The following is a 47999-nucleotide window of genomic DNA, read 5'->3' as shown; positions in this document are numbered from 1 at the left end:
TTCAGACGCTTCACCTGGTCGGACTTCAGCCCGCCAAACTCCTTGCGCCAGCGATAATACGTGAACGCCGTCACGCTGATGGCCCGGATCGCCTCCGCGACCGGGCGCCCCTGGGACAACAGCACGTCGACCTGCCGCAGCTTCGCGACGATCTCTTCAGGCTTGTGCTTCTTCTGCGGCATCGCGGGCATCCTCCAAAGGCTCAAAACGCCTACTTCAGGGAGGGCCACTTTTCAGGGGGCAGGCCAGTACCATGGCACCGCCGCCGATGGCCGGCCGTGGCTCGGGTGAGGTCCGCTGTCCGGCCCATCTCAAACATTAGCGGCCGTCCAGCCCAATTGCCGGAAACGACCCGTTGCGGCCTCGCCTCGATTGTCGCTGGGATTTGCTTCCGTAGCTATTTCCGTCGCTGAGACGGATCGATCCGCAAATTGCCAACCAGGGTGGCAACCTGATCCAGAGCTTCGAAGGCACATCGCTTCCAAAGCCGTTCGCCCGCCGAAAAGCCAGTCAGGTAACCGGCTGTAAATGCAATAACGAGCAGGGCAGCCACCATGACGCGAGCCCTCACCATATTGCCACGACACAGATGCCCGCCCAGGTTGTGGGCAAGGATTCGCTTCGTCGGGCGCAGCATCATGAAGCCCGAACGCGTAAAGCCAGCCTTTCGCACATCTCAGAAAGTCCGGCCTATCGGTACAAATTCCGACATCGAATCCGCAAGCACGCAACGTCAGACGCGATGGGTTGTCTGTCGGGTCTGGCCTGCCAAAGGGCCTAGCTGGCCCTGGGCCGGAGAATGGGCATCCTTGGTCGGACTTTAGCTTCCGACCCAATCTGCTTGTGTGACACAACTTCGAGGCCCATAAACTACGCTCCATGAGTGACGCGGATGGGTTCTCACCGTGGTTTGCGAACGCAGGTGAGGCTTCAAATACGTCGGTCTGGATGGGCGGCGGGGGCAGGAAAAGCGGTTCATTGAACGCGAGGAGCCTGTACATGAGCGAATTCGCCATTTCGGACGGGATCACACGTCGACGCAGCCTGTCATTCTTGTGGTCGGCGGCCACACTGGCCCTTGCAGGGACTGCAGCGGTACTGAAGTCATCACCGTCTCAGGCCGAAACCACGGGCATGGACCGACGTCAGGATCGGCGCGGCGGACGTGACGATCGACGCACTGATCGCCGTACCGGCCGCACCACAAGACGTGAAGACCGTCGAAACTGACCGGCGAAGCTGCCGAATTTCGGGGCTCGACCCAGTTCCCGCTCAAGGCCGCGCCCCGGTCTCTCAGGCCGTTGGACGATAAACTTCGGCTTCCCACATTAGCCGACGTATTCCAGTTCGCCGGCGTGCTGCGAGAGTACGCGCTCGTGTTGAGTCATTTGAGCGCTTGTCAGCGGCGCTGCGTTCCCGCGGCGATCAGGGCAAGACCGTCGCCAATTTCGTTCAGGCGCCGCTGCGTATCGATCTGTTGGGCGACAGGCAGCAGGGTGCGCATGCACTCGGCGTGACGCGGCGAGGTTTCGCCATAGCCGGCCTGGAAGCAGGCCAGTTTGGTGCGAGCCTCAGTCGCCTGCTGCGCCGTCTGGCAGCCGCCAAGCATGAGCCCAGCCACCGTCATCATTCCCAACATCCTGATCGCCATAATCCGTTGCTCCAGCAAAAAAGCTGGAACGGAAACACGACGAAAATCAGTGCAAAATCATGGGCTCGCAGCGTGCTCGATCAGCCGCGCATGCAGGAAGTCTGGATCGGCGGTTTCGCGGGCGTGATGAGCGGCAGCGGACAGTGCCGCGCGGTGTCGTGGCTGAATCACCAGCATAAACACAACGTGTGCGGTCCGGATCGCCCAAATCTCTGCATCGGCAGYGATGCGCCGGAGATCGCCCGCGACATCGCGCATGAAGCTCTCGCGCTCCTTTCGCTGGAAGTGCTGATAGATCAACAACGAGTGACCATCGCGATAGGTCGCGGCTAGCTCATCGCGATAGACGTATTTCGAGGAATTGCGCCGTCCCTTCGCGACTGAGCCGACCTCGACGCCGTTGTCGGGATCGAAGAAGATCAGATCGGTATCGGCCAGCACCGCGCTCGCCTGCTTGAACCAAAGCTGCCGCTCGAACAGTGTCTCGGGAACGATGGCGTTGACGAAAACCGCGCCCGGCAGGGTCTCGCTGGCTTCGATCAGGATCAGCCGGCGGGCGTCAGGCTCGTTTCTCACCCGCCGCAGCAGCGTGAACAGTTCGGGATCATGACGCTCCTGCTTCGCCTGATCGAGATAGCCGAGCTTGTTGCCGTCGCTGCGCCCGTCGTTCGGCGTCAGCATCCAGCACACGCCAAGCTTCAAGCCTGATCGCCCAAGCTGCCTTAGCAGGGCGTATTTCCGATAGTCGTTGACGTCCCCGACATACTGCTCCTTCACGCCGCGCCTCCCCGATCGTCGATCCCGGAGGCAGCATGACCGAATACCCTATTTTGGGGTATCCGAATTTCGGGTTTCTTTGGAGCGCCGGTCCATCCGCATTGGGCGCCGGCTTTGGCTTCAACCCGCTCCGAACTCTACAAGGTCTTGCTCGCGGCGCTGATCCAGGCGCGCAAGGATGCCGGCGTCACCCAGGTCGAACTGGCGGCGCGGATCGGGCAGCGCCAGACTTTCGTTTCGAAATATGAGCTGGGCGAGCGGCGCCTTGATGTCGCGGAATACATTGCCATCGCGCGAGCAATCGGGGCGGAACCTCATGCGTTGATGCAGGTGGCTGAGGGAGCAGCCCCACCTGGCGAATAGGGCCCCGAGTAGCCCACTGCCGACATCTGGGGCGTCCGCTTTCCAGCATATTAGCTATCGTGGCGAAGCTGGCCCCTAGCTGACGTCGCCGATATCCGGTTTCGAGCAGTACCTTTCGGTCGTCGCCGAGCAGCCGGACCTGGCGCGGAGGGAACGAAAAGCGCTTGGCAAGTCGGACTAAACCAAGCCCTTCACCGAGGACTTAACGTAGCTCCGAAAAATGTCTGCCAACCGCAATAGGTGTCGGTCAGCGCGTTCCGATCCGTAGGCCAAACAGTTTGGGGATTGCAGCAGCGGCTCTCACGACTGCGGAGGGCGCCTCGCCGCGCTCCTCAGCTTCTTCGCAGCCGATGATGCCCCAGCGCACGAAGCGGCCACCGACAACGCGGAATGGTTCCGGCGGCAAGGCAGGGAGCTGGCGGCGGCAGAAGGGGAGATTTGCCCATTCGTCCTGCTCGCTGAGTACCAGCGATGCAAGTGATTGGCCGCCAATATAGGTAGGATTGACGCCATGGCCGGAATACCCGCAGCCGTAATGCACGCGCGTGCCCGGCAGAGTGCGGAAGAAAGGCAGGCGATCGGAAGAGACATCGATGCCTCCGCCCCAAATCTTCGCCACCGCGACATTGCCGAGGCCGGGAAGGAGCCGCCGCAAGCCGCGCTCGGCGCGGGCCGCCGAAGCCGCATCCTCCGTCAGACTCGGATCGACGGCGTTGCCGTTGTAGCTGATCGGGCCGGAGCCCGAGCCCATCAGGACCCGTCCATCGATGGTCTTGCGGAAATAGTGCACGAACATCCGCATATCGGCGAGGCCTTCCTCGCCCGTCCAGCCGATCTCCTGCAGCTTGTCCGGAACCGGCTCCGACATCAGCGCATAGCTCGAGAAGACGCTGATATACGGCTTGATCTCGCGGCGGCTGGCGAGACCGGTATTGGTCGCGAGCACGACCTCGCGCGCGATGATCTGTCCTCCGGGCGCGCGAAGCCGGTTGGGCGAGCCGGTGTCGAGCCCTGTGAGAGGTGTGTTTTCATAGATCGTGACGCCGGCTTCGATCGCCGCCTGACGCAAGGCTCGGACGAGCCGGGCCGGGTGCACATTGGCGCCCTCGGGCAAATAGATGCCGCCTCGGAAGGCCGGCGATTTGCAGTACGCCTCGACCTCCTGCGGTGAGAGCTCACGGGCCGTGTCGGGCACGCCCAAGCGCCGGGCTGTCGCTAGGGTGGCGGCGACCTTTGTATCCTGCGCCGGTGAAGCGGAGACCCGGACATTGCCGGCCTCGCGCCACCAGACATCGCGCCCCGGCGCGGTCGCGAAGCGGCGAATTGCATCCTGTGCCCTGGTGCCGGCGCGGGCGACCGCGAGCGCGGCGTCTGCGCCGAGAGAAGCTTCCATTCCGCCAAGCGAAGCCCAGTAGCCATGGGCCTTCCCCCCGTTCTTGCCGCTCGCGCCCGAGCCGCAGAGCGACGCCTCGATGAGTGCGACGCTCAGTCCGGGGGCGCGCTCGCGCAATGCCAGTGCCGTCCACAACCCCGTGAAACCGCCGCCGACGATGGCAACGTCCACCGTAATGTCACCCTTGAGCGATGATGACGGCGGAGCGCCGCCCTCGGCCTTGAGAGCATCGGTGAACCACCAGGACGGATCACCTGGGAGCATGCTGGGAGCAGTCAAATCTCGTGACATGTCGCGACCGATTTCATGGAGAAAGACGTGGACGGCGAGGCGCCTGCTGCGCCCGTTAGACGAGGGCCTGGACCTGTACCTCGACCAGGATGTCGTCGGCGGCGAGACGGGACTCGACCGTCGCGCGCGCCGGCGGCTGCTCGGGGTCGACCCAGGTTTCCCAGACGGCGTTCATTTCGTTGAACGTGCCGACATCCTTCAGCCAGATATTTGCGGTCACGAGACGGGTGCGATCGGTACCGGCCATCGCGAGATAGGAATCGATCTGAGCCAGGATATCGGCCGTCTGCTCGCGCACGCCGCCGCTGCGGTCCTTGGCGGTCAGCCCGGAGAGGAAGGCGAATCCGTTCGCAACCAGAACCTTGCTCAAGCGGCCGGTGACTTCATGACGGGTAATCATTGTGCCTCTACTCGTTGTGTGTGGGGGGAGAAGGGGAGCGAGCTGCTGCTTATCGCTTTAGAGGTGCGATTCTCTGATGCGGATGATCCAGACCAGCTTGGCCTCTTCGCCGCTGCGATTGACTAGGTGATGCGGGATGCTGCTTTCGAACTGGAAGCTGTCGCCCTCGCGGATCTCTGCTGCGGCGTTGCCGACGGTCAGCTCTACCCGCCCCGAGAGTACGTAGCCGGCCTTGTCGCCCGGCCCGGTCAGGACATCGTCGCTGGTCGCGCCCGGCGGTAAGGTGAGGATCATGAAGCGGAGCTGGTTGTTATCCTTAGGAGACAGCAGCTCCTTGGTCAGAAGACCGGGACCCACGACAAAGCGTGGGCGGTCCTCCCGGCGGCGGACGAAGGCCGGCTCGCCTTCGGATGTCGCCTCCCGTTCGAGGAAGGCCCAAAGATTGACCCCGAGCGCGCCCCGCAGCTTCTGCAGCGTGCTGATCGAAGGGTTCGAATTGCCGCGTTCGATCTGGCTGATGATCCCGGCGGAGAGCCCTGCCTTGGCCGCCAGCTCGAGGATTGTCAGGTTCCTTTCGTTGCGCAGCGCTCGCAGCCGCTGCCCGATCTGGACGGCGTCATCGTCGGAGGGCGCCGGGGTAGCGTCTTCAAAAGGCTTCGGCATGCAAGTGGGTCCATTTAAGTGAAAATGGACCATAGTGAAATTCATTGTTTTGCGCAATTGGGTCGCACTCGAATTTCTCTGATATGAAATTATTCAGTTAATTCAATGATATAAGGGCTGATTCTCCGAAATTCAGCTCCCGGCTCGCGTTTCATTCTTGACACGTAATTCAATATAATGAAGCAATGCTCATGGAACTCCGGGAATGACCAGTCGGGAGGTTTGAATGTTGCAGGTTCAGAAATGCGTCGAGGGAAACGCGTCGCGGTCCCCGGCGTCGGTGTCTGGTCAACGCGCCACTCGATGCGCCGGGATGGTGCCCGCGGCAGGCCGCCTTCGAACTTGTGATCGGCGCAGGTGGCCAGGCGAAACGACTGCCGCTGCGCGACCGGAAAATCCGATCATTTTCAACGATACCAAGGGGACTGCGATGACCGCTTCACGCGTTGCTGCTCTGTTGCTCGGCCTTGCTGCCGCAACCCCTGCGTTTGCCGGAAAGGCGAACGACACGCTCACCGTGTCATGGGACCGCGAGCAGACCACGCTGGATGTCTATTACTTCACGGACCATTCCGGCCTCACCCTGATGAACAACGTCTGGGACGGGCTTGTCGATCGCGACCCCAAGACCGGGGAGTATGTCGGCAATCTCGCCACGAGCTGGAAGTGGGAGAGCCCGACAAGCCTCATCTTCGAGCTGCGGAAAGGCGTCAAATTCCACAACGGCGAGGATTTCGATGCCGACGACGTGGTCTACACGATCGACTACGTCAAGGACCCGGCGAACAAGATCCTGCTGGTGCAGATGATCAGCTGGATCGACGCCGTCGAGAAGGTCGATCAATACACCGTGCGCATCAAGCTAAAGCGCCCGTTCCCGGCGGCGCTGGAATATCTCTCGCTGGGCGTGCCGATCTATCCGGATGAATACTATAAGAAGGTCGGCACGGCCGGGATGGGCAAGAACCCGATCGGCACCGGTCCCTATAAGATCACCTCGTTCTCTCCCGGGCGAGAATACATGATGGAGCGGAACGACGCCTACTTCTCAGGCGGGACGAAGCCCAAGGCGCGCATCAAGCGGGTCGTTGTCCGGACCCAGAAAGACCTCAACCTGATGATGGGCGAGCTCATGACGAAGCGCGCCGAATTCCTGTGGAGGCTGACGCCGGACCAGGCCGACCAACTGGAAAGCATCCCCACAATCCGGGTCGAGCGCTCGCCGACCCTGCGGGTCGCCTTCCTGACCTTTAATGCGCTTGACCCGCAGTCGCCGCTCGCGCGTCCCGAGGTCCGTCGCGCCCTCGCCCATGCGGTCAATCGCGACGCGATCGCCAAAAATCTCATCCGCGGTGGAGCGGCCACGCTCAAGACGGTCTGCGCGACCAATCAGCTTGCCTGCCCCGCGCCAGGGGTCGATTACGCCTATGATCCGGCCAAGGCCAAGGAGCTTCTGGCCAAGGCGGGGGTGCCGGACGGTTTCGAGACCTCGATCGGCTCCACCTCGGACCGCTTCATCACCGAGGCGGTGATCGGCGATCTCCAGCGCGTCGGCATCCGCGCCAACATGAACTTCAACGTCTGGGCCGCCTTCCGCGACAAATGGGTCAAGCGCGAGATGCCGCTCTTCCACGCCTCGACCGGCTTCTGGGGCATCAGCGACGCCTCGATCGCGTTCGGGACCTATTTCGCCGAGGCGCCGCAAGACCTTTCGCGGGACCCGGTCGTGACCGAAGCGATCCGCAAGGCTGACGGTACTCAATCGGTCGAGGAGCGGACGAAGTTCTACAAGGAGGCGCAGGACCGTATCCTGGATCAGGTCTACTGGCTGCCGCTCGTCGAGATCACGAACAATTATGCTTTCTCGAAGGAGCTCGATTTCACGCCGTCTCCGGATGAGATCAACCGCTTCTACCGCGCTACCTGGAAGTGACCTTCATGAACCTTTCGATCGGCCCCAATTCTAAGGGAGGTTCGCATTGGCAAGTTTCGCGCTGAAACGAATCCTCGTTGCTGTCCTGGTCGCCTTCACCGTCTCGGTCGTGTCTTTCACCGTGCTGCGCCTCTCGGCCGATCTTGCCCAGGCGCTGGCCGGTGAGGGTGCCAGTTCCGAGCAGGTCGAGCAAATCCGCATCAGCTACGGTCTGGATCGGCCGCTTGCGCTGCAATATCTCGACTGGCTCGGGAAAATCGTCCGCGGCGATCTGGGGGAGTCGTATTACTTCAAGCAGCCGGTCTTGGCGCTAATCCTCGAACGCGTCCCGGTCACCTTCACCGTCGCGACGCTGGCGATCGGGCTGGCCTTGCTACTCGCGATCCCGCTCGGCATCTGCGCAGCACTGAATCGAAACAGCTGGCTGGACCGGCTCTGTTTGACGACGGCCGTGGTCGGCCAGGCGGTACCGAGCTTCTGGCTCGCGCTGATGCTGATCTACATCTTCGGCCTGCACTGGCAGTGGCTGCCCTTATCGGGCAGCGAGGAGTGGCAGGGCTTCATCCTGCCGATCATCGTGCTCGCCTATTATGCGATGCCGGCGATCATGCGCCTGACGCGGGCGGGGATGATCGAGGTCCTGCATGCAGACTACATCCGGACCGCGCGTGCCAAGGGGCTGAGCCTCCGGGCCATCGTCACAACCCACGCCGTGCGCAATGCGCTGATGCCGGTCGTGGCGCTCACCGCCGTGCAGTTCGGCTTCCTGCTCGGGGGCTCGACGGTCGTCGAGACAGTCTTCGCGCTGCATGGCGTCGGCTATCTCAGCTGGGAATCGATCCAGCGGGCAGATTTCCCCGTCGTCCAATCGATCGTGCTGATGTTTTCGATGATCTTCGTCGTCCTCACGCTGGCGGCTGATCTGCTGAACGCCGCCATCGATCCCCGGGTGCGCCTGCAATGACCGATCTGTCTCTCTCCGGGCCTCCGGGCGCACCGGCACTGCGCTCGCGCGCCAGACGTTGGCTGCGCAACAGCGGCGCGAGTGTTGGCGGGGCGATCGTCCTCATCGCCATTCTCTGCGCGGTCGCGGCGCCGCTCCTGGCCCCGTATGACCCTTATCTCCAAGATCTGCCGATGCGGCTAAAGCCGCCGGTCTGGGCGGCGGAAGGCAGCTGGACCCATATCCTGGGGACCGACCAACTCGGCCGCGACTATCTGAGCCGCCTGATCTACGGCAGCCGGATCTCGCTCCTGATCGGCTTCGGCACCGTCTTGATCTCGGGCTCGATCGGTATCCTGCTGGGCATGTTGGCCGGCTTCTATGGTGGCCGCTTCGACCTGGTGATCTCCTTCTTCATCACCGTGCGGCTCGCCATGCCGATCGTTTTGGTGGCGCTCGCGGTTGTCGGGCTGATCGGGAGCTCGCTCACCGTCGTGGTCGCGGTTCTCGGCTTGCTGCTATGGGATCGCTTCGCCGTGGTGGCGCGGGCCACGGTCATGCAGCTGCGCGACAGCGAGTACATCATCGCGGCGCGCTCATATGGCGGCTCCGACAGCAGAATCATGCTGCGGCATGTGCTGCCGAACATTCTGGGTCCGATCCTGGTCGTATTCACGCTCGAGATCGCTCATGCGATCCTGCTCGAGGCCGCTCTTTCCTTCCTCGGCCTCGGTGTCCAGCCGCCGCTGCCGTCCTGGGGGCTGATGATCGCCGAAGGGCGAAACTACGTCTTCTTCACGCCCTGGGTGATCACGATTCCTGGTGTCGCGCTCGTGGTCCTGGTGCTCGGCATCAACCTGCTGGGCGACGGGCTGCGCGACCTGAGCTCGCCGAGAGACGCTGCCGACTAGATCCCAGACATGCCCAGCGGCGCCCGCCGCGGATCACACGCCTTCCACGTGGCCGGTGTCGCGCCACGATCACCAAGAAAGAGGAACGGAAGAATGCTTGAACACGCGATGACTGAATACAAGAAGCGGGTGAGCGACGTTCGCGGTGGGTCGAAGGCCCGCCCGCGCGACCCCAATGAGCGCCGCGCGCAGTTCGAAGCCTATGCGGACATCTTCAAGGAGCCGTATCCCGCGAGCCTCACCGTCACGAACTGGTTCATCGCCGCGCCGGGGCGCGAGATCCCGGTCCGGATCTACAGCCAGAAATCGGACGAGAAGCAGCCGACGATCGTCTACTTCCATGGCGGCGGCTACATGTCCGGCAGCCTCTACACCCACGATACGGTGGTTGCGAACCTGGCGGCCGGCACCGGCGCCCAGATCGTCGCCGTACATTATCGCCGGGCGCCGGAGAACCCCTATCCGGCTGCGGTTGATGACGGCTTCTTCACGCTGCAATGGCTCGAAAAATACGCCGACCGCTACAAGATCGACCTCGATCGCCTCGCGATCGCCGGCGACAGCGCCGGAGGCGGCCTGACCGCGGCCATCTCGATGATGTCCCGTGACCGTCAAGGCCCGAAGCTAGCGATGCAGGTCCTGCTGTATCCCGGCCCAATGAACACGGATCTGGAGACCGATAGCTATGTTCGGATCAACCACGATCCGCAGTTCAACAAGAATGATCTCGAGTTCTATCTGAAGGCCTATCTGTCGGATAAGCTGGACACCAAGGACCCCTATGCCGTGCCGCTGCAGGCGACCAACTACGCCGATCTGCCGCCGGCCTTCATCCATGTCGCCGAACTCGACCCTCTTTACGACGAAGGCCTGCTTTACGGCGAGCGAATGAACGCAGACGGGGCACAGGCCGAGGTCCGTGTGGCCAAGAACCTTGAGCACAGCTTCCTGCGCGCCGTCACGGTCTCGCCCGAAGCGCGGGAGGAAGCCGCCTATCTCTACGCCGCGATCAAGCGCGGCCTGAGAATCGGCTGAGCGATCGGGGCGGGCGAACGTATGAACGCCGTCCGCCCCGATTACAGATAGCGAATTGCATCTGCTACGTCGCTCCGAGCTTCACAGGCTTTTGCCTAGCGGTTCACATGCCGTTCGCCAACGGCACCATGCAAGCCGAGTGACTGGTCACCAGAGCGCGCCTACAAGGTTACTAAAAGGCGGTCCGGTTCCAGGCGATTAGTCAACTTCGGCTCCTGGCGCACTGGCGAAGGATTGACCTGGCCGGCCGGCCTTGCTCAGCTGCGTTGAGCATAGCAGTTGAGCAAGCATGGCTTTCGGCGTCTTTATTCATCGACAGGATTCGATCTACGACGACAGCCCGGCTGAGCGGTATCAATTCCCACGTCAATATCTCGGCCGCGTGCAGGCCTGCGTCGGCGACTGGATCATCTACTATGAGCCGCGCAAGGTTGCAGCGACGCGTGGCTACTTCGCGGTGGCGAAGGTTGAGCAAGTGATCCCTGATCCGGCCGAGCCGGATATGTACATCGCCATCATCGAACCCGGCAGCTATCTCGATTTCGCTAACCCTGTTCCCTTCACTGACGCTCAGGGTGCGATCGAGCGCGGCGTCCTGAACGAGGAGGGGCGCATCTCGGGGCGTGCCCAGGCGGCAGTGCGTCCGCTCTCGCCTGCGGATTTCGATCGAATCACCAGCCTCGGTGTGGAAAATCAAGCTCTGCTGCTGCCGCGTCTCGATGAGGAGGTGGCGCCTAACGGTTTCGCGGAAGAGCAGGCGCCGATCGCATTCGAGCAGGAGCGCGAACGGGCGACCTTCCTGGTTTCGCGGATCGTTCGTGACCGGGTGTTTCGCCGCGTCGTCCTGCGCGCTTACGACGAACGTTGCGCGATCACAGGGCTCAAGTTGATCAACGGCGGCGGTCGGGCTGAGGTTGACGCGGCTCACATTCGTCCTGTCGAGAGAATGGGCCCCGACATCGTCAGCAATGGGATCGCCCTGTCAGGCACTGCTCACTGGATGTTCGACCGCGGTTTGATCAGCTTATCTGACGACCTCGACATCCTGGTGTCGCGGCAGGCCAATGACGCGGATGGGATACGCAGCTTCATCAATAAGACAGGTCGAGCACTACCGCCGCTGCGAGCCCATGATCGTCCGCATCCGCATTTCCTGCAGTGGCATCGGGAGAATTGCTTCAAACAGTGAGCACGAGCGGATCGGCGCCAAGGCGTGCTTGTAACCGCGATGTAACCACGGGCTTTCTAGCGCTTTCGGAACTGGCGTCGAATTATCCAAGCCCAAAAAGCAAAAAGCGCCGGGAAACCCGACGCTTACGTGCCTCTCAAGTCTTGAGATTGTCTGGAGCGGGCGAAGGGATTCGAACCCTCGACCCCAACCTTGGCAAGGTTGTGCTCTACCCCTGAGCTACACCCGCATCCGAGACAGCCGCGCCGTGCGGCGCGGTCGGGTTATTGCCCCAAAGCGCGCCGGAGTGCAAGCGCCTGTCGAAAGTTTTTTGCCGGCCGTTGCTGAAACCGCGCCCTCGGCGACACCTTGCCGCCGGCTTTGCGGGAAGCTAGGCATCGGACGTGGCATGCACGCGGGCCCCGATCAGCCGATCGGGGCCGGGCATCGCGCCATGCCGACCGACCCCGCCGTTTGCCGCCCCCCAGCGATCATCGACCGTCCCGCCATGAACACCCCCGTCACCCCCGAAGCGCTCTGCGATCACCTCACCGCGCACGGTATCGCCTTCCATCGCATCGATCATCCGGCGGTGTTCACCGTCGCCGAATCGACAGCCCATCGCGAGCCGCTGCAGGGGCTGCACACCAAGAACCTCTTTCTGAAGGACAAGAAGGGCCGGCTGTTCCTCGTCTCGGCCGAAGCCGACGCGCGGATCGACCTCAAGCGCCTGCACGAGCGCATCGGGGCCAGCGGCAGGCTGTCCTTCGGCTCGGCCGAGCTGCTGATGGAAAGGCTCGGCGTGACGCCGGGCTCCGTCACCGCCTTCGCCGTCATCAATGATCGGGAGAAGGCCGTGACCATGGTCCTCGACGCCAATCTGGCGACGGGCGAGGACGTCAATTTCCACCCGCTGATCAACACCGCGACGCTGCGGGTCAGCCGCGACGATCTCCTCGCCTTCTTCCGGGGGACCGGCCATGAGCCGCTGATCGTCGATTTGCCGGTCCCGCCCGATGGACAGAACGGCTGAAGCATCCCATCTATGACGCGACTGCGCCGGCGGCCACATGGCACGCGGGCGCCACAGCGAGCATCACGAAGGACGACCCATGCTGGTCAATGGCGAGGCAGCCGGGCAACCCGGCCTGATCAAGGACACCACGACGCAGGGGTTCCGCGACGACGTGGTGGCTGAATCGATGAAGCAGCCGGTGCTGGTCGATTTCTGGGCGCCCTGGTGCGGCCCGTGCAAGCAGCTCACGCCGGTCATCGAGAAGGTGGTCAAGGCGGCCGGCGGCAAGGTCAAGCTCGTCAAGATGAACATCGACGATCACCCGCAGATTCCCGGCCAGCTCGGCATCCAGTCGATTCCGGCCGTCATCGCCTTCAAGCAGGGCCAGCCGATCGACGGCTTCATGGGCGCCCAGCCGGAAAGCCAGGTGAAGGCCTTCATCGAGCGCCTGGTCGGGCCGATGGGGCCGGGCGCCACCGAGGAGCTGATCGCAGAGGCGCAGGCCGCCGCCGAGGCGGGCGACGCAGCTGGCGCCAGCGAGCTCTATGCCGGCGTGCTCCAGCTGGAGCCCGAAAATCTCGCCGCCATCGCCGGGCTGGCGCGGCTGCATCTCGACACCGGCGATATCGAGGGCGCCAAGGGCATTCTCGCCATGGTGCCGGAGGACAAGGCCGGCGATCCGACGATCGCGGCCGTGCGCGCCGCGATCGACCTGGCCGAGCAGGCCGCCTCGCTCGGCGACACCGCCGAACTGGAAGCGAAGGTCGCCGCCGACCCGAAGGATCATCAGGCCCGCTTTGATCTCGCGCTGGCGCTCAATGCCCGCGACCGGCGCGACGAGGCGGTCGACCATCTGATCGCCATCATCAGGGCCGACAGGAATTGGAACGACGACGGCGCGCGCAAGCAGCTCCTGCAGTTCTTCGAGGCCTGGGGCCCGATGGACGAGGCGAGCGTGGCCGGCCGCCGCAAGCTGTCGACCCTGTTGTTCTCCTGACCACCGAGAGGACGGAAGCGCTGATGGGCATGAACGCCGTCTATGGAAGCGCCAAGGATTGCCCTGAGGTGATCCCGCTCTTCCCCTTGAGCGGCGCCCTGCTCCTGCCGCGCGGCCAGATGCCGCTCAACATCTTCGAGCCGCGCTATCTCGCCATGATCGACGACGCGCTGAAGGCGGAGCGCGTCATCGGCATGATCCAGCCCGAGCCGGAAACCGGCCGCCAGCCGGAGATCCCGCCGCTGCTGAAGGTCGGCTGCCTCGGGCGCATCACCCAGTTCTCGGAGACCGGCGATGGCCGCTACATCGTCACCCTGACCGGGATCAGCCGGTTTCGGCTGCTCGATGAGCTTTCGGCGATGACGGCCTATCGGCAGGCCCGGGTCGATTACGAGGTCTTCGCGACGGATTTCGTCGCCCGCACCGGCGAGGATGAGGTCGACCGCAAGGGCCTGCTCAAGGCGCTCCGCGACTTCGCCAAGGCCAACGATCTCAAGATCGACTGGAAGGGCGTCAACGAGGCGCCCAACGAGGCTCTGGTCAACGCGCTCTCGATGATGTGCCCGTTCGGGCCGCGCGAGAAGCAGGCCCTGCTGGAGGCGCAGACGCTGAAGGATCGCGCCGAGGTTCTGGTCGCGATCACCGAGATCGAGCTCGCCCGCGGTGGCGGCGATCCGGATACGACGCTCCAGTGAATTCCGCCGCTCCCGCCATTGCGCCGGCGGCCCCATCCGCCGGCTATCCGCCGCGCCGTGCGGTCACGGCCTGGCTGTTCTTCGACTGGGCGGCGCAGCCCTTCTTCACGCTGATCACCACCTTCGTCTTCGCCCCCTTCTTCGCCTCGGCGCTGGCGCGGGACGCGACCGAGGGCCAGGCGCTCTGGGGCTATGCCACCGGCTTTGCGGGCTTGTGCATCGCGCTGCTCTCGCCATTGCTCGGCGGCATCGCCGACCGGACAGGGCCGCGCAAGCCATGGATCGCCGCGTTCGGAGCGCTGCTCGTCATCGGCTCGGGGCTGCTCTGGTTTTCCGTGCCGGGTTCCACGCTGGCCGTGCCTATCGCACTGGCCGGCTTCATCATCGCGACGATCGGCGCCGAATTCGCCACCACCTTCAACAACGCCATGATGACGCGGCTCGTGCCGCCCGAGCGGCTCGGCTGGCTCTCTGGCACCGGCTGGGCGATCGGCTATCTCGGCGGACTGCTCTCGCTGGCGATCACGCTGGGCCTGCTGGCGGCCGACCCGCAGACCGGCAGGACGCTGGCGGGCATCGCGCCGATCTTCGGGCTCGATGCCGCCGCACGCGAGGGCGACCGCTTCTCCGGCCCGCTCACGGCGCTCTGGTTCATCGTCTTCGTGACGCCGATGTTCCTGTTCACGCCGGATTCGACCCCGACCGGCATGCGCCTCGCCGAGGCTGCCAAGGGCGGCGTCGGGCGGCTGAAGGACACGCTGGCCGAATTGCCGAAGCTGCCGTCGCTCGGCCGCTTCCTGCTCGCCAACATGATCTATCAGGATGCGCTGGTCGCGCTCTTCGCCTTCGGCGGCATCTATGCGGCCGGCGTCTTCGGCTGGCAGACCATCGAGCTCGGCGTCTTCGGCATCCTGCTCACCGTCACCGGCACGCTCGGCGCCTGGCTCGGCGGCAAGCTCGACGATGCCATCGGCGGCAAGCCGGTGGTGCTCGGCTCGATCGCCGCCCTGCTCTTCGCCTGCCTCGGCATCCTCTCGCTCGGTGCCGACCATGTGTTCTTCTTTATCCCCGCGACGCCGGCCACACCCGGCGACGGGCTGTTCGCCTCGCTGCCGGAGCGGGTCTATCTCGGGCTCGGCCTTCTGATCGGCCTCGTCGCCGGCCCGTTGCAGGCGGCCTCGCGCAGCCTGATGGCGCGGCTGGCGCCGGAGGGACGCATCGGCGAATTCTTCGGGCTGTTCGCCCTCTCGGGAAAGGTGACGTCGTTCATGGGCCCGACGCTGGTCGCGCTGGCGACGACCGCTTTCGCCAGCCAACGCGCGGGGCTCGCGGTGCTGATCGTCTTCTTCCTGGCCGGGGCGTGGCTCCTGGCGGGCGTGAAGGTGAAACGGGCGTAGGCGTAATGTGTCATCCCGCACGCGCGGCGGCACGTCAGTGCTGCTGCGTAGATGCGGGATCGCGCGACGAGAAGGCGCCTCTTTCTGGAAACGGTCCCATGTCTGCGCCGCGGCATTGCATGCCGCAGCGCGCACGGGATGACGCCCTCGTTCACCGCACCAGAATGTTCCGGAACTGCCAGGGATCGCTGGTGTCGATGTCTTCCGGGAACAGCCCCGGACGACCGTCGAGCGGCGTCCAGTCGGTGTAGTAGCCCTTCACCGGCCCGAGATAGGGCTGCTGGATTTCGAGGCAGCGGTTGAAGTCGATCTCCTCGACCTCGACGATGCCGGCGCCCGGGTTCTCCAGCGCCCAGACCATGCCGGCGAGCACGGAAGACGTCACCTGCAGGCCGGTCGCGCTCTGATAGGGCGCGAGCTGGCGAGCTTCCTCGATCGAGAGCTGCGAACCGTACCAGTAGGCGCCCTTCTCGTGGCCGTAGAGCAGCACGCCGAGCTCGTCGATGCCGTCGACGATCTCGCCCTCCTCGAGGATGTGATGCTCGCTCTGCGGGCGGCCGACATTGCCGAACATCTCGTGCAGCGAGAGCACCGCATCGTTCGTCGGATGATAGGCGTAGTGGCAGGTCGGGCGATAGACCGCCTTGCCGCTCTCGTCGCGCACGGTGAAGTAGTCGGCGAGCGAGATCGACTCGTTATGCGTCACCAGGAAGCCGTATTGGGGTCCCGGCGTCGGGCACCAGCTGCGCACCTTGGTCTCGGCGCCGGCCTGCATCAGATAGATCGCGGCCTGCGAGCCCGCCTCATGCGTATGGGCATTCGCCGGCATCCAGCGCTCATGCGTGCCCCAGCCGAGCTCGGCAGGCTGCACGGCTTCGGCGATGAAGCCCTCGACCGACCAGGTGTTGACGAAGACGCCCGGCGGCTTGGGGTTGCGCGAGCGCTGCGTGTCCCGCTCGGCGATATGGATGCCCTTGACGCCGACGCGCTGCATCAGCCCCGCCCATTCGGCGCGGGTGGTCGGCTCCGGCGCGTTGAGGCGCATCTCGCCGGCGATGTTCATCAGCGCCTGCTTCACCAGCCAGGAGGCCATGCCGGGATTGGCGCCGCAGCAGGAGATGGCCGTGGGCGATCCCGGCGCGCGGGCGCGCTTGGCCGCCAGCGTCATCTCGCGCAGCGCGTAGTTCGAACGCTCGGCCGCGCCCTTGCTGTCGTCGAAATAGAAGCCGAGCCAGGGCTCGTTGACCGTGTCGATATAGAGGGCACCGAGGCTGGACACGAATTCCATCAGGTCGCGCGAGCCGGTGTCGCAGGACAGGTTCACGCAGAAGCCCTGCCCGCCGCCGGCGGTCAGCAACGGCTCGAGGATGTCCTTGTAGTTTGCCGGCGTAAGCGCTTCCTGGACGAAGCGGATGCCGCGCTCGTCGAGCAGGTGGCGATTGGAATCATCTGGAGCAATGACGACGAAGCGGCTCTTGTCGAACTTGAAGTGCCGTTCGAGCAGCGGCAGCGTACCGCGGCCGATCGAGCCGAAACCGATCATCACGATCGGGCCGGTGATCTCGCCGTAGACGGGCCAATTCGTCATTCTTCCAAACTCCTGGGTTCGTGGGGAAAGCGGTAAAAAGGGTCGTATGGGCGCAAAATCGCGCCGTCAATCGCCGCGGCGGTCTCCACGCGGCCATCGCATGGAAAGCGCCGGGCGATGACGGCGCGATGACGGGTCGTGAATGTCAGGCGGCCTGCGCCACCTCCGCCGCCTCGGCGGCGGCCGGGATCGGCGCGCCGGCGGCGGCCAGCACGCCCTCAGCGCCGTCGAGCGCGCCATCGCGCAGCTCGATGGCGAGGAAGCGCTCGCGCTCGACCGGGCCGGGCATGGCGAGATCGCGCGTCAGCGCCGGATCGAAACCGAAGCGGGCGTAATAGGGCGCATCGCCGACGAGGATGACCGCGCCATGGCCGCGGCATGCGGCGCGCCAGAGCGCCTCGCGCATCATCGCCTTGCCGAGGCCATCGCCCTGCAGCTCGGGCTTGACCGCGAGCGGGCCGAGCAGCAGCGCGGGCACGCCGTTCGCCTCGACATGCCAGAGACGGACCGTCGCCAGCACGTCGCCGTCACGCTCGGCCGTGAGCGCCAGGCCTTCGGCCGGGATCCGGCCCTCGCGCAGGCGCTCGCTCGACTTCGCGGTGCGGCGCTCGCCGAGGCAACGGTCGAGCAGCGCCTCGCGGGCGGGGATATCGGTGGCGATCTCGTCGCGGATCGTGATCATGACGTACCTCCTGCCGGAGCGTTCGCCTCGCGCTTTCCGCCGGCCGGAACGGCCGGCGATCAGAATTCGCGCAAGAAACCGACGAACCTTCCCGGCGCCGCGCAAGCGCGGCCACAAGCGGATGGGTTGTGTGGAAGGGGGTCCGGCGGGAGCCACGCCCGCATGCTCCATTCTTGGAGATGCGCACGCTCCGCCCGGATTTCGCCGGGCAGCATGCCGAATTCTGGCAGGGCGCTTCGCCGGACCCGATGGGTTGGGAAGGGGCTCTCGCCCCTTCCGACGTCAGATGACGTACTGCTTCAGCGGCGGGAAGCCATTGAAGGCGACGGCCGAATAGGTCGTCGTATAGGCGCCCGTGCCCTCGATCAGCACCTTGTCGCCGATCTCCAGCGAGAAGGGCAGCATGTACGGGGTCCTCTCGTACATGACGTCGACCGAGTCGCAGGTCGGGCCGGCGAGCACGCACGGGACGGTCGCATCGCCATCATGCGCGGTGCGGATGGGGTAGCGGATCGCCTCGTCCATGGTCTCGGCCAGACCGTTGAACTTGCCGATATCGAGATAGACCCAGCGGACCTCGTCCGACTCGGCCTTCTTCGAGATCAGCACGACCTCGGCCTCGATCAGGCCGGCCTCGCCGACCATGCCGCGGCCCGGCTCGATGATCGTCTCGGGCAGCTGGTTGCCGAAATGCTTCGACAGCGCCCGGAAGATCGCGTCGCCATAGGACGGCACGCCCGGAATCGGCTTCAGGTAGCGCGCCGGGAAGCCGCCGCCGAGATTGACCATCGACAGCGAGATGCCACGGGTGGCGCACTCCTTGAAGATCGCCGAGGCCGAAGCGAGCGCCGAATCCCAGGCGTTCACGTTCGCCTGCTGCGAGCCGACATGGAACGAGATGCCATAGGCGGTCAAGCCCAGGCGATGGCCGTGCTCGAGCACGTCCGCGGCCATCTCTGGCACGCAGCCGAACTTGCGCGAAAGCGGCCAGTCAGCGCCGGCACCGTCGCAGAGGATGCGGCAGAAGATGCGCGCGTCCTTCGTGCCGGTCTTGTCCGCCGAGCGGGCGACCTTCTCGACCTCGGCCGTGCAGTCGACGGCGAAGAGGCGCACGCCGAGCTCCATGGCGCGCACGACGTCGCGCTCCTTCTTGATGGTGTTGCCGAAGGAGATGCGGTCGGCGGTGGCGCCGGCAGCGAGCGCGAGCTCGATCTCGACGACCGAGGCGCAATCGAAGCAGGAGCCGAGCTTGGCCAGCAGCGCGAGCACCTCCGGCGCCGGGTTCGCCTTCACCGCGTAGAACACGCGGGTGTCGGGCAGAGCGCGGGCGAAGGCATGATAGTTCTCGCGCACGACATCGGTGTCGATGACGACGCAGGGCCCGTCCTCGCGGCGGGTACGAAGAAACTCACGGATGCGGTCGGTCATGAGACGCGACTCCCCTTCGACGCAAGCGGCGTCGATGCGATGTATCGCCGGAATGAATCGTCGCAGTCGCGAGGCGCTTTGGAGACGCCTGCTACAGCGGACGAACCGTCCGGACCCGAAACACCGTTCGATTGGGGAAGACCCCGCACGGCCGGCAATGAAGGACAAGCCTCTTCGGTGCCGGCCTGTGGAAAGCCGGCGAGACCAAAAAAGCCCGCTCCGTCGTTGCTTTAAGCTGCGTCCCCCGTGGAGATTCGGGGTTCGCCGGTTTTGCCTCCGGCTGCTGGTCTGTGTCGGGGAACAATCTCCTTGCGGAGACTGGGAGGCGTGATTTGAGGGATGTCCATCCCCTCCATCCGTCCTCCAACCCCTGGCGGCTGTCCGGCCTCTTGTCCGGATGCCCACCGACCAGCACGCGGCCACAGGCACGTGCGAATTGGGTGAACGCGATATACGGATGCAGACCCCGGACCACAAGTGTTTTGTGAGTCCGGAGCCGCATTTTTTTGCAGGGCCGATCTGCGCTTATCCGGAAGCGGGTTGACGGTGGAAAGCGCTTCGCCGGCTATGGGTTAGCCGCGCTTCTCGCAGAAGCGAATCCGGTTGCCGAACGGGTCGGGAACTTCGAGCGTGCGGCCGCCCGGGCCCTCCTCCTGGATGCCGGGTTTCGAATTGGTATAGCGCTTGCCGATGAGCTCGGCGCGGAAGGCGTCGACCCCCTGCATCCAGACGAAGACGGTCGAACCCGGGCTGGCGTCGCCATGATGCTCCGAGAGATGAAGCTGCAGGCCCGATCGCGAAACCTGCATGTAGAGCGGCATGTTCGGCCCGAAGCGGTGGTCCCAGTCCATCGTGAAGCCGAGGAAATCGAGATAGAATTCCTTCGCCTTGGCCTCGTCGAAGATCCTGAGGATCGGAATGCCCATCTGGAGCCGGACGGCTTCATGGGGCTGATCCTGCGGTGCCTCGGGCCCGGACTCGCCGATCTTGGCCGCCAGCACGTTCCAGTCGTCATAGCCGAACTGGCGGGCGACGATCTCGAGGGTTTCGGAGTGGGACAGCGGGACCTGCCTTGCGGCCATGGTCTCGCGCAGGCTTTTCGCCATCTGCTTCGCATCGCGGAAGCTACGCATCGTCGTGATCCTTCTCGCTCGGACGGGATCGATCGGGGCTCGCCTTGCCGATATCCGTCCACGAGTCGATCGGGATCAGGACAGGGACTTATCGGGATGCGTTCACCTTGCCCTTGCGGGCGCGAGCGGCTGGCCGCATCCGGCCGGTCGCGAAGGTTGCGGCATCTTCATCTCCTGTCAATGGCAGATGCCCTAGACCGGCCCCATTTGATGGCCTTAAGTCACGGCTGCCGCGCATGTTTCGCCGCCGGCCCGACGGGAACACGGACCACGCATGACAACGACAGACCGCCGCCGGGTATTGGGTGGACTCTCAGCCGCGCTCTGCCTCTCGGCAGCGCCTTCCGTCCTGCTCGCGCAGCAGCCTCAGCCCCAGGGCGCGCCCCAGCCGACGCCGCCCGCCGCGCCGCCGCAGCCGCGCTTCGCCTTCGAGGATGTCCAGCGCCGGGCCCGCGAGATCGCCGCCGTTCCCTATGAGCCGAGCCCGGCCCTGCCCGAGGCGCTGGCCAGGCTCGACTACGATTCCTGGCGCGACATCCGCTTCCGGCCCGAGCGGGCGCTGCTGGCGCAGAACGGCTCGCCCTTCCGGATGCAGATGTTCCATCCGGGCTTCCTCTTCACCCGGCCCGTCACGGTGAACGTCGTGCGCGACGGCGTGCCGACGCCGGTGCCCTATGCGGCCAACCTGTTCGACTACGGCAAGGTCAAGTTCGACAAGCCGCTGCCGGTCAATCTCGGCTTCGCCGGCTTCCGCCTGCACTTCGCCCTGAACGACCCGCGCATCCTCGACGAGCTCATCTCCTTCATCGGCGCGAGCTATTTCCGCGTGCTCGGGCGCGGCCAGCGCTACGGCCTCTCGGCGCGCGGGCTGTCGATCGGCGCCGGCACGGCGAGCGAGGAATTCCCGGTCTTCCGCGAGTTCTGGATCGAGTCGCCCACCGCCGATGCGGAGCGCGTCATCGTCCACGCCCTGCTCGATTCACCCTCGGTGACCGGCGCTTACCGCTTCACCATCTACCCCGATCTCGACACGGTGATCGACGTCGCGGCGACGTTGTTCCCGCGCAAGCCCGTCGAGAAGCTCGGGCTAGCACCGCTGACCTCCATGTTCTTCACTGGCGAGAACGACCGCCGCTTCTTCGACGATTTCCGCACCGAGCTGCATGATTCCGACGGGCTGATGATCCATTCCGGCAGCGGCGAATGGATCTGGCGTCCGCTCCGCAATCCGAAGCAGCAGGCGGTCTCCTCCTTCGTCGAGCGCAATGTCCGCGGCTTCGGCCTGATGCAGCGCGACCGCACCTTCGAGCATTACCAGGACCTCGATCTCGCCTATGAGCTCAGGCCCTCCTACTGGATCGAGCCGCAGGGCGACTGGGGCGAAGGCGTCGTCGAGCTGATCGAGCTGCCGACCACCGACGAGACCAACGACAACATCGTCGCGCTCTGGGCGCCGAAGACGCCGCTGGAGCCGGGCCGCGAATTCTCCTTCGGCTACAAGCTCATCGCCATGATGGATTCCAGCGAGCTGCATCCGGGCGGGCGCGTGATCAACACCTATCAGGCGCGGCCCAAGGCGCTCGGCTCCGGCGAGCCGGTGACCGACGGGGCGCGGCGCTTCATCATCGACTTCGCCGGCGGCGATCTCGACTACTTCCTGAAACAGCCGGAGAAGGTCGAGATCGTGCCCTCGATCGCCTATGGCCGCATCGACCGCGCCTTCATCGTGCCGAACCCGAAGACCGACGGCTTCCGCGCCTTCATCGACGTCGTGGTCGAGCCCGGCCAGCTCGCCGAGATGCGGGCCTTCCTCAGGAGCGGCAACAAGACGCTGACGGAAACCTGGAGCTACCCTTGGCGTTCGGAAGCGCAGGGCTGAGTCGAAGGAGCTGAACATGGATGTCGTCGAGAAGCCCGAGCAGAACCGCTTCGAACTGACGCTCGACGGCGGCACGGCCCTCGTCGCCTATCGGCGCGACGGCAACCGGCTGGTGCTGCTCCATACCGAAGTCCCCGAGCAGTTCGCCGGGCAGGGCATCGGCTCGCGGCTGGCGAAGGGCGTCTTCGAGCTGATCCGGGCGAGTGGGCGCAAGGCCGTGATCCGCTGCGAGTTCCTCAAGGGCTGGATTGCGAAACATCCGGAGTACGACGACGTCGTCGACGGCTGAGGCGGCGGCGAAGACGGGAAGTCTGGAGCACGCCGGGTCTGATACGGAACACGCCGTCATTCCGGGGCGGGCCGCAGGCCCAAGCCCGGAACCCATGAACACGACAGCCCGTCAAAAGGGCTCCCGATCCACCGCGCCTCTCGTCTGACCCCGCGTTCATGGGTTCCGGGCTCTTCGCTGACGCGAAGCCCCGGAATGACGGCGTGGTTCCGTCAAAACCCAGCAGGCTCTAGCTGCGCTTGCGCGGCGACGATTTTCTCACCGGCTGCTTCTTGCGGCCGTAGAGTTCGAGCCTGTGGCGAACGAGCTCGTAGCCGAGCTCGGCCGCGATGCGCCGCTGCAGCTCCTCGATCGCGTCCGAGGAGAACTCGATCACCTGGCCCGACTCGATATCGATCAGGTGGTCGTGATGCTCCTGGTCGGCATGCTCATAGCGCGAGACGCCATCCTCGAAGGCATGGCGCTCGATCGCGCCCTGCGATTCCAGAACCTTCATCGTGCGATAGACGGTCGAGAGCGACAGCGTCGGATCGAGCGCGAAGGCGCGGGTGAAGATGCCCTTGGCGTCGGGGTGGTCGTCAGCCTCCGCCAGCACGCGCAGGATCAGCCGCCGCTGCTGCGTCATGCGCAGCCCGGCCCCTTTGAGCTGGCTCTCGAACACGGCAATGCGCCGATCCACTTCGGTCATGTCACGGAGATACCGCGAACGCGCGGTTTTGCAAATTCCCCTATATGATAATCACTCTCATTTGCATTTTTATTGCAAATGCATCTTCATCGCAGAAGCAAACATGTTGCGCGTGTTGCGCAACATCATGCAGCCCGACGACTGGCTGCGCAGCCTCAGGCTGCCCCGCGCACCCTGCCGAACTCCGACGCAATTCCCGCCACGAGTTCGAAGGAGCGCTTGCGCTTCTCATGGTCGAAGATCGGCGCCGTGATCATGATCTCGTCTGCGCCGGTCTCGCGCACGAAGGCGCCGAGCGAGCGCTTCAACGTTTCGGGCGAGCCGATGAAAGCGTAGCGCAGCATCTGCGAGACATGCGCCTTCTCCGCCGGCGACCAGTATTGCTCGATATCGTCGATCGGCGGCTGGAGCTTGCCGCGCGCACCGCGGACCATGCCGACGAAGCGCTGCTGCAGCGAGGTCGCCAGATGGCGCGCCTCCTCGTCGGTCTCGGCGGCGACCACGTTGATGCCGGGCATCGCATAGGAGCTTTGCAGCTGCTCCGACGGCTTGAAGCGCTCGCGATAGACCGCGAGCGCCTGCATCAGCGCATCCGGCGCGAAATGCGAGGCGAAGCTGTAGGGCAGGCCGAGTTCCGCCGCGAGCTGCGCGCCGAACAGGCTCGAACCGAGAATCCAGAGCGGCACGTTGAGCCCCTCCCCCGGCACCGCGCGAATCGCCTGGTTGGGTCCTGCCGGGGCGAACAGCGCCTGCAGCTCCAGCACATCCTGCGGGAAGCTGTCGGACGACATCGGGCTGCGGCGCAGCGCCCTCAGCGTCAGCTGGTCGGTGCCGGGCGCCCGGCCGAGGCCGAGATCGATGCGTCCCGGGAAAAGCGCCTCCAGCGTGCCGAACTGCTCGGCGATGACGAGCGGGGCGTGGTTCGGCAGCATGATGCCGCCGGCGCCGATCCGCATCGTGCTGGTGGCGGCTGCGAGCTGGCCGATCACCACCGACGTGGCCGCGCTGGCGATGCCGACCATGTTGTGGTGCTCGGCCACCCAGTAACGGTTGTAGCCGAGCTTCTCGGCATGGCGGGCGAGATCGATCGACTTCAGCAGGGCCTCGCGCGGTCCCTCCCCTTCGACGACGGGAACGAGATCGAGGACGGAGATCGCGACCATGGCGGGTCCTGCTGGCTGGCGCCGGGAGGAAAGCCGGCGGGAAGACGTGGCTTCACCAGATGGGAAGGCTGCATGCCCGGGTCCAGAGGCACGCCCGCTTCCTCATGGCGCGCCTGCGCTGGCGTTCTGGCGGAACGGGCTCGGCTCTGCCGCGTTGCTCCTACAAGCCATCCACGCCGAAGGAGACCGACCATGACGACAACGGCCAATCCCGCCAAGGAAAGCCTGCGTCAGGAGCAGAAAGAGCAGCGCAAATACGCGCGCGAGCACGGCAAGGATGCCGAACTCAACCGGGCCTTGAAGGACACCTTCCCCGCCAGCGACCCCGTCGCGATACAGACGCCGATCAAGCCCGGCGCCAAGGCGAAGAAGACCTGACGCTCAATCGCGCTGGTAAAGCAGGCGGGCGCGGATCGTGCCGTCGAGGGCGCGAAGCTCGCGGAGGATGTCGCGCGCCTCGTCGATCGACACCCCGTCCGCTTCCATCACGACATAGCCGACCTCGCCGTCCGTCTGGTAATTCTGCGCGGCGATGTTGACCTGGCGGCTGGCGAAGACGTCGTTTAGGCGCCGCAGCATGCCCGGCACATTGCGCTGGACATGGATGAAGCGCGTGCCGATGGCGCGCGCGGGCAACTGCACCTGCGGGAAATTGACCGCGCCGACGGTCGATCCAACGTCGGAATAATCGACGAGCTTGCGCGCGACCTCCGCGCCGATGCGCTCCTGCGCCTCCTCGGTCGAGCCGCCGATATGCGGCGTCAGGATCACGTTCGACAGGCCCTGGAGCGGCGAGACGAAGCGCTCGGCGTTGGAGGCGGGCTCGACCGGGAAGACGTCGACCGCCGCGCCGGCAAGGTGCCCGCTCTTCAGCGCCGCCGCGACCGCGTCGAGATCGACGACGGTGCCGCGCGAATTGTTGATGAGATAGGCGCCCTTCTTCATCGCCGCGACCTGGGCCGCGCCGATCATGCCCGCCGTCTGCGGCGTCTCCGGCACGTGCAGCGAGACGATGTCGGCGACCTCGAGCAGGGCGTTCAGGCTCGTCGTCGGCTCGGTGTTGCCGTGGCGCAGCCGGTCGGTGTGATCGTGATAGACCACGCGCATGCCCATCGCCTCGGCCAGCGTCGAAAGCTGGCTGCCGATATTGCCGTAGCCGACGATGCCGAGCGTCTTGCCGCGCACCTCGAAGGAGCCGTTGGCCGATTTGTCCCAGCCGCCCTCATGCGCCGACCGCGAGCGATCGGGAATCCGCCGGAGCAGCATGACGATCTCGCCGATCGTCAGCTCGGCGACGCTGCGTGTGTTGGAAAAGGGCGCGTTGAAGATCGGCACGCCGCGCTGGCGCGCCGCCTCCAGATCGACCTGATTGGTGCCGACCGAGAAGCAGCCGACGGCGAAGAGCCGGTCGGCGGCGGCGAAGATTTCCGGGGTGAGCTGCGTGCGCGAACGGATGCCGAGGACATGCACGCCCTGGATCGCCTTGAGCAGCGCATCGCGATCGAGCGCCTTCGGCAGCCGCTCCAGATTGGCATATCCGGCCTGCTGCAGCAGCTCGACGGCGGAATCATTGATGCCTTCCAGCATCAGGACCTTGATGCGGTCCTTCGGAAGGGAAAGGCGTTCGCTGGGGCTGGTCATGGCTGCTGCGCTCGTGAAGGAGCGGTTGCTATAGTCCTGATGGCGCGGGAGGCAAACGCTTTCGGTTCGAATGCGCCGCGAAAGCGCGGCGCGGCGTCACGCCTTCTCGACCACGAGCGTCGCGCCGTCGACGCGCACCACCTTGACCTCGCTGCCCGCGAGCAGCTCCGGCCCGATGACCCGCCAGGAGGAATCGCCGACGCGGATGCGCCCCTCGCCGCCGGTCATCGTCGCCTCCAGCCGGAAGACCTTGCCGATTAGCTGCCGGCCACGATCGTTGAGACCGGTCGCGGCGTCGGGCTCCTCGCTCCGGCGGCGCGTCAGCATGCGCCCCGCGGCGACGCAGGCGACCGCAAGGATCGCGAAGACGATTCCGGCCGCCTGCCAGCCGAGGCCGGCAATGCCGACGATCGCGCCGGTGATGAGCGCGGCGAGGCCGAGCCAAATCAGGAAGACGCCGGGCGCCAGCATCTCCCCGCCGATGAGGAGGAGGCCGAGGATTACCCAGAGCCAGCCGCTATGGGTCGTGAGCCAATCGGGCATGACGGGCTCAGCCGCTGGTCCGGCCCGAGGCCGGAACCGTCCCCGGACCGTGACGGGCCGCGACGGCGTCCTCTCCGAAGACCGCCTTGGTCAGCTGTGCGATGCCGCCGACCGTGCCGGCGAGCGCGGCGGCCTCGATCGGCACGATCACGACCTTGCTGTTGGGGCCGGTCGCGATCGCCTTCAGCGCATCGGTATAACGCTCGGCGATCAGGAAATTGGCGGCCTGGATGTCGCCCTTGCTGATCGCCTCCGAGACCATGGCGGTGGCCGCGGCTTCCGCCTGCGCCAGCCGTTCCCGGGCCTCGGCATCGCGCAGCGCCGCCTCCTTGCGGCCCTCGGCGGCGAGGATCTGCGATTGCTTCTGGCCCTCGGCCTTGAGGATTTCGGCCTGCCGGAGGCCTTCGGCCTCGAGCACGGCAGCGCGCTTCTCGCGCTCGGCCTTCATCTGCCGGTTCATCGCGCCGGCGATATCGGCGGGCGGGAGGATATCCCGGATCTCGATGCGCGTGACCTTGACGCCCCAGGGCGAGGCGGCAGCGTCCATGACGCGCAGCAGCCGCTCGTTGATCTCGTCGCGATGCGAGAGAAGCTGGTCGAGATCCATCGAACCGACCACCGTGCGGATATTGGTCATCGTCAGGACCATCAGCGCGTCGTTCAGCGAGGAGACCTCGTAGCAGGCCTTGGCAGCGTCGAGCACCTGATAGAAGGCGGCGGCATCGATACGCACGCCGGCATTGTCCTTGGTGATCGCCTCCTGCGAGGGAATGTCGAGGACCTGCTCCATCACATTCACCTTGTGCCCGATCCGGTCGATATAGGGCACGATCAGGCCCAAACCCGCGCTGAGCGTGCGGGAATAGCGACCGAAGCGCTCGACGGTATAGTTGTAGCCCTGCGGAACGGTGCGGACGCCGCGCGCGATCGTCAGGACGACCAGGGCCACGACGACGATGACGGCGATATTGTAGCCCGACAGATCCATTCCGCTTCCCCCGCGGCGCCATTGCGCAGCCTCGTATCCAGACGGCGCCCAAACTGGCCGTTGCGGCCGGCGGATGCAAGCCGGAGGCGGAACCGCCTCGTATCAGCCATCATCCCTGGGCGACCGCGGCTCAACCCGGTAATCTGGAGCCGGATGGGGTTCCCGAGTTCGCGAGGAGCCGCGGGAACCCCTCTCCCGGATGGGAGGGGGTTCTCTGTCGCGGTTCACGCACGCGTCTTCCCCCGCCCGCGCTCGCGCGCAGACGTTTTTGAAAATTCGAGGGGCAGCGGAGCGCCGCGAGGCGCGGGGGTATCGGGCCGCTTCCATCGAGCCAGGATGCGGCGCGGAAGGATTGAGCCACCTTCCGCACGCCCCGTGGCGCTCCGCCTATCGGCGTTCTCATCTAGACTTCGGGCCGCGCTTCTACGGCTCTCCGGTTCCGGTCCCGCTCGCCTCGACGCCAGTTCGGCACGGAACGCGCTGCGCTCCGCTTTGTCTCGTGCATCGGATGGTCCCGAAAAGTGGCTTGCACTTCCCGGTCCGATGCCGGCCTCGTCGCGTCTCGGGTTGCAGAACCTTTCCCTTCGAGCCTCCCAGCGAGCTCCTCGCGCAGGGGCCGTAGTACCCCCAGAGCGGTGCCCCGAAGCCTCCCGGGACTGGCGTGCAAGGCCAGCCGCAGGCGCCGACCCCATCCCGCCACACGACATGCCTCCGGATGGCTGCCCCTCGGGGATGAGGTGGGCCGAGAATAGGCGCCGCGCTAGGGGCGGGGATAAGTTTTGTGAGGGCGACGCAGCATCGCCGGCGTAGCAGGGCACGATCCAGCCCAGACGCGCCGGTCGGTGCGCGAGTATCACGACACTCGACGAAGCGGCCTGGGGCGCGGCCGGCGAAACGAAGCCGGAGTTTGTGGCACGTTCCGATCCGGCGGCGCGATGGACGGGAGCCCTGAAGGACACGGCCTCCTTCGCCTATGTAGCCAGGGAGCCGTTTGGCAATTGTGCCCGCAGGGCGTCGACCAGTTCCGTCGTCCCGTGGCGGAGTTCTCCGGCATTCGGCTCGATCTCTATCAGGTTGCCTCTGCTGTGGGCGTCGTAAAGCTTGAACAGGAGCTCGGAAGCGCTCGCGCTCACGAGGCGCTCCAAGCTCTCCTTCCGTTGAGAGCGAGAGATGGCCCGAGCCTCAATCGGCCGGCCCAATAGCAGGCTCAGCGCCGCCGCCACATCATTGGGACTGTAGCGGCGCGCTCCTTCGGCATGGATGACCTCCAGCTCTTTCGGGGTCGCACGCCTCGACAACAAATCGGCCGCGATTCGGCCGAGATCCCGGGCAGAGATCATCGGAAGCGGTTTGTCGACCGGATCGTGAAAGCTGGGCAGGATACCGGACGCCATGGCCATTGGGACCGCGCGCGCCCAGCCTTCCATATGTTCGGCAGAACGCAGGAACAGCTTCTGGCCAGCGAATTGGCCGAGGCGCTCCTCGAAGGTCCGGAACATCGAAGGCATTCCGATGTCCTGGGCGACGTGAGCGCCATAATCCGAGATTGCCAGCACCCGTTGTGGGCGCGCCTGCTCCAGGGCGGCGACGAGGCGTTCGATCGATCGTCGCATATCTCCGGCCGTGTTCATCGCTTGCGGCGACACCGGAAGGATGATCTGCACGGCTTCCGCCTCGGCAATCGCACCGGCAAGGGCTGTGGAATCCTGCAGGTCGGCCAGCGCAACGTCGCATCCGATCTCTGCGAGCCGCGCCGCCTTTGCCGGATCACGCAGGATCGCTCTGACCGGAAGGCCCGCCTCGCGTAGCGCCAATGAGGTTGAATAGCCGACCTTTCCGGCCGCGCCGACAATTGCGAGCATGCTCGATTCCCTGATTGCGATGCGCAACGCTAGGCGATCGAGCAGGCGGCATCGCGCAGATTCAGGCCGATCCTTGCAATTTCGGCCGGAATTTGCGCGAGGGGCCAGCGATCTCGCCTGGAGTCTGGCCCAAAACGCGACGCATCGTCGAGGCCATATGGCTCTGATGCGCAAAGCCGGTGGCCAGGGCGATTTCGCTGATCGGCATAGCCGTCGTGGCGATCAGCCCACGTGCATATTCAATGCGACGACGGATCACGTACTGATGCACAGACGATCCGGTGCTGTTTCGAAAAAGGGACTTGAGCCGCGTCGAGCTGATCCCCACCGTTGCCGCCAGATCGGCGAGAAAAAGCTTCTGATCGAGATTAGCCTCGATGAACTCGGTCAGCATGCTCAGTTGGCGCGCGGACAACCTCGGCCCATCCGAGCCTTCCGCGTGATGACGACGGGCAGTGGCGATTTCGATCAGCCGGACCGCCAGCGCATTGGCGAGAAGATCGACGTAGAGCGGATCAGATGGCGTATCAGCGTCGAGATCCGCCTTGATGGCCCAACCTATCGCTTCGATCCGCGCATCACGAATCTGAAGCCGCGGAAGGAACTCGATCTTTGCGGAATCCTTTCCGAGTTCCGCAGCGACCTGTTCCAGCAGCGATGCATGAAAGCCCAAGCGCAGAATCCGGCAATCCGCATCGTCCTCCCAGACGCCGTCGACTCCCGCCGGAACGAAATCGATATCGCCATGCTTCTGCAGGCGCCGCATTCGCAGGCCGCCGACAGAGCATTCCGCGTTTACCGGCGGACCAAAATGGATACCTATTCGGTGACGTTCGCTGGCGGGGGCTCGCGACACCCCACGAGGGACATGGACGAGCGCGGCTTCGAGCATGTGCCGCGCTCCTCCAGCACTCGAACCGAGAATCAGAGGCGACGGCTTTGGGGCGGAAAGGTTCATGGGGGACAAGTTCGGATCTAGAGGTCGAGAATGCTACCCCCCCTCAAGCTCCGTCGCGCTTGAGGACGGCGCGCCCCGGGGCGACACGAAGTTCCATGCCAGCGGCCGGAGATTCGTTATCGCGCCGGCAGGCGGCATGATCTACGCTGGCGGAATATGACCCCGCGCCTGCTCCAGACTTTCCTTGCCGTCGCGCGTTGCCGGACGGCGACTCGGGCGGCCGGCGAGCTCAACCTTGCCCAATCCAGCGTAAGCGACCAGATCCAGATCCTCGAGGATGAACTGGGGGTGCGCCTGTTCCAGCGCTCCAGACAGGGCTTTCGGCTCACGACCGCGGGCGAGGCGCTGGTGCCTTATGCCCAGGACATTCTGACCACGACGGATGACGCATTGGCCGCGGTGAAGAGCGCGAGCCTCTCGGGCGATCGATCGCTGGTCATAGGCGCGCTGGAAACCGTTGCCCGGGAGGTTCTGCCGGCGCTGCTCGCGGACCTTCGGCAACACCGGCCCGAACTCCGGATACGCGTCGAGGTGGCGGGCAGCGATCATCTGTTGCAACGCCTTCTCGACGGCTCGAACGACATCGCCTTTTGCTTTCGCAAGGGCGCTCTGGATCAACGTCTCGCCCGGCGGGAATTTGCCCGGGAGCCGCTGGTCATGATTGGACCGCCGGCCGCAGGAAGCGTGTTCGATCCTGCATCGGGGCCGGACGCGCTCGCTGCCCAGCCGTTCATCGCGACCGAGCCCGGCTGCGTCTACCGGCATCTGTTCGATCAGGCCTGGCGCCGGGCCGGTCTGACGCCGCCAAGGCCTGTCGCCGAAGTCGGCAGCATCGAGGCCATCGTGCGTCTGGTTGCGGCCGGCAGCGGCTATGCCCTCGCGCCCCGGATCGCGGCGCGGGAAGCGCTGGAGCGCGGTGCCGTCGTCGCGATCCCATCGCCCGGATTCGAGCTTGCGGCGACGCTCGACATGGTATGGCGCCGCCGGCGCGTTCAGCCGCCCGGCCTCACGCTTCTCCTGGCCCGGGCGGGGCGGGCGCGACGTTTTCTCAAACGAGACGATGACCGCCTTCGACGTGAAGAACCGTGCCTGTCGTGAAGCCATTGCCGATGAGAAAGGCCACGGCATCGGCGATATCGTCCGGCTGACCGACGCGACCGACCGGCAGGCGTTCCGCCATCCCGGCGAGAACCTCCGCCTTCCGTTCGCCCGCCACGGCTTGCCAAATCGGCGTGTCGACCCAGCCCGGCGATACGGCATTCACACGCACCGGCGCCAGTTCGACGGCCAGGGCCCGGACGAGACCTTCCAGTGCCGCGTTGATGGTCGCGACCACCGTTCCCCGGGCCATCGGCCGGTAGGCGGCAATGCCGGAGGTGAAGGTCAGCGATCCCTTGGGAGCGAGCTTCGGGCTGCCGTATTTGGCAAGCAGGATGGGGCCGATGATCTTGCTGTCGATGGCGCGCCTCGCTGCATCCAGGTCCAGCGCGGGCAGCCTTTCGTAGGCGCCCGTAAAATCCGCGGCCGTACAGACGATATGATCGAGCGGCTCGCCGTTCGCGAACAATGCCCGCACCTCTCCTTCGGACGTGATGTCGGCCATCCGTGCCGCGAGCAGCGGCGAGGCCCCGAGCTCATCCTGCGCGCGCCTGAGCCGGGAAGCATCCCTGCCGACGATCGTCACATGGTCGCCGGCCGCTATCAGCCGCCGCGCCAGGGCGAAGCCCATGCCGGAGCTTCCTCCCGCGATAAGGATGCGGCGCGGGTTCGTGTCCTGATTGGTCATCTTGGTCTCCATTTCCGATCTCGCGGCTGTGTTCCAGCTTTCCGCGTTCGTTGGAAACGGAAGGATCCGATGGTGTTATCGGCGATGCCGATCGAAGACGAAGGGGCTGGCGCCCGTGAATGCCACCGGCCGCTCTTCCGTGGGACTGACGGTCAAGGCGGGGAACACGGCACGCGTCAGCTTCAGCACCACCGGTCCACCCAATCTGCCGGCGGTTTTTGATCGCACCGAGCGATCTCCACCGACACCGTCCAGGCGCCCCGTATCATCAGCGTTCCCGGACGATCTCTACGAAGCGGGCGGCCAATCGAGAGAGCGGCCTGCTGCGCACGGTCATGAGGCAGATCGTTATGGGAATATGAGGCTCAACCGAAAGCTGAACGAGCCCGTCGAAACGCTGCGCCTGCGTCAGCAGGCTGTCGATCAACGTCACGTCGCCAGGTCCGGCCAGGAGATGCGCCGCCGAGATGCTGTAGGGAACCGTCATGAAAGGTGCATATTCGAGCCCCTCCCTCTCATAGGCCTGTGCGATCAGCCAGCCCAGCGGCGACTTCTCGCGATCGAAGCAGATCAGGCGACGCGCCCTGAGGTCATGCAGGCTGACCGTGCCCTGCTTTGCAAGGGCATCGCCCGTCCGGACCAAAGCGATGATCTCTCCTCCGGCAAGAGGTGTCAGCGCGATGTCGTCGGTCACGCGCGGGGAGAACATCAAGCCGAGATCGGCCGTGCCGAGCGCTAGTTCCGTGGGCGCGTCGCCCATGATCAGCTCGACACGCGCCTGCGAGTATTCGTTCGTCAGCCGGCCCAGAGCGCGCGCAATGACGCCATGGCCGATACTGGGTGTCGAGGCGATGCGCAGCGGCGTCTCCTGGCCGGCACGCAGCCGCACTGCGACGTTGCGCAAGCCCAGCCATTCCTGCTCGACGGAATCGAGGGCCGCCATCAGGGCGCTGGCCTCGGCGCGCAGCGTCAGACGGCCGTCGCGTCGCTCGAAGACGAGGACGCCCAGGCTCGTCTCGCTCCGCGCGACGATCTTGCTGATGGCCGACTGCGTAAGGTTGAGCTGGCGTGCGGCCTCCACCGTCGTGCCGCAACGATGGACGGCGCGCAGGACGGCGGCGTGTGCGGGCGTGAATTGCGTCATTGCTGCGGATTCTCCTGCAGATGCGCCAGCAGCACCCGCGCCGCGCGGTCGAGCGCAACGCCCTGCCGATGATGGGCATAGGCTGTCACCAGAGGACTCGCCTCGAGCGGGCGCACGGCGAGCCCTTCGACGAGATTGCTGCTGATGACGAAGCCATCGACGAGCGCGATTCCAACGCCTTCGCGCGCCAGATGGCAGGCGGTGTCGGTATGGCGGACGGTGATCGCGATGCGATCCGCCAGCCCTATCCCGCTGAGAGCCTCCTGGAAGCTGTCGCGGGCGCTCACGCCATCCGGACCGTAGCTGATCAGCCGGGCGCCATCGAGATCACCGCGCGAAATGGTTGCGCGTGCAATAAGCGGATGTTCGGGCGACAGGACACAGACCAGGGGACTGCGCCGCAGCGCCACATCCGCGATCGTCTCGCGCGACATCGGTCCATAGGAGATGCCGAGATCGGCTTCGCCCGCATCGAGATGCTCGCGGACGTGATCGAACATGATCTCGACGGCCGCGGCCTCGTCGAGGCTGCGTCGGGTCTGCTTGATCGCCGGCGGCAAGATGCTGTGCGCAAGGCCCGGCACCGTCGCCACCCGCAAGCGATCGGCCATGCCGACCCGGATCATGTCCGCCTCGTGCCGCGCGCGCTTGAGCACGCCGAACAGGGATTTCGCATGCCTCACCAGGAGCTGCGCCTCCGGCGTCGGCACGAGCCGGCCCTGGATCGTCGTGGCGAGGCTGAGCTCCAGCTCCTGCTCGGCCTGCTTGAGCGATTTGATCACCGCCGACTGGCTGATGCCGAGGCCCTGCGCCGCCTCGCCAGTTCCGCCGAGCCGCACGAACGCATCGATCGCGAGCAGCGAGCCGAGTTTCATCTCTATTCCGCTTGGTTGGTAAACCTGCCGAATGTTTCATTGGCAGGAATAGGATGGCTCATGGAAGGATGCAAACCGCCGACGCAGAGCGGCCAAGGAATCAGGGGATCGGTATGACCAAGCTTCGTTCGATGATTTCGGCTGGCGCGCTCGCGCTGGCGCTCAGCGCCCCGGCTCTCATGGCCGCGCCCTCCATCGTTCTCGCCAAGGGCACGTTGCGGCTGGCGCAGACGCAGGATCTGGTTTCGCTCGATCCCATCGCAACCAGTGACAACGCCTCGATCTACGCACAGCTCCTGATCTTCGACACGCTGCTGCGACCCAGCAAGGACGCGACGAAGCTCGAACCCGGTCTGGCCGAGAGCTGGAAGGTCAGCGACGACGGAATGACCTACAGCTTCAAGCTGCGCCAGGCGAAATTCTCGGACGGCACACCGGTAACGGCCGGCGACGTCGCCTTTTCGTTGAAGCGCGCCGGAAGCGACGCATCGAGCTGGAAGCGCTTCTTCTCCGGCATCGACGTGATCGAGACGCCGGACGATCGCACCGTCGTGCTGAAGCTCAAGAAGGTGTTCACGCCGCTCCTCAACAACCTCGCGCTGTTCTCTTCCGCGATCCTGCCGCAGAAGGCGTTCGAGGCGGCCGGCGACAAGTTCTTCGAGAAGCCGATCGGCAGCGGCCCCTTTTCCGTGGCAGCCTGGAACAAGGGCCAGGGCCTGTCGCTGAAGAAGAATGCGAATTACTGGCAGGCCGGCAAGCCCGACCTCGACGGTGCCGAGCTGATGGTCATCCCGGAAGGCAACAGCCGCGTCCTGAAGCTGCAGGCCGGCGAGGTCGACGCCGCCATCGACATTCCGCTCAACCAGCTCCAGGCGCTCGGGCGCGACGGCAAGATCAAGACGGCGGTCGCGAATGTCTTCCGCACCGATTTCATGCTGATGAACACCAGGAAGAAGCCGTTCGACGATCTTCGCGTGCGGCAGGCGCTGAACTACGCGATCGACAAGGACGGCTTGGTCAAGGCGCTGCTCTACGAAACCGGCAAGGTCTCGAATTCGCCGATGCCGCCGATGGCCTATGCCGATGCCGGCCTGAAGCCCTACCCGCACGACCTCGCCAAGGCCAAGGCGCTGCTGGCCGAAGCCGGCTACAAGGACGGCTTCAAGACCTCGCTGCTGGTCGATTCCAGCCGTCCGCTGCACCGCCAGCTCGGCCAGGCCCTGCAGGCTGCGTTGAAGCAGATCGGTATCACCGCCGATATCCGCCTCGTCGAGGGCGGCACGCACTGGACCACGACCAAGGCGGGCGACTACGAGATGGCCGTCGCCTATGCGACCAGCGACACGATCGACCCTGACCAGCTCGTCGGCTTCCTGCTCGTCAATCCCGAGCGCGCGAACGCCTATCACACCGAATGGAAGAGCGAGCGCGTCAACGAGCTCTACGACAAGGAGCGCGTGACGGGGGATGGGCCGGAGCGCGGCAAGATGTTCCAGGAGATCATCAAGCTCGCCCATGACGGCGCGCCCTCGGTCTTCCTGTTCTATCCCGGCACCTCCTATGCCTATCGCAGCAATGTCGAGGGCTTCGAGGTTCTGCCGACCTCGAACTTCCGCCTCGAGGACGTCAAGCTGAAGTAAGGGAAGGGCATCTGCGCGCCCGTCTTCCTGCCCGCCATGCTCATCTATATCGTCAAGCGCCTCGTCCAGCTGGTGCCGGTTCTCTTCGGCATCACGCTGGCCTGCTTCCTGCTGCTGCGCGCCCTTCCCGGCGACCCCGCGACGCTGCTTCTCGGCGCGCGCGGCGGCGCCGAGGAGATCGCGCTGATGAAGCAGCGGCTCGGCCTCGACCTGCCGCTATGGCGGCAATACCTGCTCTTCCTTGCCGATATCGGCTCGGGCAGTCTCGGCCGCTCGGTCGTGCATGCCCGGCCTGTGATGCAACTCGTGCTCGAGCGGCTGCCGGCAACGCTGTGGCTCGTCGCCTACTCGACGACGCTTGCCGTGCTGATGACCGTGCCGCTGGCCCTCTGGTCGGCGATGCGGCGTGGCGGACCCGTCGATCTGGCGATCAAGCTCGCCTTCACCATCGTGATCGCGATGCCCTCCTTCTGGCTCGGGCTGATCTTCGTCATCCTGTTCGCGATCTGGCTGCCCTTGTTCCCGACCTCGGGCTATGGCGACGACCTGCTCTCTCGTCTGCATCACACGACTTTGCCAGCTCTCGTTATCGCGCTTGCCACGGCCTCCCTGACAATCCGCAGCCTGCGCAGCGCCATCCTCGGCGTGCTCGGCTCCGACTACGTCACCACCGCGCGCGCCAAGGGCGCGGGCACGGGACGGCTGATGGGCGTCCATGTGCTGCCCAATGCGCTGATCAGCTCGATCTCCGTGCTCGGCGCCCATACGAGCTGGGTGATCGGCGGCACCGTGGTGATCGAGACCGTCTTCGCGCTGCCGGGCCTCGGCTCGCTGTTCGTCGAGTCGATCTTCGCCCGCGATTATCCGCTGATCCAGGGGCTCACCATCGTCTTCGCCGTCCTCGTGGTGCTGATCAATCTGGCGACCGATCTCGCCTATGCGCTCGCCGATCCGCGCATCAGGCTGGAGTGAGCCGATGAATCGCCTCCGCTCCAATCCGAGCCTGTCGGTCGGGCTCGCCATGCTCGCGTTGCTCGGCGCCTGCGTCGCGCTCGGCCAGATCTGGACGCCGCATGATCCCTTCGAGATCGACTACGGCAACACGCTGCAGCAGCCCTCCCTCGCCAACTGGTTCGGCACCGACGACCTCGGCCGCGACGTTGCCTCGCGCGTGCTGGCCGGCGGCTATGTCGATCTCAAAGTGGCGCTGATCTGCGTCATTGCGCCGGCCATTCTCGGCGTCGTGATCGGCGCGATCTCGGGCTTCATCGGCGGACGCGTCGACACCTTCATCATGCGCATCACCGATATCTTCTGGGCCTTCCCGTTCTATGTCCTCGTCATCGCCATCGTCGGCGTGCTCGGCCCGGGCGAGGCCAATCTCTATCTCGCCTTCCTCCTGGTGAACTGGATTTCCTTCGCCCGCATCGTGCGGGGCGAAGTTCTGGTGCTGCGCAATCTCGAATTCGTGCAGGCGGCGCGCAGCCTCGGCTGCTCGACCCCGCGGATCGTCACCGCCCATATCCTCCCTAATGCGGTCAACCCTGCCATCGTCTATGCGATGGCGGATGTGGTGCTCACCATCCTCGCGGTTACCTCGCTCAGTTTCCTCGGCCTCGGCATCCAGCCGCCGACGCCGGAATGGGGGCTGATGATCTCGGATGGCCGGCAGTTCCTGTTCGACGCCTGGTGGATCGCAACCTTCCCCGGGCTCGCCATCATCTACACCGGCGTTACCTTCGCGTTGATCGGCGAGGGCCTCGACACCGCGCTGCGGCCCAAGGGCTGAACCCTCCTTGTCTCCATCGGCCTTTCACAGGTGGTCCATGAGCTTCTTCGACGACGATCCGGAATTGCAGCGCATTGGATCGCTGATCACCGACAAGGCCGAGACCGCCTTCGGAGCGCGGGGCGTCCCAAGCGAGCAGTTCGGCTACGTCCTGCTGCGGCCGGGTCGGGATGGCGAGCGGCCGAAAGGCGCCGCCTTGCGCCCTGAATGGCGCAGCTATCCCTGCTCGCTCGTGAAAGTCTTCTTCGTCGTCGCCGCGCAGGCCGCACTGGAATCGGGACAACTCAGCGCCCACGAGGAACTCGACCGCGCCATGCGCGACATGATCCTGTGGTCGTCCAATTCGGCAACGAATTACATCATCGACCTGTTCACGCAGACGACGGGTGACACCCTGCTCGGCGAACAGGACATTGCCGCGTGGTGCGAGCGTCGCGAAGCGGTGAATCGCTTCTTCGCCCAACTCGGCTGGCCTGAGTTGAAGGACATCAACCTCAACCAGAAGCTGATGGACGATCTCCGCTATGGCCGCGAGAAGATCGGCCTCGACCGTTCTCCCGGCGGCCACAATGCGCTGACGCCGATCGCCATGGCCCGGCTGATGCACGAGATCTTCCATGGCTCGGTGCTGAGCGAGACCGGGCGGGACAAGGTCCGCGGCCTGCTCGCACGCGATCTCGCGAGTTCGTTCGTCAGCCGCGGTGCCTATCAGGTTCAAGGTTACCTCGCCGGCGGCATGCCCGAAGGCACGCAGATCTGGTCGAAGGCCGGGCGCACGCGCTGGCTCGGCGATGAGCGCGCCGATTTCCGCCGCCATGATGCCCTGCGCGCCATTCTGCCGGGCGGGCAGGAATTCATCCTCACAGTCTTCGCCAAGGGAGAGGCGATCGCCGAGGATGACGGCTTCCTGCCGGCACTCGGCGCGATCGTCGCAGGCGAGATGAAGTCAAATGCGCGAGTCGGCATCGCACCATGAGCCGACGATGGCCAGTCGCCCGGACGCAGTGCCGAGATTCCGCCTGACTTCCGTTCGCGACCTGTAGGCGGTCCTCTTGTCTCGCAGCTGCGCTGCTGGCGTTGACCCTTGGCGGATGCCTGCACCGGCACGGTGAGGACGGCCTCGTTTATGCCGAGGCCGCTGCCACGCCTGCCCAGGGACTGGTCGGATGCGCCATGCCTACGAAGCCGCCTTCGGCGGCCATCACGGCCGAGGGGATCGAGAAATTCACGGGATACAACGTGTCCTCGACGACCTCGACGGGGAAGGCGCCGGCGACGGTCGCCGCCACGTCAGCCTCGGCGCGGGCGTCGATCTTGATGCGTGGCGTCGAGGCGTCGAGGCGCGGGCGGTGAAAAACCTCCTCCAGCGACAGTCCGAAATCGACCATGCCGGAGATCAACTGCAGGATCGTCGGGAAAATGGTGCGGCCGCCGGCCGCGCCGATCGAAAGCACGGGGCGGCCAGCCCGGCTCAGAATGAGCGGGCACATATTGGCGAGCGGCTTCTTGCCGGCCGCGACGGCGTTGGGCTGGCCCGGGCGCGGGTCGAACCACATCATGCCGTTGTTCATGATGATGCCGGCCCGAGGCAGGGCGACCTTGGCGCCGAAGCGCGAGAGCAGCGTGTTGGTCAGCGAAACCATCGTGCCCGTGCGGTCGACCACGCTGACATGCGAGGTGCATCCGGCCTGCGGCGTCGCGGCGTGGCCGAGCGTGGTCAGGCGCTTTTCATAGGCCTGGCGGATGGCTGTTGCATAGAGAAGGGCCGTCCGGGCCGGTGACGTTTCGCGGGACAGTGGGCCGCTGGCAAGTCGTTCCGCTGCGTCGAAGAAAGTCGGCCCGCCACTCAGGCCAGGCACCGCCGCGATGTCGAAGTCGCGATAGCGCCCGGTCAGCGCCGGAGCCCAGACCACCCCATAGGAGGCGAGATCGCCGGCGCGCAGCGGCGAACCGCCAGCTTCGAGATCGCCTGCGATCAACGCGGCGCTCTCGCCTTCATAGAAGTCGCGCGCTCCCGCCTTGGCGAGCCGGCGCAACAACTTGGCCTTCAGCGTCATCGGCTTGAAGCGCCTTGTGTCGGCGCCGGCCTTCGGGCCGTGGCCCTGGTCGAGCAGGATAGCCGAGAGCGTGGGGTCGCGCGCAAGGCCCGGCGCCTCGATCGCGATGCAAAGCGCGGCATACCAGTCGATTTCCAGACCGCGCTCGGCATGCTCGATCGCAGGCTGGAGCGCTTCCTCCCAGGAGATCGAGCCATGACGCTCCAGCGCGGCGGCAAGCCCGGCGATCGCGCCGGGTGCGCAGATCGAGCTATAGCCGGAGACGTTGCGGTCTCCGACGACCGAGGGCCAGCTGAACCAGTTCCCTGCCTGGGCATCGGCAAGCGGATAATCGGCCGGGTCGAGCCCGGCGGCCGAGCGTACGTTGAAGTCGAGTGTCTCGGTCGCTCCCGTCGCGCCATCGGCATGGACCAGAAAGCCGCCGCCGCCGACGCCCGAGAGCCAGGGCTCGACGGTGCTGAGCACCAGCGCGGCGACGACGGCCGCATCCATCGCATTGCCACCGCGCGACAGCGCATCGGCGCCGGCCTGCGCCGCGTGGCGGTTCTGGGCCGCGACAAGGCCGTGAGCCGAATGCACGGCGGGCCGCTGGATGGCGAAGGTCTGCATCAGCGCGGCGCCTTGAAGCGATGGGGCGCGCTCGCCTCGGGCAGACGCAACGGCACGCTGAAGCGCCCGGCATTGGCGCTGGCGGCATGATGCGCCGCGAGTTCGCCGACCGTCGCGATCCAGGTGCCCGGCGAGGTGGTGATCACATCGAGCAGCTTTTCCAGCATGCGGACGCGGCCGGCCCGGCCCGAGATCCAGTCATGGATCGTCAGCATCATCATACGGCCCTCGCGATGCAGCACATGCCACTCATCGAGCCAGGCTTCGAGGATGCCGCCCTGCGGCGAGGGCGGTGCCTTGTCCGTGGGGCTGCCGGTGAAGCGGAAATAGATGGCGTCATCGACGGCCCAAAGCACCGGCACCTGCGTGACGCCGTCGATGGTGTAGGGGTGGTCGAAACCCATCAGCGAGGAATCGTAGAGGCCGCGCCGCTTGATCTCGGCCAGCATGAACGGCGTCATCTCCCAGGCCGGCGAACGAAAGCCGGTCGGGACGATACCGGCCTGGCTCTTGAACAGCGCCAGCGATTCATCGAGCGCGCTGGCGAACTCCTCAGGTCCGGCTTCGGTCGCGAGCTCGTGGAAATAGCCGTGCAGGCCGATCTCGTGGCCGCGCGCGACGAAGGCCGGCAGCAATTCGGGATGGTTCTTCGCGACCAGCCCCGGCACGAACATCGTCGCCTTGATGCCGTAGCGGTCGAGCAGGTCGAGGATGCGCCAGATGCCGATGCGGGGGCCGAACAGGCGCTGCTCGATCTGGCCGAGCGTCTGCGGGGCATCCGTCGGCAGGCTCCATTGATAGGGGCTCTCGGCGTCGACATCGACGGTGAAGCAGAAGGCACTGCTCTTGCCCTGCGGCCATTCATAACCGGCGTTGGGGAAGGTTGCCGGTGACAAGGTGGTCGGGTTCATCACAGCGCGCTCTTCTTGTCCTGGTGGACTGCGAGCGTACCGGCCGAGCCACCGCCATCGACCGTCAGCGTCGCGCCGGTGACATAGGACGACGCGTCGCTGGCGAGATACAGCAGGGCATTGCCGACATCCTCGCGCGAGGACGGGCGGCCGAGCGGGATCTGCGCGATGGTATTGCGGATATGCGCCTCGGAGAGATTGCTGACCGTGCTTCCGGCGGCAAAACCAGGCTCGAGCGCGTTCGAGCGGATGCCGTATTCGGCGAGCTCGACGGCAAAACCCTTGGTCAGACGGTCGAGCGCTGTTTTCGAGGTGGAATAGACGGTGGCCGTCCGCCGCATCTTGCGCGAGGCGCCGGACGAAATGTTGATGATCGATCCCTTGACGCCCTTGCGCACCATCTGCGTCGCCAGCTCGCGGCTCAGGATGAAGGGCGCGCGCAGGTTGATCGAAAAGATGCGGTCGAACTCTTCGGTCGACGTATCCAGCAGGAAGGCACTGGGGTAGATTCCGGCGTTGTTGACGAGGATGTCGGCGGCGCCCCAGCGCGTTCCGATCTCTGCCGTCAGCTCCTTGATCGAAGCTTCGTCGGTGAGATCGGCCGCCTTGCAGAAACTCTCGCCGCTCAGCCCCAGCGTCTCGGCGAAGGCCGAGAGTTCATTACCCTTGGCGTCGGTCAACGCCAGGGTCGCACCGGCTTGGTGAAGCGTCTCCGCAATCCATTGGCCGATCACGCCGCAGGCTCCGGTGACGAGTGCGCGCTTGCCCTTGATGTCCTCGAACATGGTCCGGTCCTCAGCGAAAATGGGGGTCTAGACGGTCGCGCACGGCGTCGCCGGTCAGGTTGACGGTGAGCACCAGCACGAACAGACAAAGCCCGGGCAGAGTGGCGGCCCACCAGGCGGTTGCGACGTAGTTGCGGCCAGTGGAAAGCATCGAACCCCAACTCGCGGTCGGGGGCTGCACGCCGAGGCCGAGGAAGGAAAGGCCGGCCTCGAACAGGACCATCAGGCCGAATTCCAGGGTCGCCACGACGATCAGCGTGCCCGCGATGTTGGGCAGAATGTGCCGAAAGAGAATACGCGGCGTGCCGGCACCCGCCAGCACGGCATTCTCGACATAAGCCATGCCGGCCGTGGCCAGTGTCTGCGCATGCGCCACGCGGGCATAGCGCGGCCAGCGCGTGAGGGCGAGCACCAGGACGACGTTGACTAGGCCGGGGCCGAGCACCGCGACCGTGATGATGGCGAGAAGCACTGCCGGGATGGACAGGAAGACGTCGGCGATGCGCATGACCGCCGTTTCGACCCAGCCGCGCCGATAGCCGGCGACAAGCCCGAGCGCAGTTCCGACGACCCCTGAAAGCAAGACCGACAGCACCGCGACGAGCAGCGAAACGCGCGTGCCATAGATGATCCGGCTGAGGAGATCGCGCCCGAGTTCGTCCGACCCCAGCCAGTAATGGAAACTGCGCGAGACGGTCCCCGGAGGCTTCAGCCGCCCGACCAGGTTCTGAACATTGGGGTCATAGGGTGCGAGCAGAGGCGCGCAGAGCGCGGCCATGACGAACAGCGCGAGGACGGCGATCGGCCACCAGCGTTTCAGCGGGAAACGGCGGCGGGGCTGCGGAAGAGCCGGGTCGCTCATCGCCCGGCCCCCAGGGCGATGCGCGGATCGACGATGCTGTAGAGAAAGTCCGAAAGCAGGTTGAGCCCAACCGTGACGAGGGCTCCCAGCATGACGACGCCCTGCACCACCAGGAAGTCGCGGGCGAGGATGGCCTGCACCGTGACCTGGCCGAGACCGGGCCAGGCAAAAACCGTCTCGACGATGACGGCGCCGGCAAGCAGGTTCGAAATCTCGAGCGCGGCGACGGTGATGATCGGGATTGCCGCGTTGCGCGCGACATGGCGCAGAAGCAGGCGCGTAGGCCCGACGCCGCGGGCGCGCGCGGTGCGGACATAGTCGCGGGTCAGTTCCTCCATCAACGCCGCCCGCGTGATCCGTGCGAATGTCGCCATCGAAAGCAGCCCGAGCGCGACGGAAGGCATGACGAGATGGGAAAAGCCGCCCGTCGAGGAGGGCGGCAGCCAGCCCAGGGTGACGGCGAAGAGCAGGATGAGGAGGATGCCGCTCCAGAAGGTCGGCATGCTCTGTGCGGCGAGCACGAGGCCCGCGGCGACCTTCGCGGCGGCGCTGTCCCGGAACAGCGCGAGCAGGATTCCGACGGGTATTCCGATGCCGCAGGCGACCGTCAGCGCTCCGCCCGCCAGCATCAGCGTATAGGGCAGGCGCGAGGCGATGATGTCGATCACCGGCACACGCTGCACCACCGACTGGCCGAGATCGAAACGGGCGAGATCGGCGAGGAAGCCGAGATACTGGACGAAGAGCGGCCGATCGAAGCCCAGCGAGTGGCGGAGGGCGTCGATATCGGCCTTGGTCGCCGTCTCCGGCACCAGGAGATAGGTCGGATCCCCCGTCAGCCGCTGGATGAAGAAGATCAGCGTCGCCACGCCCAGGATCGTGACGAGCGCCTGTCCGGCGCGCTGCAGGAGGAAGCCGGGCACCTAGGCTCAGTCCTTCCAGCTCATGCGATTGACGAAGATGCTTTCATTGGGCGTCGGCGTCCAGACGAGGTTCCTGGCGGTGCCGTACATCTGCGCCGCCTGATAGAGCGGGATCACGTAATTCTCGCTTGCGATGCGCTCATGCACGATCTTGTACGCGGCCAGCCGCCTGGCCGGGTCGAGCGTCTGGCGGCCGGCCTCGAGCGCGTCCTCGATCGTCTTGTCCTTGGCATTGGCCCAGCCGCTGGCGCTGTGCAGGATCGGGAAGAGCACACCGTCGGCATCCTGGCAGCCGCAGGACCAGCGGCTGAAGGCGAGAACCGGAATGGAATCGGGCCCGCTCTGCATGCGCTTCAGCCAGGAGCCCATGTCGGTCATCTCGATCTTCACGTTGAGACCGGCATCGACGAGCATCTGCTGCAACGCCTGCACGACGCGCTGGTCGTAGACCGGCGCGGTCACCAGCGCGATCTCATGCCTGGCTTTCGGGCCGACCGCAGCAAGCTCCGCCTTGGCCTTGGCGACATCGAACGGCAGATCCTTGATGCCCTCGACGAATCCCTCATGGGCCGGCGAAAGCATCTGCGCCAGCGGCTTCTCGGTGCCGCCGAGCACGCCATCGGTGATCGCCTGCTTGTCGATCGCCTGGGCGATGGCGCGGCGCACGCGCGGATCGTTCAGCGGTTCCTTCTGGACGTTCATCGCGAGATAAGCGACGCGCTCGGTCAGCACCGGCACGGGCATCGCGCGCTGCGAGGTCTTGAGCTGGGCCGCGAGATCGCCATCGAGATTGGCAGCGAGATCCGATGTCCCCGCCATCAGATTGGCGACGCGGGTCGCGGCATCGGGAATGGCGCGGAAGACCACGCTCGGGAACGGCGCCTTGGTGCCCCAATAGGCGTCGTTGCGCGCAAGCGTCACCGCGACGCCGCGCTGCCATGCACCGAATTTGTAAGGGCCGCTGCCGACGGGTGCGAGATTGAAGGCATCCTTGCCTACTGTTTCGACGACCTTCTTGGGTACGATCGAAAGCTTGGCCAGTTGCGCCAGCAGGGCCGGATAGGCGCCGTTGGTTGTGAGCGTCACTGTCTTGGCGTCGTTGGCGACGGCGTCGGTGATCTTGTCGAACTGGCCCAGCTGCGGGCTGGCGAATTTGGGATCGGTGATGCGCTTGACGCTGAAGACGACATCTTCGGCGGTCAGCTTCGAGCCGTCGTGAAAGACGATGTCGTCGCGCAGCTGGAACTGGATCTGCGTGTCGGAGAGCTGCTTCCACGCGGTCGCGACCTGTGGCGCGATCAGGCCCTTGTCGTCGCGGGTGACGAGATTGTCGAAGATGTTGCGGTAGACGTAGTAGCTGTCCGGGTTCCATTGGACATGCGGATCGAGCGAATTCGGCTCGCCCACGAGATCGATGGTCAGGCGCTCCTTGGCGGCAAAGGCCGCGCCGCCCGGCAGAGCCAGGCAGGTGGCGAGCAGCGCGCCAGCGAGAATTATGCGTGTTCTCTTCATGACACCGTCCCCTGTTTCATGTTCGCGGCGCCGGTCTCCTTCCGGCGTTGGCAGCTGCGGCATGCTCGGCTGCCGCTCTCTGTCGTCAGTCGCTCCAGCTCATGCGGTTCAGGAACAGGCTCTCATTCGGGGTCGGTTGCCATTTCAGGCTCTTGGTTGCCCCATAGATGACGGCGGCCTGATAGAGCGGCACGAAGGGCGCGTCGGCCGCGATGATCTCCTGGACCTGCTTGTAGGCGGAGAGTCGCTTCTCCTTGTCGAGGGTCTGGCGGGCTTCCTCGAGCAGCGCATCGGCCTTCGGGTTGCGATAAGCCGACCAGCCGCTGCTCTTGTGGATCAGCGGGAAGAGCGTGCCGTCGGCATCCTGGCAGGCGCAGGACCAGCGCCCGAAGCTCAGCGTCGACGTGCCTTCGGGGCCGGCCTGCGAGCGCTTGAGATAGCTCGCCATGTCCGACATCGCGATCTTCACGGTGAAGCCGGCATCGCCGAGCTGCTGCTGGATCGCCTGCACGATGCGCTGATCGAAGACCGGCGCGGTCGCAAGCTCGATCTCTGCCTTGGCGGCGGGACCAGCTTCTGCCACCAGCGCCTTGGCCTTGGCGAGGTCATAGGTCGGGCCCGTCAGACCCTCGATCCAACCGAAGCTTGCCGGTGTTCCCAATTGCGAGACAGGCTTGTCGTAGCCGCCGAGCAGGCCGTCGACGAGCCCCTCCTTGTCGATCGCATAAGCCGCGGCCAGGCGCAGCTTGACGTTGTCGAAGGGCGGCTTCGACGCGTTGAGCCTGAGATAGGCGACGCGCTCGGTCAGACCGATCAGCGCCTGCGCCTTGGCAGCGGATTTGAGCTGGCCGGCCTGGTCGGCGTCGAGGGTTACGCCGAAATCGCTGGTGCCGGACTGGAGGTTGGCAAGCCGTGTCGCTCCGTCGGGCACGGCGCGGAAGACCACGGTCGGGAACGGGCCCTTGGCGCCCCAATAGGCATCGTTGCGGACAAGCGTCACGGCAACGCCGCGCTGCCAGCTCTCCAACTTGTAGGGCCCGCTGCCGACCGGCTTCAGGTTGAAGGCGTCCTTGCCCACAGTCTCGACGATCGCCTTGGGAACGATCGAGAGTTTCACGAGCTGGGCGAGCAGCGCCGGATAGGCGCCGTCCGTGGTCAACTTGACCTTGGTCGGCGAGAGTGCCGTCGCATTGGTGATCTTATCGAACTGCCCGAGCTGGGGGCTGCCGAATTTGGGATCGGTGATGCGCTTGACGCTGTAGACGACGTCGTCGGCCGTCAGCTTCGAGCCGTCGTGAAAAGCGATATCAGGGCGGAGCTCGAACTCGATCTCGGTGTCCGACAGGTATTTCCAGGAGGTCGCGACCTGCGGGACGATCTCGCCCTTGTCGTCGCGGGTGACGAGATTGTCGAAGATGTTGCGGTAGACGTAGTAGCTGTCGGGGTTCCACTGGACCTGCGGATCGAGCGAGGACGGCTCGTTCACGAGGTCGACCACGAAGCGCTCCTTCGAGGCTTGCGCCGGAGCGATGCTTCCCAGAGCAAGCACCGCGGCACAGGCTGCCGCGAGAGCATAGGTCCGCCAGGCAACGGTCATGACTGCTTCTCCTTCGATGAAGGGATCGGCTGATCGGCTGCGATGAGCGGCTGGTGGCGCGCGCCGCGTCGGCGGGCAGAACGCGCTTGCGGCCGAGGCGGCTGCGCCGACATCGCAAGAAAGCCGTGGGCGATCGCATCGGCGAAAAGCCTTTGGTCTCGCTCGATCGCCTGTGCAGCAAGATCGGCATCACCCGCCCTGAGCGCCGCGACCAGTTCGTCGAGGTCGGCCGGCGGGATGGCATGACCGCGGAGATCGAGCATCCGTACGATCCGGTCTGAATGATCCCAGATTCCGCCGAGCCAGTCTCGGGCGAAGACGCCTGCTGCGGCAGCGAGCAGATCGCGCAACTGGCGCTCTGAGGCGCGGGCGGTCGCAATCGCTGCAGGCTCGGTCCGCCCTGAGACAGATTGGATCGTCCCCAGGAGGGTCATCGCCGTCGAGAGCGCGGGTTCTGCCAGCTTGTGCACAGCCAGCGAAGGCTCGAGCCTGCGGCGTCCGTCCAGCACTGCGGCAATCAGCGCTCCGTCGATCGGCGCGATCCGCCACCCCTGGCGAGCATGCCTGCTGACGAAGCGCGCCGCTGCGAGTTCGGTCAGTGCGACGCGAACGCTCGCGCGGCCCAGCCCGAAGCGATCGGCGAGCGCCGCCTCATGGACAAAGTCGCCCGGAGCGATCTCGCAGGTGACGATGGCTCGACGCAGCCGCCGCGTGGCGACATCGAGCCGGGGTTCGGCGGTCGGGGCGGACGCAAATGGAGAGGCGGTATCGAGCATGATGCGAAGTCTGAAACGTCTTGTGAGATTTCACAAGACGTTTGTGAGGCTTTACGCGCGATCGGCAGTTTGCCCTACGGTGACCTCCCCGGGCGAGAGCCTGACGTTCTCGGCTGCCCAGCGCAGGAGCGRAGTCACTCGGGATACCGAGGTTCGATTAGGCCGATCGGGGACAAGCTCTCGCCGCTTTCACCTCAGAGCTTTCCCCCGACGCCCGGTAGAGCGCCTCCACCCCGTCGCTGTAACTCGAAGAAGGGCT

At 65.5% G+C, this 47999-nt stretch carries 47 protein-coding genes, 1 tRNA gene and 1 pseudogene; 20 read left to right on the top strand and 29 right to left on the bottom strand.

The features are described from left to right. The coding region (locus AC1DVA_RS20040; protein WP_476807020.1) for a transposase at positions 1 to 182 on the bottom strand (182 nt) is incomplete at its 3' end. An 817-nt stretch (positions 183 to 999) separates the two neighbouring features. On the opposite strand from AC1DVA_RS20040, the gene AC1DVA_RS20035 reads away from it, so the two are divergent. Then, positions 1000 to 1230: a hypothetical protein gene (locus AC1DVA_RS20035; RefSeq protein WP_476807019.1), complete on the top strand. Its 231-nt coding sequence runs from the start codon at positions 1000 to 1002 to the stop codon at positions 1228 to 1230. Between the two features lie 169 nt (positions 1231 to 1399). Here the strand turns inward: AC1DVA_RS20035 and AC1DVA_RS20030 are convergent, their stop codons facing one another. Beyond that, on the bottom strand, positions 1400 to 1651 hold the full coding sequence (locus AC1DVA_RS20030; protein WP_265050613.1) for a hypothetical protein: 252 nt from the start codon (positions 1649 to 1651) through the stop codon (positions 1400 to 1402). A gap of 57 nt (positions 1652 to 1708) precedes the next feature. Beyond that, positions 1709 to 2428, bottom strand: coding sequence for a hypothetical protein (locus tag AC1DVA_RS20025; protein WP_476807018.1), 720 nt, complete (start codon positions 2426 to 2428; stop codon positions 1709 to 1711). Positions 2429 to 2542: 114 nt separating this feature from the next. Between AC1DVA_RS20025 and AC1DVA_RS20020 the strand changes: the two genes are divergently transcribed. Continuing rightward, positions 2543 to 2791 (top strand): helix-turn-helix domain-containing protein, encoded by a 249-nt coding sequence (locus AC1DVA_RS20020; protein WP_476807017.1) that lies wholly within the window; start codon positions 2543 to 2545, stop codon positions 2789 to 2791. 247 nt (positions 2792 to 3038) lie between these two features. Here AC1DVA_RS20020 and AC1DVA_RS20015 read toward each other — a convergent pair whose 3' ends face one another. The 3 genes from AC1DVA_RS20015 to AC1DVA_RS20005 all read right to left on the bottom strand — a co-directional run bounded on the left by AC1DVA_RS20015 (position 3039) and on the right by AC1DVA_RS20005 (position 5595). Then, entirely contained in the window at positions 3039 to 4448 is a 1410-nt protein-coding gene (locus AC1DVA_RS20015) for an NAD(P)/FAD-dependent oxidoreductase (RefSeq protein ID WP_476807016.1), read from the bottom strand. Between the two features lie 82 nt (positions 4449 to 4530). Continuing rightward, on the bottom strand, positions 4531 to 4875 hold the full coding sequence (locus AC1DVA_RS20010) for a RidA family protein (protein WP_476807015.1): 345 nt from the start codon (positions 4873 to 4875) through the stop codon (positions 4531 to 4533). Between the two features lie 57 nt (positions 4876 to 4932). After that, positions 4933 to 5595 carry a cupin domain-containing protein gene (locus AC1DVA_RS20005; RefSeq protein ID WP_476807014.1) on the bottom strand — a complete coding sequence of 221 codons (663 nt, stop codon included), beginning with the start codon at positions 5593 to 5595 and terminating at the stop codon, positions 4933 to 4935. Between the two features lie 373 nt (positions 5596 to 5968). Between AC1DVA_RS20005 and AC1DVA_RS20000 the strand changes: the two genes are divergently transcribed. From AC1DVA_RS20000 to AC1DVA_RS19980, 5 genes are all read left to right on the top strand, one after another. Then, a complete protein-coding gene (locus tag AC1DVA_RS20000; RefSeq protein ID WP_476807013.1) occupies positions 5969 to 7471 on the top strand; it encodes an ABC transporter substrate-binding protein in 1503 nt (500 codons plus the stop codon). A 46-nt stretch (positions 7472 to 7517) separates the two neighbouring features. Continuing rightward, entirely contained in the window at positions 7518 to 8435 is a 918-nt protein-coding gene (locus AC1DVA_RS19995) for an ABC transporter permease (protein WP_476807012.1), read from the top strand. After that, on the top strand, positions 8432 to 9325 hold the full coding sequence (locus tag AC1DVA_RS19990) for an ABC transporter permease (protein ID WP_476807011.1): 894 nt from the start codon (positions 8432 to 8434) through the stop codon (positions 9323 to 9325). The genes AC1DVA_RS19995 and AC1DVA_RS19990 overlap by 4 nt, the downstream gene beginning before the upstream one ends. 93 nt (positions 9326 to 9418) lie before the next feature. Next, entirely contained in the window at positions 9419 to 10360 is a 942-nt protein-coding gene (locus AC1DVA_RS19985; protein ID WP_476807010.1) for an alpha/beta hydrolase, read from the top strand. Between the two features lie 289 nt (positions 10361 to 10649). Then, positions 10650 to 11549, top strand: a complete 900-nt coding sequence (locus AC1DVA_RS19980; RefSeq protein WP_476807009.1) for an HNH endonuclease — start codon at positions 10650 to 10652, stop codon at positions 11547 to 11549. A gap of 154 nt (positions 11550 to 11703) precedes the next feature. On the opposite strand, the gene AC1DVA_RS19975 is transcribed toward AC1DVA_RS19980, so the two are convergent. Continuing rightward, positions 11704 to 11778 (bottom strand) — tRNA-Gly (locus AC1DVA_RS19975). A gap of 258 nt (positions 11779 to 12036) precedes the next feature. Between AC1DVA_RS19975 and AC1DVA_RS19970 the strand changes: the two genes are divergently transcribed. The 4 genes from AC1DVA_RS19970 to AC1DVA_RS19955 all read left to right on the top strand — a co-directional run bounded on the left by AC1DVA_RS19970 (position 12037) and on the right by AC1DVA_RS19955 (position 15632). Continuing rightward, positions 12037 to 12561 (top strand): prolyl-tRNA synthetase associated domain-containing protein, encoded by a 525-nt coding sequence (locus AC1DVA_RS19970; protein WP_476807008.1) that lies wholly within the window; start codon positions 12037 to 12039, stop codon positions 12559 to 12561. A 79-nt stretch (positions 12562 to 12640) separates the two neighbouring features. Then, positions 12641 to 13540: a thioredoxin gene (gene trxA, locus AC1DVA_RS19965; protein WP_476807007.1), complete on the top strand. Its 900-nt coding sequence runs from the start codon at positions 12641 to 12643 to the stop codon at positions 13538 to 13540. 23 nt (positions 13541 to 13563) lie between these two features. Then, on the top strand, positions 13564 to 14235 hold the full coding sequence (locus AC1DVA_RS19960; RefSeq protein WP_265050628.1) for an LON peptidase substrate-binding domain-containing protein: 672 nt from the start codon (positions 13564 to 13566) through the stop codon (positions 14233 to 14235). Beyond that, positions 14232 to 15632, top strand: coding sequence for an MFS transporter (locus AC1DVA_RS19955; RefSeq protein ID WP_476807006.1), 1401 nt, complete (start codon positions 14232 to 14234; stop codon positions 15630 to 15632). Before AC1DVA_RS19960 ends, AC1DVA_RS19955 begins: the two co-directional genes overlap by 4 nt. A 151-nt stretch (positions 15633 to 15783) precedes the next feature. Here AC1DVA_RS19955 and AC1DVA_RS19950 read toward each other — a convergent pair whose 3' ends face one another. From AC1DVA_RS19950 to AC1DVA_RS19935, 4 genes are all read right to left on the bottom strand, one after another. Next, positions 15784 to 17220 carry a homospermidine synthase gene (locus AC1DVA_RS19950; protein ID WP_476807005.1) on the bottom strand — a complete coding sequence of 479 codons (1437 nt, stop codon included), beginning with the start codon at positions 17218 to 17220 and terminating at the stop codon, positions 15784 to 15786. Between the two features lie 145 nt (positions 17221 to 17365). After that, positions 17366 to 17902: a GNAT family N-acetyltransferase gene (locus AC1DVA_RS19945; RefSeq protein WP_476807004.1), complete on the bottom strand. Its 537-nt coding sequence runs from the start codon at positions 17900 to 17902 to the stop codon at positions 17366 to 17368. A gap of 282 nt (positions 17903 to 18184) precedes the next feature. Continuing rightward, positions 18185 to 19330 carry a type III PLP-dependent enzyme gene (locus AC1DVA_RS19940; RefSeq protein WP_476807003.1) on the bottom strand — a complete coding sequence of 382 codons (1146 nt, stop codon included), beginning with the start codon at positions 19328 to 19330 and terminating at the stop codon, positions 18185 to 18187. Between the two features lie 572 nt (positions 19331 to 19902). Continuing rightward, on the bottom strand, positions 19903 to 20463 hold the full coding sequence (locus tag AC1DVA_RS19935; RefSeq protein WP_476807002.1) for a glyoxalase superfamily protein: 561 nt from the start codon (positions 20461 to 20463) through the stop codon (positions 19903 to 19905). Between the two features lie 274 nt (positions 20464 to 20737). On the opposite strand from AC1DVA_RS19935, the gene AC1DVA_RS19930 reads away from it, so the two are divergent. Both AC1DVA_RS19930 and AC1DVA_RS19925 read left to right on the top strand, forming a co-directional pair. Beyond that, positions 20738 to 22342 carry an OpgD/OpgG family glucan biosynthesis protein gene (locus tag AC1DVA_RS19930; protein ID WP_265050634.1) on the top strand — a complete coding sequence of 535 codons (1605 nt, stop codon included), beginning with the start codon at positions 20738 to 20740 and terminating at the stop codon, positions 22340 to 22342. Positions 22343 to 22358: 16 nt separating this feature from the next. Beyond that, complete coding sequence (locus AC1DVA_RS19925; RefSeq protein WP_476807001.1) at positions 22359 to 22631, top strand: GNAT family N-acetyltransferase; 273 nt, start codon at positions 22359 to 22361, stop codon at positions 22629 to 22631. Between the two features lie 229 nt (positions 22632 to 22860). On the opposite strand, the gene AC1DVA_RS19920 is transcribed toward AC1DVA_RS19925, so the two are convergent. Both AC1DVA_RS19920 and AC1DVA_RS19915 read right to left on the bottom strand, forming a co-directional pair. Continuing rightward, positions 22861 to 23319: a Fur family transcriptional regulator gene (locus AC1DVA_RS19920; RefSeq protein ID WP_265050636.1), complete on the bottom strand. Its 459-nt coding sequence runs from the start codon at positions 23317 to 23319 to the stop codon at positions 22861 to 22863. A gap of 155 nt (positions 23320 to 23474) precedes the next feature. Next, positions 23475 to 24482, bottom strand: coding sequence for an LLM class flavin-dependent oxidoreductase (locus tag AC1DVA_RS19915; RefSeq protein ID WP_476807000.1), 1008 nt, complete (start codon positions 24480 to 24482; stop codon positions 23475 to 23477). A 192-nt stretch (positions 24483 to 24674) separates the two neighbouring features. Here AC1DVA_RS19915 and AC1DVA_RS19910 point away from each other — a divergent pair, with 192 nt between their 5' ends. After that, positions 24675 to 24860, top strand: coding sequence for a hypothetical protein (locus tag AC1DVA_RS19910; RefSeq protein ID WP_476806999.1), 186 nt, complete (start codon positions 24675 to 24677; stop codon positions 24858 to 24860). Positions 24861 to 24863: 3 nt separating this feature from the next. On the opposite strand, the gene serA is transcribed toward AC1DVA_RS19910, so the two are convergent. The 3 genes from serA to AC1DVA_RS19895 form a co-directional block, all read right to left on the bottom strand. After that, complete coding sequence (gene serA / locus AC1DVA_RS19905) at positions 24864 to 26123, bottom strand: phosphoglycerate dehydrogenase (protein WP_265050638.1); 1260 nt, start codon at positions 26121 to 26123, stop codon at positions 24864 to 24866. A gap of 96 nt (positions 26124 to 26219) precedes the next feature. Beyond that, positions 26220 to 26666, bottom strand: coding sequence for an NfeD family protein (locus tag AC1DVA_RS19900; RefSeq protein WP_476806998.1), 447 nt, complete (start codon positions 26664 to 26666; stop codon positions 26220 to 26222). A 7-nt stretch (positions 26667 to 26673) separates the two neighbouring features. Beyond that, positions 26674 to 27654, bottom strand: coding sequence for an SPFH domain-containing protein (locus AC1DVA_RS19895; RefSeq protein WP_476806997.1), 981 nt, complete (start codon positions 27652 to 27654; stop codon positions 26674 to 26676). Between the two features lie 815 nt (positions 27655 to 28469). Between AC1DVA_RS19895 and AC1DVA_RS19890 the strand changes: the two are divergent. Continuing rightward, a pseudogene (locus AC1DVA_RS19890) lies at positions 28470 to 28629 on the top strand (IS5/IS1182 family transposase); the annotation flags it as partial. On the opposite strand, the gene AC1DVA_RS19885 reads toward AC1DVA_RS19890, so the two are convergent. Together AC1DVA_RS19885 and AC1DVA_RS19880 are read right to left on the bottom strand one after the other, a co-directional pair. Then, positions 28626 to 29516: an NmrA family NAD(P)-binding protein gene (locus tag AC1DVA_RS19885; RefSeq protein ID WP_476806996.1), complete on the bottom strand. Its 891-nt coding sequence runs from the start codon at positions 29514 to 29516 to the stop codon at positions 28626 to 28628. The pseudogene AC1DVA_RS19890 and the gene AC1DVA_RS19885 overlap by 4 nt on opposite strands. Before the next feature lie 61 nt (positions 29517 to 29577). Continuing rightward, complete coding sequence (locus AC1DVA_RS19880; RefSeq protein ID WP_476806995.1) at positions 29578 to 30408, bottom strand: helix-turn-helix transcriptional regulator; 831 nt, start codon at positions 30406 to 30408, stop codon at positions 29578 to 29580. A gap of 222 nt (positions 30409 to 30630) precedes the next feature. Here AC1DVA_RS19880 and AC1DVA_RS19875 point away from each other — a divergent pair, with 222 nt between their 5' ends. Beyond that, positions 30631 to 31572 (top strand): LysR family transcriptional regulator, encoded by a 942-nt coding sequence (locus AC1DVA_RS19875; RefSeq protein ID WP_476806994.1) that lies wholly within the window; start codon positions 30631 to 30633, stop codon positions 31570 to 31572. On the opposite strand, the gene AC1DVA_RS19870 is transcribed toward AC1DVA_RS19875, so the two are convergent. The 3 genes from AC1DVA_RS19870 to AC1DVA_RS19860 all read right to left on the bottom strand — a co-directional run bounded on the left by AC1DVA_RS19870 (position 31523) and on the right by AC1DVA_RS19860 (position 34279). Further along, positions 31523 to 32260: an SDR family oxidoreductase gene (locus AC1DVA_RS19870; protein WP_476806993.1), complete on the bottom strand. Its 738-nt coding sequence runs from the start codon at positions 32258 to 32260 to the stop codon at positions 31523 to 31525. The genes AC1DVA_RS19875 and AC1DVA_RS19870 overlap by 50 nt on opposite strands. Before the next feature lie 268 nt (positions 32261 to 32528). Then, entirely contained in the window at positions 32529 to 33404 is an 876-nt protein-coding gene (locus AC1DVA_RS19865; protein WP_476806992.1) for a LysR family transcriptional regulator, read from the bottom strand. Next, positions 33401 to 34279, bottom strand: a complete 879-nt coding sequence (locus AC1DVA_RS19860; RefSeq protein WP_476806991.1) for a LysR family transcriptional regulator — start codon at positions 34277 to 34279, stop codon at positions 33401 to 33403. The genes AC1DVA_RS19865 and AC1DVA_RS19860 overlap by 4 nt, the downstream gene beginning before the upstream one ends. A 113-nt stretch (positions 34280 to 34392) precedes the next feature. Between AC1DVA_RS19860 and AC1DVA_RS19855 the strand changes: the two genes are divergently transcribed. Genes AC1DVA_RS19855 through AC1DVA_RS19840 form a run of 4 tightly spaced genes read left to right on the top strand, consistent with a single transcriptional unit; the run spans position 34393 to position 38684 of the window. Continuing rightward, positions 34393 to 35919, top strand: a complete 1527-nt coding sequence (locus AC1DVA_RS19855) for an ABC transporter substrate-binding protein (protein WP_476806990.1) — start codon at positions 34393 to 34395, stop codon at positions 35917 to 35919. A 36-nt stretch (positions 35920 to 35955) separates the two neighbouring features. Then, the gene (locus AC1DVA_RS19850; protein WP_265050648.1) at positions 35956 to 36891 is read left to right on the top strand and encodes an ABC transporter permease; all 936 of its coding nucleotides are present in this window, start codon (positions 35956 to 35958) and stop codon (positions 36889 to 36891) included. 4 nt (positions 36892 to 36895) lie between these two features. Continuing rightward, complete coding sequence (locus AC1DVA_RS19845) at positions 36896 to 37708, top strand: ABC transporter permease (protein WP_265050649.1); 813 nt, start codon at positions 36896 to 36898, stop codon at positions 37706 to 37708. Between the two features lie 37 nt (positions 37709 to 37745). Next, a complete protein-coding gene (locus AC1DVA_RS19840) occupies positions 37746 to 38684 on the top strand; it encodes a serine hydrolase (RefSeq protein ID WP_476806989.1) in 939 nt (312 codons plus the stop codon). 148 nt (positions 38685 to 38832) lie between these two features. On the opposite strand, the gene AC1DVA_RS19835 is transcribed toward AC1DVA_RS19840, so the two are convergent. The 8 genes from AC1DVA_RS19835 to AC1DVA_RS19800 form a co-directional block, all read right to left on the bottom strand. Then, complete coding sequence (locus AC1DVA_RS19835) at positions 38833 to 40374, bottom strand: gamma-glutamyltransferase (protein ID WP_476806988.1); 1542 nt, start codon at positions 40372 to 40374, stop codon at positions 38833 to 38835. Next, entirely contained in the window at positions 40374 to 41285 is a 912-nt protein-coding gene (locus AC1DVA_RS19830; RefSeq protein WP_476806987.1) for a polysaccharide deacetylase family protein, read from the bottom strand. Before AC1DVA_RS19830 ends, AC1DVA_RS19835 begins: the two co-directional genes overlap by 1 nt. Then, a complete protein-coding gene (locus AC1DVA_RS19825) occupies positions 41285 to 42070 on the bottom strand; it encodes an SDR family NAD(P)-dependent oxidoreductase (protein ID WP_476806986.1) in 786 nt (261 codons plus the stop codon). The genes AC1DVA_RS19830 and AC1DVA_RS19825 overlap by 1 nt, the downstream gene beginning before the upstream one ends. Positions 42071 to 42080: 10 nt before the next feature. Next, the gene (locus AC1DVA_RS19820) at positions 42081 to 42932 is read right to left on the bottom strand and encodes an ABC transporter permease (RefSeq protein WP_265050654.1); all 852 of its coding nucleotides are present in this window, start codon (positions 42930 to 42932) and stop codon (positions 42081 to 42083) included. After that, positions 42929 to 43855 carry an ABC transporter permease gene (locus AC1DVA_RS19815; RefSeq protein ID WP_265050655.1) on the bottom strand — a complete coding sequence of 309 codons (927 nt, stop codon included), beginning with the start codon at positions 43853 to 43855 and terminating at the stop codon, positions 42929 to 42931. Before AC1DVA_RS19815 ends, AC1DVA_RS19820 begins: the two co-directional genes overlap by 4 nt. A 6-nt stretch (positions 43856 to 43861) precedes the next feature. Beyond that, positions 43862 to 45367, bottom strand: a complete 1506-nt coding sequence (locus AC1DVA_RS19810) for an ABC transporter substrate-binding protein (RefSeq protein ID WP_476806985.1) — start codon at positions 45365 to 45367, stop codon at positions 43862 to 43864. Positions 45368 to 45452: 85 nt separating this feature from the next. Next, on the bottom strand, positions 45453 to 46964 hold the full coding sequence (locus AC1DVA_RS19805; protein ID WP_476806984.1) for an ABC transporter substrate-binding protein: 1512 nt from the start codon (positions 46962 to 46964) through the stop codon (positions 45453 to 45455). Beyond that, complete coding sequence (locus AC1DVA_RS19800) at positions 46961 to 47740, bottom strand: GntR family transcriptional regulator (RefSeq protein WP_476806983.1); 780 nt, start codon at positions 47738 to 47740, stop codon at positions 46961 to 46963. Before AC1DVA_RS19800 ends, AC1DVA_RS19805 begins: the two co-directional genes overlap by 4 nt. Between the last annotated feature and the right edge of the window lie 259 nt (positions 47741 to 47999).

The organism is Allobosea sp. P4_C6 (assembly GCF_056402015.1).
This window is presented reverse-complemented; position numbering and strand designations above follow the sequence as displayed.

What these genes read in the sequence shown, in the direction of transcription:
- AC1DVA_RS20035 (WP_476807019.1), top strand. Translation starts at nt 1,000, where the DNA reads ATGAGCGAATTCGCCATTTCGGACGGGATCACACGTCGACGCAGCCTG.
- AC1DVA_RS20030 (WP_265050613.1), bottom strand. Translation starts at nt 1,651, where the DNA reads ATGGCGATCAGGATGTTGGGAATGATGACGGTGGCTGGGCTCATGCTT.
- AC1DVA_RS20015 (WP_476807016.1), bottom strand. Translation starts at nt 4,448, where the DNA reads ATGCTCCCAGGTGATCCGTCCTGGTGGTTCACCGATGCTCTCAAGGCC.
- AC1DVA_RS20010 (WP_476807015.1), bottom strand. Translation starts at nt 4,875, where the DNA reads ATGATTACCCGTCATGAAGTCACCGGCCGCTTGAGCAAGGTTCTGGTT.
- AC1DVA_RS20000 (WP_476807013.1), top strand. Translation starts at nt 5,969, where the DNA reads ATGACCGCTTCACGCGTTGCTGCTCTGTTGCTCGGCCTTGCTGCCGCA.
- AC1DVA_RS19990 (WP_476807011.1), top strand. Translation starts at nt 8,432, where the DNA reads ATGACCGATCTGTCTCTCTCCGGGCCTCCGGGCGCACCGGCACTGCGC.
- AC1DVA_RS19985 (WP_476807010.1), top strand. Translation starts at nt 9,419, where the DNA reads ATGCTTGAACACGCGATGACTGAATACAAGAAGCGGGTGAGCGACGTT.
- AC1DVA_RS19980 (WP_476807009.1), top strand. Translation starts at nt 10,650, where the DNA reads ATGGCTTTCGGCGTCTTTATTCATCGACAGGATTCGATCTACGACGAC.
- AC1DVA_RS19970 (WP_476807008.1), top strand. Translation starts at nt 12,037, where the DNA reads ATGAACACCCCCGTCACCCCCGAAGCGCTCTGCGATCACCTCACCGCG.
- trxA (WP_476807007.1), top strand. Translation starts at nt 12,641, where the DNA reads ATGCTGGTCAATGGCGAGGCAGCCGGGCAACCCGGCCTGATCAAGGAC.
- AC1DVA_RS19960 (WP_265050628.1), top strand. Translation starts at nt 13,564, where the DNA reads ATGGGCATGAACGCCGTCTATGGAAGCGCCAAGGATTGCCCTGAGGTG.
- AC1DVA_RS19950 (WP_476807005.1), bottom strand. Translation starts at nt 17,220, where the DNA reads ATGACGAATTGGCCCGTCTACGGCGAGATCACCGGCCCGATCGTGATG.
- AC1DVA_RS19945 (WP_476807004.1), bottom strand. Translation starts at nt 17,902, where the DNA reads ATGATCACGATCCGCGACGAGATCGCCACCGATATCCCCGCCCGCGAG.
- AC1DVA_RS19940 (WP_476807003.1), bottom strand. Translation starts at nt 19,330, where the DNA reads ATGACCGACCGCATCCGTGAGTTTCTTCGTACCCGCCGCGAGGACGGG.
- AC1DVA_RS19935 (WP_476807002.1), bottom strand. Translation starts at nt 20,463, where the DNA reads ATGCGTAGCTTCCGCGATGCGAAGCAGATGGCGAAAAGCCTGCGCGAG.
- AC1DVA_RS19930 (WP_265050634.1), top strand. Translation starts at nt 20,738, where the DNA reads ATGACAACGACAGACCGCCGCCGGGTATTGGGTGGACTCTCAGCCGCG.
- AC1DVA_RS19925 (WP_476807001.1), top strand. Translation starts at nt 22,359, where the DNA reads ATGGATGTCGTCGAGAAGCCCGAGCAGAACCGCTTCGAACTGACGCTC.
- AC1DVA_RS19920 (WP_265050636.1), bottom strand. Translation starts at nt 23,319, where the DNA reads ATGACCGAAGTGGATCGGCGCATTGCCGTGTTCGAGAGCCAGCTCAAA.
- AC1DVA_RS19915 (WP_476807000.1), bottom strand. Translation starts at nt 24,482, where the DNA reads ATGGTCGCGATCTCCGTCCTCGATCTCGTTCCCGTCGTCGAAGGGGAG.
- AC1DVA_RS19910 (WP_476806999.1), top strand. Translation starts at nt 24,675, where the DNA reads ATGACGACAACGGCCAATCCCGCCAAGGAAAGCCTGCGTCAGGAGCAG.
- serA (WP_265050638.1), bottom strand. Translation starts at nt 26,123, where the DNA reads ATGACCAGCCCCAGCGAACGCCTTTCCCTTCCGAAGGACCGCATCAAG.
- AC1DVA_RS19900 (WP_476806998.1), bottom strand. Translation starts at nt 26,666, where the DNA reads ATGCCCGATTGGCTCACGACCCATAGCGGCTGGCTCTGGGTAATCCTC.
- AC1DVA_RS19895 (WP_476806997.1), bottom strand. Translation starts at nt 27,654, where the DNA reads ATGGATCTGTCGGGCTACAATATCGCCGTCATCGTCGTCGTGGCCCTG.
- AC1DVA_RS19885 (WP_476806996.1), bottom strand. Translation starts at nt 29,516, where the DNA reads ATGCTCGCAATTGTCGGCGCGGCCGGAAAGGTCGGCTATTCAACCTCA.
- AC1DVA_RS19880 (WP_476806995.1), bottom strand. Translation starts at nt 30,408, where the DNA reads ATGCTCGAAGCCGCGCTCGTCCATGTCCCTCGTGGGGTGTCGCGAGCC.
- AC1DVA_RS19875 (WP_476806994.1), top strand. Translation starts at nt 30,631, where the DNA reads ATGACCCCGCGCCTGCTCCAGACTTTCCTTGCCGTCGCGCGTTGCCGG.
- AC1DVA_RS19870 (WP_476806993.1), bottom strand. Translation starts at nt 32,260, where the DNA reads ATGACCAATCAGGACACGAACCCGCGCCGCATCCTTATCGCGGGAGGA.
- AC1DVA_RS19865 (WP_476806992.1), bottom strand. Translation starts at nt 33,404, where the DNA reads ATGACGCAATTCACGCCCGCACACGCCGCCGTCCTGCGCGCCGTCCAT.
- AC1DVA_RS19860 (WP_476806991.1), bottom strand. Translation starts at nt 34,279, where the DNA reads ATGAAACTCGGCTCGCTGCTCGCGATCGATGCGTTCGTGCGGCTCGGC.
- AC1DVA_RS19855 (WP_476806990.1), top strand. Translation starts at nt 34,393, where the DNA reads ATGACCAAGCTTCGTTCGATGATTTCGGCTGGCGCGCTCGCGCTGGCG.
- AC1DVA_RS19850 (WP_265050648.1), top strand. Translation starts at nt 35,956, where the DNA reads ATGCTCATCTATATCGTCAAGCGCCTCGTCCAGCTGGTGCCGGTTCTC.
- AC1DVA_RS19845 (WP_265050649.1), top strand. Translation starts at nt 36,896, where the DNA reads ATGAATCGCCTCCGCTCCAATCCGAGCCTGTCGGTCGGGCTCGCCATG.
- AC1DVA_RS19840 (WP_476806989.1), top strand. Translation starts at nt 37,746, where the DNA reads ATGAGCTTCTTCGACGACGATCCGGAATTGCAGCGCATTGGATCGCTG.
- AC1DVA_RS19835 (WP_476806988.1), bottom strand. Translation starts at nt 40,374, where the DNA reads ATGCAGACCTTCGCCATCCAGCGGCCCGCCGTGCATTCGGCTCACGGC.
- AC1DVA_RS19830 (WP_476806987.1), bottom strand. Translation starts at nt 41,285, where the DNA reads ATGAACCCGACCACCTTGTCACCGGCAACCTTCCCCAACGCCGGTTAT.
- AC1DVA_RS19825 (WP_476806986.1), bottom strand. Translation starts at nt 42,070, where the DNA reads ATGTTCGAGGACATCAAGGGCAAGCGCGCACTCGTCACCGGAGCCTGC.
- AC1DVA_RS19820 (WP_265050654.1), bottom strand. Translation starts at nt 42,932, where the DNA reads ATGAGCGACCCGGCTCTTCCGCAGCCCCGCCGCCGTTTCCCGCTGAAA.
- AC1DVA_RS19810 (WP_476806985.1), bottom strand. Translation starts at nt 45,367, where the DNA reads ATGAAGAGAACACGCATAATTCTCGCTGGCGCGCTGCTCGCCACCTGC.
- AC1DVA_RS19805 (WP_476806984.1), bottom strand. Translation starts at nt 46,964, where the DNA reads ATGACCGTTGCCTGGCGGACCTATGCTCTCGCGGCAGCCTGTGCCGCG.
- AC1DVA_RS19800 (WP_476806983.1), bottom strand. Translation starts at nt 47,740, where the DNA reads ATGCTCGATACCGCCTCTCCATTTGCGTCCGCCCCGACCGCCGAACCC.